This is a genomic window from Sphingobacterium sp. Mn56C (assembly GCF_049319645.1).
Classification (GTDB): domain Bacteria; phylum Bacteroidota; class Bacteroidia; order Sphingobacteriales; family Sphingobacteriaceae; genus Sphingobacterium.
In genome coordinates this window covers 1,326,447-1,384,117 of record NZ_JBMOUC010000001.1, presented here as the reverse complement: position 1 = coordinate 1,384,117, position 57,671 = coordinate 1,326,447, and the positions used below count along the sequence as shown (strand labels likewise).

Sequence of the window (57,671 nt, the reverse complement as noted above, 5' to 3'; positions counted from 1 at the left end):
GTAAATCAGGTTGGCCACAGGCCGAATAGTATACGCTATTTGCAGCCTGCTGAGTGTTACAATCGGATCAAGCGGAATTCTTGGGGGGGAATTGCAAAAATACTTAATTTAGTGTTTTAAAATACATATTCCTTGCAAACAGCTGAACGTAAATTATTATCCTTGTTAATGCCCGAAGGGCTATTAGAATATTTCCAAATCCAAGAAGTAGATCAAGTAGAAAATCAGCTTCATATTTATTTAGATGAGCTTAATACCGCTCCTGCGGGTTATGAAAACAGTAAGCTAGCGTCAAAAGGTTTTATGCCTTCTACAGAAATTTCCGACTTTCTCATTCGAGGTCAAAAAGTTAACCTGCATATCCGTCGTCGTTGGACTGTTTTGGACAGTGGACAGATTATCACAAGAGATTGGAACCTGGTAGGTGAGGGTGCTCGAATGACAACAGAATTCGGGCTTTTTTTAAAGAAGATATTTGGATAATCATCCTGTAAGTGCTCATTTGGTGGGTTTATTCTTTCAAATGGATGGTAAGCAATTGCAAGATCAATACAAGAATCATCTGAGTGATTTTCACGATTGGGATCAAAAAGCCCATGCCGAGAATTGGACACTATTTCCAGACAACATAGCAGAACACTTAAGTATTGATGAGACTAGCTTCAGTAATGGTGAACTTTATACGATTCTGCGTAGTAAAGTAGCTAAAGGCAGAAAGGGAACTATTATAGCTACCATCAAAGGAAAAAAGGCTGAAGATATTATTCAGGTTTTAGAATGTATTCCTTTAAGATGGAGAGGTAAAGTAAAGGCGGTGGTCTGAAAGCCAAAAACAACGAACTGAGTTGCTTTTTATGCGCTTTCCATTATTAAAAAAAGCTTATGATTTGAGCCTCGCATTAGGAGATATATTCAATAAATCTAAGAGCAAAGAAGGGGCTTTTACTAAACTAGGTCTATGGCATAATCAGTTAGAAAACTCCGGGATTTCATCATTTGAAAGTGTGGTCAGATCTGTTGCTGCGCATCATGTAAATATTCTGCATTACTTTGATAACAAAAGTACAAATGCTTCGGCAGAGTCTTTCAACGCTAAATTAAAAGCCTTTAGGGCAATATTCAGAGGCGTAAGGGACAGCACATTTTTCTTGTATCGCGTAATGAAATTATATGCTTAAATAAACATTTCCCCAAATTTTCGGTATGACCCTTACGATCTCCCACAGGCCGAATACCTAAAAATAAGATTAAACCCAGCCCTCTGCGCTTGGCAGCTAGGTATTCTTAAATGCTGCTGGCTTCAAGCTTGTCGGCCTTGCCTAAACCCGACCACTGGTAACTCGATATTTAAGCGCCATGTCGCTCCCGGGCGCATAGGCGATAAGCAGCGAGAGAAAGTTTCTTGTTTGCCGAATAACAGCGCAACAACCAACGATTGGACGCCGTTGCTAAACAGTATCAGGCATATACTAGTACAATACATAGTAGGCAAAAACCTGAAGTATGGGCTGTATAGCAATAAGCTAGGCCTGCTTAGTTTGTTAATGACCAGTCAAAATATTGGGCTACCGCTTCTATAGTTTGCCAATTATAGGTAAAGGTGAAATCGAGATAATCGTTGCCACAGGCTTCGATATCACTGCAACAAAACCTGCGGTTTATAGTGAAATTAAGGCGAAAGCGACCGCGACGAGCCTCCGTATCGAAATTAAAATTACTTATAGCAAGGTTATCCACGGTAGGACCACCATCCTTATCCGACAAATTATCCAGCAGGTAATGCTGTAATGTTTGTCGGTTTTCTGCATTTAATTTATCCAAAAACAACTGCGGTTTTCGGGTGATATCTTGGATATTAGCGACCGTTATCTGTAATTTTATTTCGTTCATCTTCTTCGTATTTAAAAATGCGTTCGTTTCTTTTCCAATCGGGTACATACTTTGCTAGGTATGCTTCCTGTTCCTCTTCGCGTATGCCTGTAAGTTTAAAACAGGCTATGGCAGTAAGATAAGCAATAAAAGTAATCGATTTACGGTGTAATAAGCTATGGAAAGTAATTTCTTTTTTTGATATATCTACCGAGAAATGCGAGGATTTAAGTTTTCGAAAGTTTACGGCCGATACGAATACCTCAAGCTTTTCTTCCCAAAACCCGATAATTGGCATGATTTCTTGTTTCAAAATACGGTGCTGTATTTTTTCTATGCCGGCCTTACTTTTTGGAATTTTTGCCAGCATAAGTACCCCTTTCGATAAATAGGCTTCCTGTGCCAATGGATTGACTACACAGCTGTACATTTTTTCGAATAAAGGAAGCTGTCGTGCAGCTTGCTGGGTTTGTGCTGTTTGCACTGCTATTGCTTTCGGCATTACGGCTTTTGCCGAGAGGTTTTGTAGGTAGCTGTAAAGTTCCGACTGCCCGATATGGGGGTTTACCAAAACATCTATAATACCACCGTTGTTATCACCAATGCTAATACCTTTAACTAATGTTGAAGGTTTGATGTTAAATGAAATTTGATTTATCTCCAGATACATTTATCGTATGTTAAGCTATTTTTGTGCTATGCATTTATTATGTTTGCATAAGTCTAATAAACTATAAATATGAATAAATTTTTTATATTGGCAACACTACTAGCCAGCGCAAATGGAGCATTTGCACAGCAGCACCAGGCTATAAACCTGTCTTTAATGGACAAAACGGTACGCCCGCAAGACGATTTCTACAATTATGTAAACGGCAATTGGATGAAATCTGCTGAGATTCCATCCGACAAAGCACGTTGGGGTTCCTTTGATGAATTACGGGAGAATGTAGATGTGGCTGTTTTAGGCATTCTTCAACAATCATTACATACGCAGTTTGCTAAAGGTAGCGACGGTCAAAAGATTGCAGATTTGTATAAATCCTACGTAGATTTTGATACCCGGAATAAAATTGGTTTAAAACCTATAGAGGCGCGACTTCAAAAAATCGACCAAATTAAAACCTTAAATGACCTTACGGCATACTTCTTAGCCTACGGCCGTGAGGGGGCAAATCCTTTCTATGGCGGTTATGTAAGCTCGGACATGAAAAACTCGAACGTAAACGCTGTTTATCTTGGTGGGGGTGGTTTAGGTCTTGGTCGTTCGTACTACCAGAAGGTAGACGACAAAAATACACAGACACTAGGGGATTACAGCAGTTATATTTCGACGTTATACAGTAAAGTTGACCAAAAAACGAGAGACCTGAAAGGCCCTAAGGTGGTGGCATTTGAAAAAAATATCGCCTCGTATTTAAAGACGGTAGAGGAATCACGCGATGCACAGAAACGGTACAACCCTGTTGCAGTTAGCGACCTACATAAGCTGGTAAAGAATGTCGACGTAGCCAAGTACTTAAAGGATATGGGCTTTAAGGCGGATACCGTTATTATTGGTGAATTAAAGTATTACCAGAATTTAGATAAGATCATAAATCAAGAGAATATTCCGGCGATTAAGGAGTATTTGAAGTTCCATATTATGAACAATGCTACTTCGTATTTAACGAAGGAGCTGGATGATCTTTCTTTTGATTTCTTCGGTAAAAAATTACGCGGACAAAAAGAGCAACGTGCGTTGGATAAAAGAGGATTAGAGTTTGTTAACGGTAGTGTAGGGGAGTTGTTAGGAAAATTATATGTTGAGCAATATTTCCCTGAGGAAGCTAAGGCTGCCTGCGAAGAGATGGTAAACTACCTAATTAAATCTTTCGATCTACACATCAAAAACCTAGCGTGGATGTCGCCAGCAACGAAAGAAAAAGCCTTGGAGAAATTATCGAAATTTAATGTAAAAATAGGCTTCCCAGATAAATGGAAAGATTATTCCACATTGGAGGTTGGAAATTCATTATACGATAATATCCGTAATATTAACCTATGGGCCTTCGAGAAAAACTTAGCTAAACAGGGTAAACCCGTAGATAAAAGCGAGTGGATGATGTCGCCACAAACGGTGAATGCGTATTACAACCCCTTATACAATGAGATTGTATTCCCTGCAGCAATATTACAGCCTCCATTTTACGACTATAAAGCGGATGCTGCAGTAAACTTTGGTGGCATTGGCGCTGTGATCGGGCACGAGTTGTCGCACGGATTTGACGATTCAGGATCCCAGTATGATGGCGATGGTAACTTAAATAACTGGTGGACTGCTGAAGATAAGGCGAAGTTTAACACTGCGGCAGATGCTTTGGTTGCACAGTTTGAGCGCTATGAGCCGGTACCGGGGGTATTCGTAAATGGTCGCTTTACTTTAGGTGAAAATATTGGCGACTTGGGTGGTTCTTCTGTGGCGTTTGATGCCTTGCAGTTGTATTTGAAAGATAAAGGAAACCCAGGTAAAATCGACGGATATAGTCCTGAACAACGTTTCTTCCTGTCGTGGGCAACCATCTGGCGTACAAAAACTACAGATGAGTTTGTGATCAATCAAGTGAAAACAGATCCACACTCGCCAGCGCAATACAGAGCTTTTGCGCCGATTATCAACCTGGATGCGTTCCATGAGGCTTGGGGTACTAAACCTGGAGACAAGTTGTATGTTCCTAAAGATCAACGTATTGTTATTTGGTAGTGCCATACCAATAAAAGGAGTAATAAAAAAGGGGAATTTTTCAATTCCCCTTTTTTATATATTTTTAATACGTTCCTGCTCTTTCAGTTTTTCTACGTTATTTTGACTTCCGTAGTCCTCAGTTTTCTGCTGGAACGTATCTAATATCTCCCGTATAGCATCAGCATTTGCTGCTGTACGCGAATAGATTTCCGGAATTTGGCTTTCTATAAGTTTATCGCCTAATTCAATATTGTCGACTTCGATTTTTCCGATTTTTTCGAGTACAGCCTGTTGACTGTTTCTAACGTCCTCTAGCTCTCTAGCTATCTTGGCCATCAGTTCATATTTCTTCAATTTATCCATAGTCTTTTCGTATTGTTACTATAATTAGAACAGCTCAGCCACTAAAATGTTTTAAAAAAATGATACCGCAGTATCGGAGGGCACTGAAAAACCAGCTTTTAAATAGGATTAAAAAGGACTGGAGCCCTATGCCAGATTGTCTATACGTCAAATTCCGGCGATGACCGAGCGACGTATGATCAGGGCATTTCTTTCCCTATACTACAAACGTATAGCGTTGCAATTGTCGAGCAGGAAACTTGGGGCTAAGGGAATAAAAAAGCTGGTTCGTGTTAGTACGAACCAGCTTTTAGGGTATACAATTTTTATTTCTTTTACCGATAAAGATGGGTTTAAGCCACCTCTCTAAGATCTACCGGTACAACGCGTGAAACGCCTTGCTCCACCATCGTCACTCCATATATTATATCGGTACTGGCAATGGTTCGTTTGTTGTGCGACACCACAATAAACTGGGACATATTCGAGAACTCTCGGATTATGTTATTGAATTTATCGATGTTGGTATCATCGAGAGGGGCATCCACCTCATCGAAAATACAAAACGGTGCCGGCTTCAATAGGTACAATGAAAATAGTAGTGCGGTCGATGTCAGCGTTTTTTCGCCACCCGATAACTGATTAATGGATAAGGGGCGTTTACCTTTCGGACGGGCAACAATATCGATATCCGATTCCAATGGATTTTTAGGGTCGCTTAATATCAAGTCGCAACTATCCTCCTCATTAAATAAGGAACGGAATACACGGATAAAGTTTTCACGTACCGACGTAAAGGCCTGCATAAATTTGTCATTTGCACTGCCGTCGATTTCTTCAATGGTCGACAGGAGGGAGGCCTTCGCATCAAGGAGGTCATTTTTCTCCTTATTGATAAAGTTAAAACGCTCGGTAATCTCGTCGTATGCTTCTTTGGCCATCGGGTTAATCGATCCATAATCGTCCAATTGCTTCTTAAGGCGTGTACATAAAGATCCCAATTCTTCCTCCGACTGCTCAATTTCGGGCATATCAGATTCTAAAAGCTCCTTGATATCGATATTAAACTCTACCGCTAAACGCTCTTTTAAGCTGTTTAAATCAATTTGCAGGCTCGTTTTTTTATCCTTTACCTCCGTTAACAAGAAATCATATTGATCTTTAGCTTTACGCGCAGAAGTAACCTCTTCCTCCAGATCGTTCAAATGCCTACGGAAAGCATAAAACTCTTCCTCCATTTCGTGCAATGCTTTTTCTAAGGCTTCACGTTCCTCGTATAAAGCTTTTAAGTCTACATCATTGCTATCTGTAAACGTTAAAGCATCCTTCATATCCACCTTGATTCGCTCTTGTTCGGCGGTATTTTTAGTTATTCTTTCATCCAGTGCTTCTTTCTGACTCTCCCGGTACTCCAAATCCTTCTGTACGCCAGAAAGTTTATTTTGCTGCTGGTGCAATCGAATATTCTCCTGGTTATAAGCCGTAGATTTTTCCGATAAGCTATCATTTAGCTCGTTAAACGCTGCCTGCAGGTCTGCCATTTGCTTTTGGCGTTCCTCACTTTCAACTTTTAGAATTTTTAATTTCGGCTCAGCATCGGTAAGATCCTGCTCAATTTGCGCTAAGCGGCCTTCAATATCCAACTTACGGTTGTGCGAATTTGCGATAAACGCTTGGTATTGCTCCTGTTTTGTTTTTACCGAAGTCCATTCGTTTTGTAAACGAGCGAGTTGGATACGAATCTCGTCGATGGCATCTTTTTGCGACTGTAGTTTTAAGGAAGCTATTAATGCCAGTTGTGTATCTTCCTTATGTTGCAGGGCATCGATCTCGGTATTTAAGTTTTTAATTTCTAGCGCCAGGTTTTCCAAGTTCTTGGCTCTACCGATACGTTTCCCTTCAAACAATCCAACAGAACCACCACTTAAGCCCAATTTATTCTTATTAAAACGACCTTCATGCTGTAGAATAACTGTATCTGGCGAAGGAAGTTCTATTTCCATAGCTTCGATGTCGTCGGATTTAAGCAGGTACACCTGATGTAGTAAAACGCGGCATAGCTGCTCGTATTTTTTGTCGACCTTAATGACATCCATTGCTGGAATAAGGCTTGCATTTGCTGGTGCTGCGTTGCTCGTAACCTGCGGCTTTACGGCCTCCAGAATAAAGAAGTTGGCACGGCCTCGCGCCGCATCACTTAGCAGCTTAATAGCCTGCACGGCATCCTGTTGACTGTCGACTACATAGTGGTTCATGACAGTCTCCAGGTAGTTTTCTATCGCTACGCGGTACTGCTCCTGGCAGAATAAGATATCCGAAAATAGGGGATAAGCCTTTGGCCAGCCTGCATTTTTGCGCAAAAATTTGATAGACTCCGGAAATCCTTCCAAATTATCGACCAAAGATTTGGTCAGGTTATATTCGTTCTGTTTCGAGTCTACAATACGCAACTTTTTATTAAGTTCGTCTCTAGTTTCGTTTAGTATAAGCTCTGCCGATTGAATTTTCGCATGTAAGGCATTTTCACTGTCTAAAGCCTGCTCGTACAGCGCTTGCTGGGCATCGACTTTATTTTGGATTTGTGCTACAGCGCTATTGAACTGGTTGAGCTCTTCCGCTTTAGATGCCGTCTCAGTGGCATTACGTGTGAGCTCTTGTTCTAGCGACTCTTTTTGGATATTAAATACGGCAATATCTTTTTCTACTTTATAGATATTATTTTGTATTTCGTTGTTTTCTTGAACAAACCTATCCAGCTTACCCTTTGCCGTTTGCTGTTGTCCACGAAGCTCCTCAACCTCTTCCTTATTTTTTTGTATATCCCCTTGATAGACATCAAGTTTAGCCTGCTCTTCATAAATCTCTTCATGCAGCCTTTTTAAGGTAGAGTCTACATGGCTCAGCTGCTGCTTGTCGAGGTTTAATTCGGTAATAATACGTGCCTCACGCTCTTGCAAATGGTGGAGACGTTCATTTTTTATTTTCTTCTCCGATTCATAAGCGCGGATTTTATTGTTAAACTCATTGGTCGCTTTTTGCTGTGCAGAAAGGCTTTTTTCTTTAACCAAAATATCCTCACGTCCTAAGCGCAAGGCAGATTCTTTGCCATCAATTTGTGCTAAGGTCTGTGTTAAAGCCTGGTTAAGGTCTTTTTCCTTTTCGCCTAAATTGGCTAAATCCGAGCTAAAGCTATCTAAACGATAATAAGACAAACCAATACTGGCTTGTTTATATTCCGTTTTAAGCTGATAATAACGATCCGCTTTTTTTGCCTGGTTCTCTAATGTCTTCAAGTTTTTGGTAATCTCGTACAGTAAGTCGTCGACACGAGATAGGTCTGCTTCTGTATCTTTTAACTTGCTTAATGTCTGCTTTTTGCGGACTTTATATTTAGAGATACCCGAGGCCTCCTCAAAAAGGTTACGGCGAGAATTATCCTTGTTAGCAATAATCTCGTCGATCATTTTAAGCTCAATAATGGAATACGTGTCGGCACCAATACCCGTATCTAAGAAAAGGTCTGTAATATCTTTTAAACGACATTTAACATCGTTCAAGCGATACTCACTTTCGCCAGTACGGTATAACTTCCTTGTAATCGTTACCGTGGTAAACTCGGTAGGGAGAATATTTTTATTATTATTGAATGTCAGCGATACCTCCGCCAAGTTTGCAGGCTTACGATTTTTGGTGCCATTGAAGATAATGTTTTCCATTTTCTCCGAGCGTAGCGTCTTTGTACTTTGCTCACCCAAAACCCAGCGTATTGCATCAACAACATTCGACTTTCCGCAGCCATTAGGTCCGACGATAGCCGTCACCCCTTCGTTAAAATTTATTGTGATCTTATCACCAAAACTCTTAAATCCTTTGATTTCAAGCTTAGTTAGCTCCATTCACTATAGTTTATTATACCACACGAAAATAGGGATTTTCTTTGATAATTGAGGGATATCAGTCCCTGAAAATGTTAATTTATAAACAAAAAAAATATTTTTGTATTGCCCGCATATAATTTTCGTATCGTATTGGCTATAAGGTTTTTAAGGTTATTTTTTTTGATTAGATAGCGCCTAAAGTGCTTGGGCATCCTGTGCATGGCAGTAGCGAACATGAGTAAATAAACAAGCGCTATTTTAGCCTGGTGAATTTAAGGAATTTGCGCTTCTTAAATTTTAGCACCCGGTTTAGGTAAGCAATAGGCTAAACGCAAGCGAGAAAAGCGGGTTCTATAAAAGACAGAAATAGGGTATTGTCAGCGTAATAGGGTAGTCTGCTGTACTACCCTATATGATGCCTGCACCTATTGCCATGCTGAAGTCTTCGAATCGTAGCTTGATAAAAACAAATCCTCCAATCAACATCAATTAAGCCAAGACGAGGGTTTGATTGATGTTAAGCTGCTCCACAAATGCACGGTCGTGCGATATAACCAATAAGGTGCCGCGATAATTTTTTATCGCTTGGGTTAATATTTCAATATTCTGTAAATCAAGGTTATTCGTTGGCTCATCGAGGATTATTAAATCTGGCGCTTCTTGTAATAGCGTCATGCAACACAGGATAAGCCTGAGTCGCTCGCCGCCACTTAGCTCGGCGACTTTTTTATTCCAGTGCTGTGGCGCGAACAGAAAGCGTTTTAAGCGGATATTAATTTCTGCCGGACTTAAGCCCTGTGTATTAAAATATTGCGCTTGTTCGTTTATCTGTAAATGCGGTTGAAGGATAGCATACTCCTGATCGATATATATCGCCTGCTTTACATAACGGTTGCAGCTCCCGCGGCTAGGCTGTAGCTTCCCCAGCAGTACCTGTATAAAAGTCGTTTTTCCGCTTCCATTTCCTCCTTGTATATGTATTCTGGAGCCAGTTTTTAGGGTTAAAGTTAAGTCCTTGCTCCACAGCAAACGATTTTCAGTATAGGCGTAGTTTACCGCCTCCAGCTCAAATAACGTTTTGCCCTGGTGAAGCGTAGCATGCGGAAAGTCCAGTTTCATTTTATCCAGGTCAGGAATACTATCACGTAATTGCTGTAAGTCGGCATGGATATTCGTAATTTTAGCTTGATGGACACCTTTGATTTTCGCTGAGCTATTTTCGGCACTGTTGCGCAGGGTATTCATCATAATGCGGGCGACGCCTTCTTTTTCTTTCTTTTTAGCCCCACGAGCATCCAGTTTCTGCTGCCTTTCTACGGTTTCACGTTCCTTTAACTTGGCCTTCCGTAGTTCGCGCTCCCTATTATCGATATCCTGAAGCAAACTTTGCGCTGCAATTTTTTTCTGTTCTTTATAAAACGTATAGTTTCCAGCATACCGATTACAACCATCCGCGGTAAGCTCCAGCGTATAGTTAACTAAATTTAAAAGCTCCCGATCATGACTAACCAGCAGGATAGTTTTGGTTGTATTTTCGATATACTTATACAACAATGCCCGGCTGTCACGATCCAAATGATTTGTAGGTTCATCCAATAGAATAAGAGGTGCCTCGTGGATCGCTATCCCCGCCAGGAAAGCTTTAGTCTTTTGGCCGCCACTTAAGGTCGCCAAAGGCTGCCAGATACCTACATCCTGTAAATCCCAGGCTGCTAAAGCCTGTTTACAGCGCTCCTCAATGGTCCAGTCATCGTTTAAGGTGTTATAATCATCCTCGTCTATACTACCCGCAAGAATATTTGCTAATGCCTTAAGTTTAGGTTCAACACCCAAAGCCTGTGCTAAAGACATCGCATTATACTGTCCGAAAATCTGAGGGACGTAATAATGCGATGCGTTGCGCTGTATGCGCCCCGTATCGGGTTGTAAATCTCCGTTAATAATACGCAGTAGGGTAGACTTACCTACGCCATTGTTGCCGACCAAGGAGACTTTATCGGAAGCATGTAATGAAAAACTGATATCTTGAAACAGTACATCCCGGTTAGGGAGTCTATAGCCAATAGATTCTAAAAAAAGCATGATTAGATTTCGTATAAAAAAATAGATGTAAATAAATTATAATAACCTGCACACCCAATCCTGTCGCATTGGGCAGAATTGTTTTAATCTCGATTAAATCTCTTTAATCCAGCTTAAGCATACCTGTAGTTAATTTTTATCTTACATCTATCTTTCTATATTAAAATCTATATATTAAAACAAGCCATAAAGCTCGGCTTCGATTTTTTGGATAATCTTACCTAAGTCTTCTGGGTTATTCGCAAAATCTAAGTGATCTTTATCCAGCACAAGAAGCTTGCCATCTTTATAGTTTTCGATCCATTTGTCGTATTTATCATTTAATTTCGATAAATAATCCAAGCGAATCCCCGTTTCATAATCACGACCACGCGTTTGTATATTATTTACCAGCGTAGGCACGGAAGCCTTAAGGTAAATTAATAAATCCGGAGCTTTAATATAATGCACAATACTCTGAAAAATATTGCTATAATTCTCAAAGTCGCGCGCACTCATTAAGCCCATATCATACAAGTTCTCGGCAAATATATAAGCATCCTCATAAATGGTACGATCTTGTATCATATTAATACCCTTATTCTGCAGGTCCACGATATGACGGAACCTACTATTTAAGAAGAAAATCTGTAGGTTGAACGACCAGCGTTTCATATCGCTATAAAAATCTTCCAGGTATGGATTATTTTCTACCGCTTCAAACTGAGGTTCAAAGTTTAAATGCTGTGCCAATAGTTTCGTAAGCGTAGTTTTACCGGCACCAATGTTTCCAACAATTGCTATATGCATATCTTAATCTAATACAATCTCTTAAGTCCCATAATTTCACGAACCTCCTTAATGGTTTTCTGCGCCGACGCCTGTGCCTTTTCGGCCCCCATTTTTAGGACCTTCTGTATATACGCATCATCCTTTTCGATTTCCAAAATACGGGAGCGCACCGGTTCGGTGGCGAGTACCATATCTTCAGCAAGTTGTTTTTTGAAATCACCATAGCGTATCGCACAGCTATTATACAAATCGTCGAAATGCGTTAACGTGTCTGCAGTAGATACCACCTTCATTAAGTCGAATAGGTTTTGCACAGCCTCGGGTTTTGTCTGGTTAGGCGCTGTAGGGCCAGCGTCAGACACGGCACGCATAATTTTTTTGCGGATTACCTCCGGGCTATCCGAAAGGTAAATACAGTCGGCCTCACCGTTCGATTTACCCATTTTCCCCTGTCCGCTAAGACCTGGAACTTTCACTAACTTCTCCGAATAGCTAAAGGCGAAGGCCTCTTGAAAGTATGCGGTATTATACAAGTGATTAAAGCGATTAGCAAAAGTACGTGTCATCTCTAAATGCTGCTCCTGATCTTTTCCTACAGGCACTTTCGTGCCGTGGTGAATTAAGATATCACAAGCCATAAGTACAGGGTACGTAAGCAAGCCCGCATTAACATTATCCGGATTCGAACGCACCTTATCTTTAAACGATGTAGAGCGTTCCAATTCCCCCATATAGGCGTTCATATTCATATACAAATACAACTCAGCCACCTCAGGAACGTCCGATTGCACATAAATCGTAGATTTCTCCGGATCAATGCCGGCAGCAAGATACTCTACCACTACATTACGAACCGTTGCCTGCAAATCTTGCGGCGTAGGGTGGGTCGTTAATGAATGTAAATCGGCTATAAAAAAGAAGCAGTTGTATTCATTTTGCATTTTCACAAAATTGCTCAACGCTCCGTAGTAATTTCCTAAATGTAATTTTCCGGTACTTCTGATACCACTCACAACAGTTTCCATAGGACGAAAGTAATGTTTTTTTTTTAATTAGTATAGCCTATTTAACTACTCGCTATGCTTTGCCTGCGTCCATAAGACATCCATTTCCTGCAGCGTCATATCCTGCAAGTTTTTATGGTTTTCTTTGGCCTTTTGTTCGAGATACATAAACCGACGGATAAATTTTTTATTGGTTTTTTCTAAAGCACTCTCCGGGTTAATACCGATATGGCGCGCATAGTTTATCAACGAAAATAGAAGGTCGCCAAACTCTTGCTCTGCTTTTTCTGCATTCAGAGCCTCGCTTTTTTCGATGTTAAATTCAGCCTTAAATTCGGCAAGCTCTTCTTCCACCTTATCCCAAACCTGTTTGGTATCCTCCCAATCGAAACCTACACCGCGAACTTTATCTTGAATACGGTAGGCCTTAACCAGGGCAGGTAATGATTTGGGCACACCCGCTAAAACCGAGGTATTTCCCTCTTTAAGTTTAAGTTGCTCCCAGTTACTTTTAACATCTTCAGCATCGTTCACCTGTACCTCAGCATAAATATGAGGATGGCGGTTAATAAGTTTATCACAAACGGTATTTAATACATCAACTATATCAAAAGCTTTTTCTTCCGACGCAATTTTGGCATAGAATACCAGGTGCATCATCAGGTCACCAAGTTCTTTTTTGATTTCTTCGGTATCGTTTTCTAAAATAGCATCTGCAAGCTCATACATCTCCTCGATAGTGAGATGACGTAACGTTTGCATGGTCTGTTTTCTATCCCATGGACAGTCTGTGCGTAGGGTATTCATCACCGTAAGTAACCTTTCAAAAGCTTCTTGGGCAGTATATTTCGGGGCTGGAATTTCGTGTGGCAATGGGGTTATAAATTAAAATTTTAAACACTGAATTAATTGTAGTGCTAAAGTTAGAAAGAAAACCACAAAAGACCGTGAAAAATAAAAAAGGAAATACTAGAAAGCCTTCCGTTTGTTGTTGCAACAACAGCAGCGTAAATTTTGTAGCGCCAAACTTTTTAAGCCTGTGGTTGTTCCTTTTTAAAAGATGGAGGAATGATTATGGAAACTATATTTAATTACGATTCGCCAAGTGTTGCCTTAGCTAAGTTAAAAGAAAAGGGGTATACTGTTGATTTTAATGTTGAATTTGACAGCATCAGTAATGCTGTTGATGAGTTTACAATAGACTATCTCTATCGTTATGAGGGCGCTACAGATCCTGGGGATGAGTCTACAGTTTATGGTATTCGCAACCTAAACACGGAGGAAAAAGGGGTTTTTGTGGCCGGAGATCTTTCTTTAATTGAAGGCCGAAAACGTGATATTATCGTACAGCTGGAAATCCGTTCGAAATCCTGAAACTTTCGGTAATAAAACCGGAGTACCGGCTAAATCTATTGTGGAATTGTTGGAATAAGAAAAAATTTAAGTCTACTAAATAAGAAGATTATTCTGTTGAATTAGGTCTAGACCTTCAGTAATTTGGTGCAACTACCTCTTTACGGATGGTTTAATAGATTAAAAATGTTAATTATTTATACGAATTAAAAAAAACTTTTCCACAATTTTATAAAATGTGAATTTACTATATTTTTATTTTTTCCTTTAGTTGGCTATCAAAAATGCAAATTATTGGGGTTGTTCTTTTTCTCTTTTGAAACAATTATAAATTAGTTTCATTAGCTACCATTATTAAGGTGTTAAAATGAAGTTGTCTTAATATTAAGTTTATGTTAACAGTTAAAAAATGTTAATTCTCTTATTAATTTTGCAGTCGATATAACTATCTTAAAAAAGAACATGAAAAAATCTTTACTTTTTTTCGCCTTGGTATTAGCCAGTTATGGTACAATCCAGGCACAAGTAACAACAAGTAGCATGAATGGGGTGGTCAAGGAGACTTCCGGACGTGTTACCGCTGGTGCGACTATTAAAGCGACCCACTTGCCTTCAGGAACCAAGTACACCGGTTCAGCGAACGCAGCGGGTCGTTTTAATTTAGCGGGCATGCGTGTGGGGGGGCCTTATACTGTTGAAGTAACGTATGTAGGGCAAAATCCTGTAGTATTCGAAGATGTCTACATTCAATTGGGGCAGCCTTTTGTTTTAAACCCTGTTTTTGGTGAAAATGCTAAGGCTATTGATGAGGTTACGATTTCGGCTGTAAAGAAAGGGCAGAGTTTAAAAACGGGTGCTGAATCTTTTATCTCCAGAAAGCAAATTGAAAGCTTGCCTACCGTATCCAGAAGTATTACAGATTTTACACGTTTAACACCACAGGCAGATGTAAAGGGCGGTTCTATTTCTATTGGTGGTAGTAATAACCGTTTTAACCAGTTTACTGTGGATGGTGCCGTTTCAAATGATGTTTTTGGTTTGAATGCAAATGGTATGAACGGTGGTGGTGCGAATACAAACCCTGTTTCTTTGGACGCTATTGAACAAATTACAGTTCAAATTGCTCCTTTTGATGTTCGTTCAAGTGGTTTTGCTGGTGGTGGTATCTCTGCTGTAACGCGCTCTGGAACCAATAAGGTAGAAGGGTCGGCTTACTATTACTTCAGAAACCAAGACCTTGCCGGTAAAACGCCTAAGTTTTTATTGAAAGATGGTACGGAGCCGACAAAATTGTCTAATTTCTCCGAAAAGCAGTATGGTTTTAGAATTGGCGGTCCGATTGTTAAAGATAAATTGTTCCTTTTTGTAAACTATGAAAAAACAGAGTCGAGTACGCCCTTAAGTTATCCGCTTGGAAACTCTACGTCTAACCTTAGTATAGCAGAAGCACAACGAGTATATGATATTGCTAAAAACAAATATGGCTATGATGCGGGTGAATTTCAAGATCTAACAAGTTCAAATAAATCTAATAAGATTTTTACGCGTTTAGACTGGAACATTAATTCGGTACACAAATTCTCTTTACGTTACGGGTATACAGAAGGGGATGATATTACCAACTTTCGAGGGGTTAATAGTTTAACTTTTTCGAACGGTGGTACTGTTAAAAAGTTTAGAAATAATACAGTAACAGCCGAATTAAACAGTAGATTTAACAATAGTTGGTCTAATAATTTAATTGTTGGCTACAATAGAGTTCGTGACAACCGTGCTTTTAATGGCGACTTATTCCCACGTGTAAACATTAGAACGGCAGAAAGTGGTACCTATAACTTAGGGACAGATGCGAATTCAAATGTAAATCAGTTAGATCAGGATATCCTTACTTTAACGAACAACTTAACATGGTATAAGGGTGTTCATACCCTAACATTTGGTACGCACAATGAGTTTTATAAAATGTACAACGGTTTCATTACGAACTCTAATGGTTCCTATTCATTTCTTGACTCCCCTGTGAATGATGTTAATCCTTTAACGGGTAAACCTTATACGGCAATCGAAAACTTCGAGCGTGGAAAAGCAGTTTCTATGAGTTACGGGTACAGTAACACCAATGACCCTCGTCAAGGTGCTAAGTTTAATGCGATGCAAGTAGGGTTTTATGTTCAGGACGAATACCAAATGCATGATAATTTAAAAATTACGGCAGGTTTACGGGTAGATGTTCCTATTCACTTGGATAAACCTATGGTAAATGATGATTTCAATAATTCTTTATTAGCCAAATTGTATGATGTACGTACCGATAGAATGCCGAAACCTGCGTTTATGTTTTCCCCACGTATTGGATTTAACTGGGATGTTAACAGCGACCGTTCTACAATTATCCGTGGTGGTTTAGGTATTTTCACGTCTAGATTCCCATTTGTATGGGCAGCAGGTGCCTTTACACAAAGTGGTGCTTTATTGGGTGGTAATAGCCTTGGTGATGGTAAAATATCTACCGTAGACTTTAATCCAGATCCATTGACGCAGCCTAAGTTTCAGGGTACTGTTTCGCCATCCGGTAATATCTCTGTATTGGCTAACAACTTAAAGCTACCTCAAATTGCAAGGTTCTCCGCAGGTGTAGATCAACAATTGCCTTTCGGTGTTAAGGGTACTTTAGAATTTATGTATTCTAAGAATTTATCAGCATTTAGATTTAAAGATATCAACTTAGAACGTCCAATTGGAACTTTACAAGGGGCAGATAATCGTGTTGTGTACGATGCTAACAACAATAATCGTCGTGTATTAGACAATTATACCGAGATTATTTATATCGATAACACCAATAATGGTGGGTATTCTTGGTCTACAACGGCATCTTTGGCTAAGAACTTCAATTTTGGCTTAAACGCTTCAGTTGCCTATACATATACCACCTCTAAGGATGTTATTTCTGGAGGATCGTCACAGAACCAATCCAACTACTACCGTGTTGCTTCGGTAAACGGGTCAAACGCTGCAACCTTAGCACACTCTCCATTTAGTACAGGTTCTAGAGTTTTAGGGGTTCTATCGTATACGAAAGATTACCTTAAAAACTTTGGTACGACCGTTTCCTTAGTCTATACAGGACAAAGCGGACCAAGATTCTCTTACATGGTAGGGGGTAACTTAATCGGTTATGCAAGTGACACTGGTAACCAATTCCAATTGATGTACATTCCAAAAGATAAATCTGAAATAACTTTTGTTCAGAGTGGTAATAAATCACCAGGCGATCAATGGAATGAGTTAAATGCATTTATTGAATCAGACGCTTACTTAAAATCGCGTAGAGGTAAGTATGCAGAGAGAAATGGTGCAAGAACACCTTTCAGTCATCAGTTTGATTTGAAGATTACACAAGACTTATTTACTAATATTGGTAAAAACAGAAATAAACTACAGTTATCCATCGATATTATGAATGTGGGTAACTTGATTAGTAGCAAGTGGGGTAAACAATATTCTGGATCTAACAGCTTCTGGGATAATAGTTTCAAACCGGTGAATTTTGCTGGTTACGAAAGCGGTACGTTGAAACCTACATACCGCATTAATAACCTGAATAATAATCAACCGTATTCTTATTTAGATGTTCCTTCAAGATGGACTGCACAAGTTGGTGTTCGTTATATCTTTAACTAAGAGCTTTAAGGAATACACATAAAAAATCCCCTCCGACTTTCGGAGGGGATTTTTTATTGATTATTAAAATTTTAAAAACCTTAAAAATTTGGTTTCAATAAGTACTTATCGTAGAAACGAGTGATATGCTCAACAGCCTCTTCGGCGGTATCTACCACACGGTAAAGTTTTAAATCTTCGGGCGAAATATACGCGTTGGCAAGCATGGTTTTTTCCACCCATTCCAACAGGCCACTCCAGTAGTCTGTACCTACCAAAACAATAGGGAAGCGTGCAATTTTACCCGTTTGGATTAAAGTGATGGCTTCAAACATCTCATCCATGGTGCCAAAACCACCCGGCATAACGATATACCCTTGCGAGTATTTCATAAACATGACCTTACGTACGAAGAAGTAGTTAAACTCCAAAATTTTGTCGCGATCGATGTATTTATTATGGAATTGCTCGTGTGGCAATTCTATATTTAAACCTACCGATTTACCACCCGCATTAAAAGCACCACGGTTTGCTGCCTCCATAATACCAGGGCCACCACCCGAAATTACACCATAACCTTTCTCGGCCAATAATTTTGCTATCTCTACCGTTAATTGATAATATTTATGGCTTTCCGGTGTACGTGCCGAACCGAAGATCGAAACACATGGGCCAATTTTGGCTAATTTTTCAAATCCATCAACAAACTCCGACATTATCTTAAAGATCTGCCATGAGTCTTTAACCTTTATTTCCTGCCATGTTTTATTGGCGAAAGAATTTCTAATTCTAGTTTCTCCTGTCATATAATCCAACTATATTTTTGATCATAAAGCACCCAATATAGTAAAATTTGTATGTTTTACAAGGAAATGCAAGTTATTTATAATGTCATTTTTTTTCCGAATGCCCTAAAGATTTTTCCGGATTTACGCGATCTCGTACTAACTGCTTCAATTCCTTTATTTCCGGGAAACGGCCCTCCCTTTTACGGTCGAACAAGATCTCCTCATCTACACGGACTTGAAACCTGCCACTTACCAAACTCGGCACGAGCGTAACGCCATATATATCTTCGGTAAAGGTGCTAAGCAGCTCTTGTGCCATGTAGGCAGCCCGTAACATCCAGCCACATTTGGGACAGTATTCTAAGGTTATCGTTTTCATATATCGGCAATAAAATATGTTTTATGTATTTAAAGGTATGGGTTATTGCGTGTCAACGCCAATTGTTAACTATCAATTAGCGACAACATAAACATTATTTTTGGATAGACGAAGTGATAAGAAGTAATAATATCAATTCGTATATCCTACATTTCAATTCTAATCTCTAATTTTGCAGCATGAATTTTTCCTCTAAGTTATTACAGCATGCTGTAGAAGAATTTGGTCGCTTGCCTGGTATAGGGAATAAAACGGCTTTACGTTTGGTGTTGCATTTGCTGAAACAGCAGGATGGCGAGGTTGCGCGATTTACGCAGGCTATAACGCAGCTAAAAGAACAAATTCAGTATTGTAAGGTTTGTTATAATATCTCCGATGAGGCAGTTTGCGAAATATGCACTTCTGTAAAACGCGATAAAACTACAATATGTGTTGTTGAAGATACACGCGATGTAATGGCCATAGAAAATACCAATCAATACCAAGGTGTTTACCATGTATTGGGCGGGCTCATTTCGCCGATGGATGGCGTTGGTCCTGCAGACCTCAAGATTGAGGGGCTTCTGGAACGGATCCGTCAGGGCGATATTAAGGAGGTTATTTTAGCCTTAAGTGCCACAATGGAAGGCGACACGACCATATTTTACATGTACCGGAAGTTGAAGGAATTTCATATCAGCGTCAGTACCATTGCGCGCGGTATTGCCTTTGGCGGCGAATTGGAATATGTAGACGAGATAACTTTGGGTCGATCTATTCTTACTCGGGTGCCTTATGAAAAAAATGTAGGCTAGGCCTTCATTTTGTCGATTACCCAGTAATAGGCAATACTCACAAAAAGCAATATTCCACCTGCAAGGCTCCATAATACGGTATAACCGTAATGTTCAGCGATGTAGGTGCCGAGGTAAGGCGAGAAGATATTTGCCGCAGCAAATGCCAAGGAGTTAAACCCCATATAAGCGCCTTGGCTGCTTTTATCCGCTCGATTGATCGATATAGTAGCCATAAAAGGTAGCGTAAGCATCTCCCCCGTAGAGAGCATAAACATGGCCAAATAAAGCCATATTATGCCGTAGTCAAGGTTCAGCATAAGGTAGGATACCCCCGCAATAGCTGTACCCCATAACATAATCTGCCGTACGCTGAAACGTTGTTCAGCACTATGTACCAGCACCATTTCAAAGAGCACAATAACAAAACCACTAAAGCCCAAGAGGAGCCCGGTCTCACTAGCATCCATTTTGTATATATCCTTATAAAACAAAGGTAAGGTGCTAATCAATTGAAAAAAGGCCATGGAAAATAAGCAGCAAAGTATATTAAATATAATAAAAAGGCCATCGGTATAGGCATTACGGCCCTTCACTGCGGTACCCGTGTCTTCAACCATAGGGCTTGGGCTAAGCTTAGTACGGCTATTTCCTTTTTTATTACGAAAGAAATATATAAATACAATAGCGGCGGCAGCAGCAGCAATTGCATTGCCATAAAATATCCAGTTGTACGATATCGTTGCCAAGAAACCACCCAAAGCAGGTCCAATCGAAAAGCCCAGGTTAACGGCCATACGATTTAAGGAATACGCTCGTGTAATATTTTCTGGTTTGGCATAACGTGCTACCGAAACAGAGTTGGCAGGTCGGAAGGTATCCGCTACTAAGGTCAGCAGAAATATCATGAAAGACAACCCTTCAAAGGTCCGGAATAAGGGTAACACCAGAAATAAAGGGATTACCAAAATCAAACTCCAGGTCTGTACAAGGAAATTACCATACCTGTCGGTCAATTTGCCACCAAGCCAGGATCCACACACCGACCCGAGGCCAAAACATCCTAAAACAAGACCGATCTGTGGCTTAGTGAAATTTAATTCCGACGACATATAAAAACCTAAAAAGGGTATTACCATTGAGCCGGTACGGTTAATAAGCATGACCAAGGCCAGGAGCCAAGCTGCAGGTGATAATCCTTTATAGGAATTTACATATAGTCGGAAGAATGTTTTCAATAGTATGACAATTTTACGCGCCGCAAAGATACACTTTATTAACCAATCATCTGCTCCATATGGTCACTAATCGTATAATTGTTGTAGGCTATAACACGTTTAGCCTTTGTTTTCGGGTGGAAAACAAAATCCAAACGGCCAAAGCGGGCACCGCCAAATCCTACTTGATTTATCAGGGTAATTTTACCATCCAGATTTTTAACTTCAGTAGGTTTATCCAAGAACGTATGTGTATGTCCTCCAATTATCAAATCGATATCTCTGGAGTTTGCCGCCAATTTAAGGTCCGAAATGGTGTCGTCCTGGTAGCTATAGCCCATATGCGACAAACAGATGATTAAGTCGCATTTCAATTCATTCTTTAGTTTGGGTACCAGGCGGTTGGTCACCTCCAATGGATCTAAGTAAACCATATCTTTATAATTATTCGGGTCTACCAGTCCTTCGATATTAACCCCCAAACCAAAGACACCCACACGAATGCTATCTTTCACAAATACCATATACTCCTTAGTCTTTCCGGCCAGTTTAGTTTTAGAAAAATCGTAGTTCGACGTTATAAAAGGAAAATTCGCCTTATCAAAATGTTTTAAGATGCCATCGATACCATTATCAAACTCATGGTTTCCGAAAGTCCCTGCATCATAGCCAAGCTTCGACATAAGCTCCAGTTCTACCTTACCATCAAACAGGTTAAAGTAGGGGGTACCCTGAAACATGTCACCGGCGTCAAAAAGTAAAACATTTTTCGCTTCGCTACGGATACTTTTAATTAACGTACTTCTGCGGGCCACGCCCCCTAATCCCTGAACTTTAGAGCCATCCATAGGAAACGGTTCAATGCGGCTATGCACATCATTGGTATGGAGAATAGTAAGCTTAATTTCTTTTGAAGAACCTGCAAAAGCAAAATTAGAAAAGGAGCCTAAGGTTGCCAAAGCACCCATTGCCCCAGCTGTTTTCAGAAATTTTCTTCTATTTAATAACTGTAACTCGTCCATCTAATTTGGTATTTATATTTTTTCCTGCTTTAGTTAACTCCTCCACATATTCAATAAGCCCTTCACGCACACGCGTAGCGGTATTGACACGTTTGATAGGGTGAAAAACCCCCTCCATATAATCGCCACCATTGGCCAGGTAATCGTAAGTTACCAGTTTATAGGTTGCATTAACATCTAATTCTTTCCCGTTAATTCGTATATCCGCTGGTTTATCACCCTTAATTTTTAAGGTGAAACCAGCGATAGGCTGCCCCTCAGTTTTAGCGATAAAATTTGCTAGGTTTATAATATCCTGTCCCGAAAGGGTCAATACGGTAATTGTATTTTCAAAAGGCATAATCTCGAACATGCTGCCCACGGTTACAGTGCCCTGTTTTAACTCCGAGCGAATGCCACCCTTTGTGGCTATAGCGATTTGTACTTCGGGATCTACCTTTTTACCAATGGCTAAAAGCGCATCGGCAAAGAAGTTGCCAGCCAGCGATTCGGCGTCGCTGCGGCTTTTACTGAGGAAATGTTCGGAATAGCCAATAGGTCTATTCATTTCACTTTCCATCTGCTGTTTAAAGGGGAGGTAATACTTTACTATGGTGCTATCCGTTTCAATTGTTGCGTTGATGGGGTAGATAGTTGCGGTACGCGAGCTGTTCAGATAAGTCGGGGTTTTACAGCTCGTGATACTTAATGCACCTAGTAGTAGAATGGATAATTTTTTTACTGTACACATATCACTTACATAATGTTGATGCGAAGCTAAGAAGAAATTTTTTGAATTAATAAATTCTTTTAATTTGGGATATGGATACCTGTGGAAGCATCAACCATATCCCAAAATATGCTGTGGTAGCAATTATAGGTCTAAACCTGCAATTTCGGCGATTTTTTTAGGGATATCTGTATTATCCAACTTCTGGTGGAATACCTCAGCACCCTGACCGATAGCATATACCGGGACATAGGCTGCGGAGTGGTCGTTTGAAGACCATGCTACACTGCCTATGCGATTTAATATGGCAATGCTTAGCGACGCAATCTTATCATCCGAGGCATATAACGATTTTGTAGTTTCATTGTGGTGGTTTACAAAACTTGTGGTATAAGCCTGGTGGATTTCTTTTTCATCATTCTCCGTCACAGCAATGGTAGTCCATAGCCCCGTATGGGTGCCCAAGAGCGTTTTTACATCTTCCCAAGCAGCATTTGGTTTTTCCGTACGCAACGCGGCAATTTTTTTTGAAAGCTCTCCTTGCGATATTTTTTGCTGTGCAAAGACCTGCGTTTTTAACGTAGAGCTACCATTTCCAATACCCAGGCCACCCGTTTCATGGTCTGCCGTTACGACTATTAACGTTTCATGCGGATGTTTTTTATAAAATTCGAATGCCAATTTTGCGGTTTCATTAAAGTCCAGCACCTCGTGTATTGTGGTTGCAGCGTCATTGGCATGCGACGACCAGTCGATCTTTCCACCCTCTACCATTAAGAAAAACCCTTTGCTGTTATTTGTTGTAAGTGCTTCAATAGCCGATTGGGTAATTTCAGCAAGGGTAAAATCACCCTTTTTATGGTCGATAGCAAATTTTAGGGCTTCCTTATCTGTTCCGTCTACATCCGTAAGGATAATTTTGTCTCCTTTATTTTTATGCTTTACAAAGGCTTGTCTGCCTTTGATAATTGTGTACCCTGCTTTTTCCAATTGTGGATAGATGGATGGCGCCTCCTTTTTATCATAGGTCGTATGCGGTTTTAGAAATCCTGATCCGGCGAAGAAGTCAAATTGGGAAGGGATAATATCTAAAGCAATTTCATAGTACATATTTCTATCTACCTTGTGTGCATAAAACGATGCTGGTGTAGCATGGTCTATGCTGACCGATGTCGCAATGCCAACTTTCCAGTCTTTTTCTTTGGCCGCGTAGGCTAAACTTTTTAAAGCAACCGTACCTGTACTGTCCATACCGATAACCCCATTTTTTGTTTTATGCCCTACCGCTAGTGCAGTGCCACCAGCCCCAGAGTCGGTAACGCCGTGCGATGCTGAATGTGTGGAGGCTAAACCCAGATAGGGGAACTGTGAAAATACAAGCGGCTGGTTGCCGATACGACCTTGTAAAGCGGCTAAATATATTTCCGTAAGATTCACCTGGTTGGTGCCCATGCCGTCGCCGATAAGGTAGAAGATATACTTGGGTTTCTGCGCAAATAATGGCGCAATACATACGAGGAGTAAGAAAACTAAACTCAGTGTTTTTTTGTTCATGGTATTGATACTAATATTTTGTGAAATAAAGGTAAGGCTCTACTGTTAACTTAATATTAATACTGAATTTGATGGGTGTAAAACAATTTAGTATTACACTTGTTGTTGGTAATATAAATGTTTCACTTAAATCTTAAATAAATGGAAAACAATTTGTTGAATGATATTAAGGCTTATTTTAACACCGATGTTATCGATAAGCTTAGTGCGCATATTGGCACCAGCAGTGAGCAGGTTCAAAAAGGCGTTGATCTGGCCGTGCCATCCCTGCTATTGGGGTTGCAAGGATCGGGGGAGAACGGACTGGCGACTTTTTTAAATAGCGCTAAACATCTTTTTGGATCGCTGAATTTAGGGGCATTAACAAGCAGTTATTTCGGTGCTCATGAGGGGGCTGATACGAAGCAGTTTGAAAGTGATAATCTGGTCGCTAATATTTTTGGTGATAAATTATCCGGAATTGTGGAATCTATAGGTGGATTTATAGGGTTGGATGCTGCGGCATTTAAAAAAATATTAGGCGCCAGTCTACCTGCCGTTATTGCGGGGCTTACGCACAAGGGAGCCAACTGGGATTTGGGACGTATAAAACAGAGCCTAGACGATAATAAAGCTTCTTTTGCTGCGGCCTTGCCGTCGACTTTAGGCTTGGGGATTTTCGGTTCGTTGTTTGCGAAAGCCGAAACACCAATAGAGCTGGAGCCGGCTCAGGTTACCGAGGTGCCCAAAGCTGTAGCAAAGGAACCTTATGTGCATAGCCGTGAGCAGGTAAAGGAGCGCACAAAGGGAGCAGGTATTTGGTGGATTCTTATTCCTTTGGTACTGCTTGCTGCTTGGTTTTTCTTTGGTAGGGGCTGTTCGGGTGCACAACATACGGATGGCACCGCTGTAGATACTGCCGGCACTGAAATTCGCGATACCATGGCGGGGGCTATACACTTGCACGATACCATCGCTGTAAAACGCGACTATGTGGATGTGAAATTGCCAAATGGCAGCACCGTGCGTGCCTATCCGTCGGGAATTGAAGACCGCTTAATTCAATTTTTGGAGTCGGATTATAAGACATTAAGTACCGAGCAGCTAAAAGATAAATGGTTTGACTTCGATAACCTTAATTTTGAAACGGGCACCGCTAATATTACCCAAGACAGTGAACAACAATTGCATAATATTGCAGCTATATTGGGGCTTTTTCCTGATGCTAAGATTAAAATCGGCGGCTACACCGATAAAACGGGCGACGAGGCTATTAACAAGAGGGTATCGCAGCAACGGGCAGACGCTGTAAAAGATTATTTAACGCGGCAGGGCCTGGGTAGCCAGGTTTTAGATGCAGAAGGTTATGGCTCTGAGTTTGCTACTGTCCCTTCTAATGCCACCGATCAGGAACGCGCTAAAGATCGTCGCGTGGCAATTAGCGTAAGGAAATAAAAAATGTCAAGAATTTCAATACCTTTGTAAGCATCCTTCCCTAAGAAGGGTGCTTTTTTGCTATGGACAATCGGATTAAAAGTCAGTTATCTACGGATTTCGAGAAATATATGATAAGCTTCTTTGCTACCTTTAAAAGATTTTCTTTGGAGGATTTCGGAACCTTTGCGGCGACGGTACTGAATCATAATATCAATAATCATATTATTGCAGCGAATGAAAAAAAAGAGGCAGCCTATTTTTTGGCTACCTTATATAATAAAGGCATTGGCAATAGGATTACAGAAGAGCATCTGCAACAGATTGCCGCCTTAATTGAGCAAGATTATACCGTAGATTTTGAAGTTTACAAGCGCATTTTCGGCTAATTAGACCACACCAGCTTTGCAATGTCATAGCCCGCTTGTTGGGCATAGCTAAGGTATTTCTCTTTAATGTTTTCGGGAATAGTTTGGGTACGGGATAGGATCCACATGTAATCTAGATTCTGCCCAAATACGAGCGCATACTCATAGTCGCCAGCGATATGCATTACATTATATGCCGCGTAAAATGGCCCGAAGAAGGAAACTTTTAAGGCTCCTTTATTGGGGCTGTCCACAAATTTTGCCTTTCCTTTTGCCGTTTTTTCTTTGTTGCTATGTACATGTATACCACGGTTTAAAACTTGGATGCTCCCGTCCTTATTTAACGTGTAGGTGGCTGTAACATCCTTCAGATTTTTCTCCCAATAGAAATCCAAACGTGCAATTTCATGCCATGTGCCTACATATTTTTCTACCACAAAATCTGCTACCACAGGAAGGTTGCTTTTAATGGGTTTCCAGATATTGTATATTACGGCTCCTGCAGCTGCTGCCGTTACTAATAATAAAGATTCTTTTCTGTTCATACGATTTTTTATTCTGCTTACCAGGTAAGGTCCTCCTCCTTTATAAATATATATAAATAAATATAAATCCTAAAGTCGGCCCACACCGTAAGCGTTGTATATGTTAATAAGTCAATTTAGTGCTTTTTTGTTTGCCGCTAATTGAAAACTTATAGCTGCTCCCCATGTTTCCAGCTTCCTGGTCCCTGGTAGTTAGGTGTTGTATAGTCTAAACTTTTTTGGAGCGATGGTTTTTTATTATCCAAAAGGGATGCCTGTTAAAGGATTGTCGAACTTTTGTGCCCGTTGTGATTCGATTCCTTACCGGCGTAAATGTTTTTTTATACTTTTGTACGCATATGTACGGACGAGAGGAAGCAAAACGTTTAAAAGAGGAGTTCTGGACGGCATTTGGACAGTATATGGTTCATGTGCCATCTGCAGATATGGAAAAGGTTAATTGGGTGAATTATAAAACAGGGATTAAACACTTGTTTTTTCGGATGGACGTAAGTAATAAAACGGCCAATATTCGCATTGAAATTGCGCACCCCGACGAGGGGATACGCCAGTTGATGTATGCCCAGTTTGTAGAAATGAAAACGGTATTAACCGATACGCTAGGGGAGGAATGGATCTGGGATGATGTTTATTACGACGAATATGGTAAGCCTAATGCCCGTATTAACCTGTCGTTGGCAAATGTTTCTGTTTTTCGGCAGTCTGATTGGCCGGCATTAATTTCTTTTTTTAAACCTCGTATTATTGCTTTGGATGAGTTTTGGTCTATGGCAAAGTATGCATTTGATATTTTTAAATAGTGAATATATGAAATCAAAATTTGGTATTTTAGGTCTTTGTTTAACAGTGATGTGCGTGTTAAACATAGAAAAGGCTGCGGCATGGGGCACTACAGGACATCGTGTGGTGGCCGAAATTGCAGATCGTCACCTTACTAAAAAGGCGCGTAAAAACATCCAAAAAATTATTGGTAACGAAAAATTAGCGTATTGGGCAAACTGGGCAGACTTTATCAAGTCGGATCCTGATCCGGTATTAAATACTACTGGATCCTGGCATTTTGTTAATACGGCATCGAACTTAAACTTTGAGCAATTTAAAGTGGCGCTTCAGGGTACTGGTGATAATAATTTGTATAAAGCCTATTTGCGCATAAAAAATGAAGCTAAGACCAATCGGAACCTTCCGTTGGAGAAAAAGAAGCAGGATTTATACTATATCATTCATATGTTTGGCGATGCGCACCAGCCGATGCACGTAAGTCGGGAGGAAGACCAAGGTGGAAACAAGGTGGAGGTAACTTATTTCGGTAGAAAAACTAACCTACACCGTGTTTGGGATAGCGAGCTTGTCGATGCTGAAAAGTATAGCTATACAGAGTATGCAGCCGTGTTAGATGTGTACAATGCGGCCAAATATAAAACCTATAAGGCAAGCTTTGAAGAGGTTTTATTTGAGTCGCATGAGCTGGCGAATAAGATCTATAAAGACGCGGAAAATAACGCTAACTTAAGTTACCGCTATAGCTACGATTACAAGTATATTATGGAGTCATGCTTACTTAAAGGTGGCATTCGTTTAGCCAACGAGCTCAATGAAATTTACGGTAAGTAGCCACGCAGGCACTATCTTAATTCCAAGATGCTCATGCTGACCATTATACCATTGGCGGCACCCGTTCTGGCATTTATACTGCGCACGTAGTCTACACGGAAAGGACGAAACTTTCCGAATCCGACCTTATCAAACCCTACCGTTACTTCCTGGTAGGGTTTTGTGTTTTTTGTTGATAGACCGTGGTAACCTACCACCGTTTGCCAGCCTAGGGCACGGATACCTGGGATTTTGTTGAGTATATAGCCTTTAAAATTATACGCGGTATGCCATTCTAAATACGCGTGGTTTGTGCTGTGGCTGTAATAGGGTAGGTTTAAGAAGCTGTTCAGGTTGCCGACTAATAGGTCCATGTGTGTGCGGTTTCCGTTGAAATGTTTATAATCGATAAAGGACATATTGGCACCATTAAAGAATGTCCCAGCCGATAAATGATACGCCCATACGCCCTTATTTCCTAAGGTTACATCCTGCTTGATGGACGCCATCACCTCCTGGTAATTGTAGTCTTTTATCGAGGCGCCAAAGCCTTGGCTGTAGGAAACCTGAATTTTTGGTGTTTTCGTGTCTTCCATTATATAATCGCGTTTTGGGAGGCGATCTATTTTGCTCTTAAAGCTAAAGTCAAATGCGAGGCTAACCTTCGTTAAATGGTGGTTTAAAAAAGGTGCGCTGTGGTAATCTGTGGCCGATAGGGGGTTGTTGGAGGGGTACTTGACCGGATTATCATCGGAGGTATATCGGGTAGCATTATAGAGGTTGCCCCGATCGAAATAACCGAGCTGTCCTTTTACCTTAATATCAGGATGCAAAAACTGGCTATATATAAGGTTAACATATGTGTTTTTATACAGCTGAATATAACTTCTGTCAAACAATAAATGCGCCAGCAAATTGGTATGGGGTAACGCCTGTAAATTTTCATTAAACATGCTGGCATCGACGCCGGTATTCAGTTGCAATGTAGCATAGTTTTTCGTGTTAAAGCGTTGTTTAATGCCCGTATTAACATACAGCTTTTGGTCGGCAAACCCATAGGTAAATGTACTACGCAGCTGGGTGTACTTACCTGCATCCGCTTTACCTATCGTAGCACCCAGGGATGTTTTTACAGTCCACCCCTGCACATAGTTGAACGATAGGTTCATCGGGTTCAACAAGGACTTGTAGTAGATACTGTAATTGCTTGCTGTATTTCGATACCGGTAACCGGTGAAGATTTGTAAGGGCGAAAAACGATTTGCTATCCGGTCCATCGAATCGATGTAGGCAGTGCTGCTATGTACGCGTTCTATACTATCCATACGTCGATAGTTCTGTTCCTCTGCTTGGCTTAGGGGTGTTTTCCGGTTTATAGACCAGTAAATGGAATCTTTTTTATTCGCATCGCTTACAAATTCGGCCAATACCTTTTCGTTGGTTTTGCGGAGCGTAGGGGCATAGTTGTAATTGCTGAAGTTCTGCGTGAAATGGCCTTTTAATTTGAAGCCTAATAGGCTGATGCGGACATCCAGGAGCTGCTGCTGTTTGGACCAGCGTTTATCTACATCGTGGTAGCTATATTGCTGTTTAATGCTGATGCTGTCCAGTACAGGTTGCGAAATACGCTTGCCTAAGAGTAGGAGGTCTGCAGCGTAAATCTCCCAGCTGTCTGCCACAATATAGACGGTTCCTTCAAATACAGGCTCACTGCTACGTTTGGGTTTTATTTTTAGTTGATGTATGGTTTGGCCCGCCTCTTCAAAACTTTGAAGAAGCGTAAAGGAATAGTAGGAAAAAGCCTGGTCAGCAATGGGGCTAATCACTGCGGCGCTGCCAAAGGAAAGGTAGTTGCGGTATAGGTCAAATTCGGAACCTCGGGCTCTGTTAAAGCTGAAACCATTGCTGTTGCCACTGGTTTTTGAGGCTACAATTTTTTCAATCAATGGCAGCGGGCGTTGTACCGTAAGTTGTGATACCGTTTCAGATAGATAAACAATGCCCGACCGGGTGCTATCCAAATCAAGATCTTCATCATCTAATTTTATACCCAGAATCTTCTTGGGGGTTTCTTGGGTCCAAAATGAGCCCTTAGCATAAAAATCTGCTGTATAGCTATCGTGCAGCGCAGCGTTTTTGTTGCGTTGTAGTATGGCTTTCCGTATTATATCGTCTGCAGGATTTGTCTTTCTTCCGATAAACACCTCCTCCAGGTCTACGGCCTCTGCCGTTAATATTACCTGTAGGTCTACGGGTAAATCACCTGCATAAACATGAATTGTTTTACTTTTATAGCCTAGTGATTTAATTCTTAGGGTATAGCGTTCAGCTGCTGGTGCTTTAATTTCAAAATATCCCGACGTATTGCTGGAGGTGCCCAGGTAGCTGTTTTCAATGGATATGCTTACCGATTGTAGGGGTCTACCGGTATTATCGCGTATTGTGCCTTTAATTTGTGCAGACAGCGCAAGGCTAAAAAATACTAAATGGAGGAGAAGAAATAATTTCATATTTGGGTTAATCGTGCTGGTAGCGAAGATACTTGATAATTGCTTTTTTTTAAAGGATTTTAACTTTAATTAGCACACTGCCCTAACCCGGGCGCTGTTATGGAAGAAATTACTGTGCCTTGCCTTTGCAATGCCTCGCTTGAATACCAGCCTAAAATGGCCTCTATAGCTATAAATAAACGGCTTAGCCTGCGAATCGCCGTTTTTGTTTGAACCGTATAATTTCCAAATTTTAGCTTTAAAATTAATACAAAATTGTACCTTTGCATCATGTCTGAAAAAATAATAATCCTTGATTTTGGTTCGCAATATACCCAGTTAATCGCGCGTCGTGTTCGCGAGTTAAATGTGTATTGTGAAATCCATCCTTTTAATAAAGTTCCAGAATTTGATGCCACTGTAAAAGGTGTAATCCTTTCGGGTAGCCCGTACTCTGTGCGTCAGGAAGATGCCCCACAAATAGATTACAGCGCTATACAGGCGAAATTTCCTTTGCTGGGGGTATGTTATGGTGCGCAATATATTGCACAAACGAGCGGTGGCGAGGTATTGCCATCCGAAATCCGTGAGTATGGCAGAGCCAACTTACAGTTTGTAAATACGGATAACACTTTGTTGAAGGGGGTACCGGTGGAATCGCAGGTATGGATGTCGCACGGCGATACCATAAAAGCGGTGCCTGCAGGATTTAATATTATTGCCAGTACAGATAAAGTTAAGGTAGCAGCTTACCATATTGAAGGTACAAAAACGTATGGTATACAGTTTCACCCTGAAGTTACGCACAGTACGGATGGTCAGTTGTTGTTGAAAAACTTTGTAATTGATATCTGTGGCTGTTCGCAGGACTGGACATCAGCATCGTTTGTGGAGACTACTGTGGCTGAATTGAAACAGCAATTGGCCGACGATTATGTTATTATGGCGCTTTCAGGTGGCGTTGACTCGACGGTTGCTGCAGTGTTGTTACATCAGGCTATTGGCGAACGTTTACATTGTTTCTTTGTTGACCATGGTTTATTGCGTAAGGATGAGTTTGAACAGGTGTTGGACTCGTACAAAAACATGGGCTTAAATATTAAAGGTGTTAATGCCAAGGATCTGTTCTTTGAGAAGTTGAAGGGTGTTTCCGAGCCAGAGCAAAAACGTAAAATTATTGGTGCTGCATTTATCGATGTTTTCGATCAGGCATCTAAGGATATTCAGAAGGAGTTACCGGATGGGGTAGAGGCAAAATGGTTAGGTCAAGGAACGATCTATCCGGATATTATTGAGTCTATTTCGGTTAAAGGCCCTTCAGCAACGATCAAATCTCACCATAATGTGGGTGGTTTACCAGACTACATGAAGTTGCAGGTTATCGAGCCGTTGAAAACTTTATTTAAGGATGAAGTTCGTCGCGTTGGAAAGACTTTAAACGTGGATGCCAATATTTTAAATAGACATCCATTCCCTGGTCCTGGTTTAGGAATTCGTATTTTGGGCGACATTACGGAAGATAAGGTACGAATTTTGCAGGAAGCAGATGATATATATATCCGTAACTTAAAGGAATCGGGTTGGTATGATAAGGTATGGCAGGCAGGAACGATATTCTTGCCCGTACAATCGGTAGGCGTCATGGGCGATGAGCGTACGTATGAGCATGTGGTAGCACTACGTGCTGTGGGTTCATTAGACGGTATGACTGCAGATTGGATTCACCTTCCTTATGACTTGCTAGCAAAGATTTCCAATGAAATAATTAATCATGTTAAAGGAATCAACAGAGTTGTTTACGACATCAGTTCAAAACCACCAGCAACCATTGAGTGGGAATAGTAAATTGAAGAAATCATCTTTCTTTTTCGCATTAGCTGTTGCTTTGGGTGTATCTGCGTGTACACCCAAAGCAGGAGCCCTGCGTTCGCCAGTTTATAAAGGTAATGTGGGTGGTGCCACCAAAGAGGTGGATAAAGGGGCTGCCACAGAACATAATAACGCGGTTAATACGAATGCCAAAAACAGAAAAAATTTAGCGCGTAATATTTCTTTGGTATTGCCCTTTCAGCTGGATCAGGTTACGCCGAAGGCGATTTCGGATAAGGACGTCAAACGTGCTGCCTTAGCGTTAGATTTTTATCAGGGCTTTCAGCTGGGCTTGGAAGAGTTGGCACAAAAAGGTGGTAGTTATAACCTGAATGTTTTGGACTCGCGTGATAATGCAAATTACAGTGCTTCTGTAGCGTTATCTTCGGAAGTGGGCGAATCGGGCTTAGTGGTAGGTCCGGTATATCCTTCGGAGATAAAGGCCTTTGGCGCAGCGTTGGAGGATAAAAATACCTTGCAGATTAATCCCTTGGCTGCGACTATGCCTACCGAGTTTAATCTTCCTAATTTGGTATCTTTGACGCCGCCGATAGTGGCGCATAGCAATGCGATTGCAGCGAAGGTAGCGCGGACCTTTATTTCGGGTGATATTATTATCGTATATCAGACCGCAGATAACGATAGTAAGCAGTTTTTAACAGATATGCTCGCTACCATTAAACAGCATAAGAATACGGTTAATATTATTACGGTGTCTACTTTAGCGCAGCTGAACGAGAAACTGTCTGTTACCGGATCGAATATTATTGTGTCGGGAACTACAGATAAAACGCAGTTAAACGCTTTGTTAACAAATCTTACCAAAAAATATAACGAGTCTTATTATACCATTAAATTGTTTGGACATCCACTTTGGGATAGGTTTGATTTTTCAAACTACAGCAATTTTTCTTCTTTTACGCCTGTTATTAGTTCCGAGAGTAATGTAAAAAACTGGACTAGCGCAGTGAAAACTTTTAAGCAGAAGTATAGTGGTACCTTTGGCATTACGGCTTCAGATCATGCTTTTAAAGGCTACGATGCAGCCCTTTATTTTGGTGGATTGATGAATAAGTATGGGGTGGATAAAATTAAGGATAAGCTTACTGCTGAGCCTTATAATGGTATTTTTAGTAATTATAAATTTACCTTCAACGAGAAATGGGGTTTTAGCAACGAAGCGGTTTCTTTTAAGGAGTTCCGTAATGGTGCTTTTCAATTGCAATAAAATTATATGAGTATAAACGAGAGGCGCGTAGGGCAGCAAATTAGAAATTTTGAACGTGCCCTGCAGGGGTATCGTGCGAGCGAGCCTTTATCGCGTTATTTAACACGTTTTTATAAAGAAAATAAACAGATGGGGTCATCCGATAGACGGATGACCTCCCGTTTTTGTTACAACTACTTTCGACTGGGCAACGCGGCGAATAATTTATCGCTTATCGATAGGTTGAAACTGGCAGAGTATTTGTGCGAGCTGTCTTCTGATTTGCTGGTTTGTTATGAGGCGGAATTAGCGGCTACGATAGCCTTGGATATTTCGCAAAAGATGGAAATTGCCCGGACAAGGTTTGCTGTCGATTTTAATGCTTTATTTCCCTTTATTGACCGCCTTTCGCCTGCCGTAGATAGGGAATTGTTTATTCAAGGGTGTTTTGTACAGCCGCATCTTTTTATCCGTATTAAGCGCGGAGCGGAGGATGAGCTGCGTAATGCTTTGGACCATGCTAATATTCCATATACTGTGCTGTCAGCACAGACATTGGCCTTGCCGAATGGTACAAATTTGCAGCAGTTAAAAGCCTTGGCGGGTAGCTATGAAGTACAAGACCTGTCGTCGCAGTATACGGGCACTTTTTTTTCTGCCCTACCTGCTGAACGCTGGTGGGATGCCTGCGCCGCTTCGGGGGGCAAGGCTTTAATGTTTCTAGATCGTAACCCCAAGACTAATTTACTGGTGTCAGACATCCGTCTGTCTATCTTACGTAATTTGGATGAGCGTTTTGAGCAGGCCAAGATTAAACAGCCGTACCGAAAAAAGGTGCTGGATCTTTCGCATCCGGTATCGGATATATTGGGCAACGAAAAGTTCGATGGTATTATTTTAGATGCTCCATGTTCGGGTTCCGGAACCTGGGGGCGTACGCCAGAGATGATGGCGCATTTTTCTGCAGAGAAGCTTGCGGAGTTTTCGGCCTTACAAAAGAAGATTGCATCGAATGTAATTGCGCACCTTAAGCCGGGTAAACCTTTAATTTATATTACCTGCTCGGTGTATAGCGATGAAAATGAATCGGTGGTAGAATTTATAGCCCAGAAATATGGGTTACAGATACAGCATAGTGAGCTTATAAAGGGGTATGATAAGCAGGCTGATAGCATGTTTGTTGCTGTTTTAATCCAGCAATAATACGGCAAGCAGCTATAGCGATAAACCGTTACCGGTGGAGAGCTATAGCTGCTTGTTTCTTTTTAATCCTCCATTTTACTTGGTATTACCAAAACGGGGCAATGTGCTTTACGTATTACTGATTCGGAAACGCTGCCCGATAGAAAGTGTTCAAAACCTGTTTTCCCATTGGTGCCCAAGATTAATAAATCCGTAGACCATTCCTGGGCTACTTGCAATATTTCTTCGCGTATACTTCCAATTCGGGTGAAGGTAAAAATTTCTTTCGCTGAAGCAAAATTTGGCGCCAAACGGTCCAGGTATTCCTGCGCCGAGCTTAGCTGTATTTCCGATACCTCGGGCACCACAATGGGCTGCTGCCCCAGTAGCGGGTCGGCTCCATAACTTGCAGGCGATGTAGGCGGAACTACCGTAATAAGCGCAATGGAGGTCTCTCCATCTACAATTAAATTTTTTGCATATTCCATCACTTGCAAGGAGCAAGGGGTGTCGTCTAATGCGACCAGTATGCGTTTAAATTTTGAATATGCCATAATTTTTTAGTTTATTAAAAGTATCTTCGCTTGTAAAAACAAGAGGGGCTAGTCCTTTGTTTTAAAAATAAATAAAAGTAATGAAAATTGCAGCTTGTAAGCTAAGTATTGTGCCGCTACGTGCCGAGGCTGCACATCGAAGTGAGATGGTGTCGCAGGTATTGTTTGCAGAGGTATTTGAAATATTGGAGGAAACAACGGATTTTTCTCGTGTACGTTTGCTGGACACAGGATATGAAGGTTGGATACAGAAGGGGACTTTTGATATCTTAACCTCCAGCTTTGGAACAAAGTTTATTGTGGATATTAAGGGCGCCGTCGCTGCCGACAAAGAGCTTAGGGTCAATTTGCTGCATGGCACACCCGTGTCGATAGAAGGCCTGGATATTGGAAAGCAGTCGTATGTAGTCCAAGGGGCTATACGCCTTCCGTCGCTGCAGGATTTTGATGTGGAACTGCCTAAGCTGGTTGCCTACTATAGCAACAGCCCTTATCTTTGGGGTGGGCGTTCCAGCCAGGGGATTGATTGTTCTGGTTTTAGTCAGGTGGTCTACCGACATTTCGGTATCCCCCTAAAAAGAGATGCCTGGCAGCAGGCAGAACAGGGAACGGTGGTTGATTTTCTGACAGAAATTAAGGCTGGTGATTTGGCCTTCTTCGATAATGAAGATGGCCGTATTACGCATGTTGGTATTATGCTGGATCGCGATACTATTGTGCATGCCTCGGCTTTTGTCCGTATAGATAAGATGGATAATCAGGGGATATTTAATGCCGACCTCAAGCGGTACACCCATAAATTAAGAATTGTAAAACGTTACTTTGAATAGGATATATGCTAGATCTTAACCATAACTTGCGCTTTTTATTGGCGTCATCACAGTTGTTTCCATTTAACCGTGGATATCATCATACCGATGCTGATCATGATTTATTAAAACAGGCTGCTATGGCTTTCGCTATGGTTGCTGCCGGCGACTTGACGCAGGCTATCGGGGTCTACGGTAAACTTATTGAAGAACAGCCAAAATTGGCTTTCTTCTATGCATGCCGAAGTTTGCTTAACATGGAAACAGGAGATCAAGAGGGTGCTTTCTATGATTACCAAGCCGCTAAAGCGCTGGATTCGAATTATCATACCTATTTAGAATGGCGTATGAATGCAGGTCAAATGCTGGAAGCGGAGGAGCTTGCAGACTTGAATAAACAAATTGCAGCGGATGATACGAACCCTCAGCTTTTTATAAACAGGGCCATGTTGTTGGTACAACATTTTAACTACGAGGAGGCAATTGCCGACTTAACACAGGCGTATGCACGGAAGCAGAATGCTGATGTTTTGGTGTCTAGAGCCGCTATTTACATGCGCATGGTTCGTTATGATGCCGCATTGAACGACTTATCGCTAGCGGCGTCATTGTCGCCAAACCATTCCACTGTTTTTATGTACCTCGGTAAACTGGGCTTGGCGGTAGCGGATTTTACTGGGGCATTAACAAATTTTAATCAAGCGATTGCTTTGGATGCCGGTAATCCCTTGTTGTATGAGGAAAGAGCGCAGTATTTTGAGGCTGTTGAAGATTGGGCGAATGCCATCCAGGATTATTCGGTACTTATCGGTTTAAATCCGGAGGATTTCTTCGCTTATGCACTACGTTCGGATATGTATCAAAAGTTGGGCCTCTTAAAAGAAGCCCTGTTGGACTTGGATGCGGCTATACGTTTAAACCCGTATTATAGTGACCTTTACCAATATCGTGGGGAGATTAAAAAATCATTACATGATTTAGTTGGCGCAGCACAGGATTTTGAAAAATATCAAGAATTAGAAAACGAACTGTAGCGTCGGGAAAGTTTTCATCGTATTTTATGTAAAAAGAATACGATGAAAACTAAAACTATTAAACTCCTTTTTGTTGCTTTATTAGGCATGATGTCCTTAAGCAGTTGTCTGAAAGATAATAATAACGACCTTATTAATGTGCCACAAGGGGCATTTACTATGATGAATGCGTACACCCCCACGCCTGCAGTTCGTTACCTTTTTGATAATAAATATACCGACCATATAGCCTATAAATCGTACGTTTCCGCTTTGGCCTACGCCGGAAAACGCAGAATTAGTATTGTTTCTACAAATAACGAGTTAATCGTGGATACCTTGTATTCCATTAAAAATGGGGCTTACTACACTTCCTTTGTGTATGGTACAGGAAAAAAAGCGAAACATATTATTACCCAAGACTCCTTATTAAAAGATTTAGGTAATACGAACGCGGGTCTTCGTTTTCTCCATTTAGCCGAAAATACCGATAAGGTTAATGTGTACTTCAACAGTAAGGAAACCCCGATATTTAAAGATCGTGCTGTCCAAGATCCCATCCTTACGGAGGAAAATATTAAGGATACCTGGTTTCAACCTGGCGTATCTGGTATGCAGAACATAATTGTTACAGATGCAAATAACAATACCCTCTTGGAGCGCAAATTTGAATTTAAAGCAGGAAAATACTATACTATTAGCCTTGTAGGCGACAAAAACAAAACGAATACTCCACTTTATATTGGTGTATTGGAACAATATAAATAATACGGATAGGTCTTACCGGTATTCTTAGCAATGCGGCAATTTGGTAATTTGATAAATAATTTCCATTTTGCCGCATTACTTTTACCTAATAGATGACGATCCTAAAAAATGATTCGTAGCACTTTATTTTTTGCTTTAGCATTAACTTCATTTTCTGCTTTATCACAAAGCACGCTTCAAGACTCCACACATATCGATCTACAGCCCGTATCGGTTAAGGTCTATTTTGCGCCACAGTCTTTGATGAGTATAACCTCCTCCACACAGGTTGTGGGTCCGAAAACCCTGACGGCACAAGGCTCACAAACACTCGTCTCGGCGCTGAATACGGTGCCCGGAATACGTATGGAGGAACGCTCTCCTGGCTCTTACCGGTTAGCAATGCGCGGAAGTTTAATACGCTCGCCCTTTGGTATTCGGAATACCAAGATTTATGTCGATGATTTTGCCCTTACCGATGCGGGGGGGAATACCTACCTTAATTTGTTAGACCCCCTAGGAATACAGTCTATTCACGTTTTAAAAGGGCCTGATGGTTCCTTATTTGGTGCCAACTCGGGTGGCGTTATTCGTATTCAGCCTAAAGGTTTTGACGCGCTGGAGAATCAGGTTCAGCTGCAGGTTACTGGAGGCTCTTATGGTTTATTTCAGGAGCAGTTATCTGTACAACGGAAGGTCAGTGATAGGTACCAGTTTTCGTTTGATCATAGCTTTTTACGATCCGATGGATATCGGGAAAATACGGCTTTAAATAAAAAAACTTTGCAGACAAGCCACCAATGGCAGGTTAGTAAAATACAGCAACTACGCCTTTTTGCTTTATATACAGACTTGAAATACAATACCCCAGGTGGACTTACCTTAAGTCAATATGAGGCTAACCCGCGCGCGGCAAGGCCGGCAGCAGGGAAGATACCTGGGGCTGCCGAGCAGCAAGCGGGTATTTATAATAAAACCCTATTTGGGGGTCTTTCGAACGCACTACAGCTGACCGAATCGTTGAGCCACCATATTGCGCTGTATGGTTCGTATACGGATTTTAAGAACCCCTTTATTACGAACTTTGAAAAACGTATTGAACGCAATCTTGGTGTGCGCACCTACTTTTCCTACGCTAAACCTGAGGCAGCAATGCCTTGGCAAATGCAGTTGGGATATGAAGGTGCTTTAGGCTGGAACAAAATTGATAATTATGATAACCTAGCGGGTGTTGCGGGAAAGCAGCAGGCCATGGATAATCTGGATAACAGGCAGTGGAATTTATTTTACCGCGCGCAAGTGGAACTGCTGAAAAACTGGAATTTGGAGGGGTCTTTGGGTTTGAATAAAAACAGTATTCATTATAAGCAGCGTTTCCCTGAGGTTAACAACCCTACGGGCGATATTAAGTTTGACGCCGTTTGGATGCCGCGTATGGCTACATCTTATCAATTGAACAGGCTTATGGCGTTACGGGCATCCATTGCTAAAGGCTATAGTGCGCCTACTTTGGCTGAAGTACGCTCGTCGAATCGTTCAATTAATACTGATTTAGCAGCAGAGCGCGGTACAAACTACGAGATTGGATATAAGTTTAAAACAGCCAACAATCGTTTTATTGCAGACTTAGCTGCGTATACGTATACGATGAAAGATGGTATTGTGCGTGCCTTGGATGAGAATGGTGCGGAGTTTTTTTCGAATGCCGGCGAGATGAAGCAGAGAGGGCTGGAGCTAGGTACATGGCTTACCCTGTTGGAACCGCGCAACTTTGGTTTTGTGCGGGAGCTTACGGTGCAGGCTGCATTGGCGTATAACCATTACCGTTTCGGTGATTATAGGGTTGCTAATAAGGATTATTCTAAAAATAAAATTACTGCCGTCCCGGATTGGGTTAATACCAATGTGGTACACCTGGAGTTTCCCCAAAAATTAACGCTGCATCTATTTCATAATTATACCTCTAGTCTTCCTTTGGATGATGGAAATACGGTGTTTGCTAAAAAGTATAATGTACTGCAGGCTAAGTTAAACTGGAATACCACTTTAACTAAAAATACAGCGATAAATCTATTTTTTGGTGCCGACAATATTTTTAACGAAAAGTATAGTTTAGGCAATGACATCAATGCGTTTGGAGGTCGCTATTTTAATGCAGCACCCATGCGTAACTACTATGCGGGTGTGCGTTTTGATCTGAAGTAACTGACGTATTCTACGCGATAGCCTGTATAATCTATAGGCTGGGGAGAGCTAGTTTCCAGCTACGGTTTATAAGCCCATTTTAATGCGGTTGTAGCTTTCCCACTTTGTTATGTTGTTGCAGTGCTTGCACCTGTGGTCGCCCAGGCTTTGATTTGTTGCCTTACCGAGTAAATCTTTGTTTTTTTGCATAGAACCCTTACCTTGCAGCTAGGACACATATGCTACGCTTATGGCGCTTGTGTATACCAAAGGATGTATTTATTTAAACATTAATTTTATGAAACTACATACCATAGATACCGGTTTTTTTAAGTTAGATGGGGGAGCAATGTTTGGTGTTGTGCCGAAAAGTATTTGGCAGCTTACCAATCCGGCTGACGCAAACAATCTTTGTTCCTGGGCTACGCGATTATTATTAATTGAGGATGGCAATCGACTTACCCTCGTGGATACTGCGCTGGGGGATAAACAATCGGCTAAATTTTTTGGTTATTACGATTTGCATGGCGAGGATACCTTGGCTAAATCTTTAGCCCGAAAAGGCTTCCATAGCGATGATATCACCGATGTTTTTCTTACGCATTTGCATTTTGATCATTGTGGTGGCGCAATTGAGTTTGCAGGAGATAAGCTGGTGCCGGCCTTCAAAAATGCGCATTTCTGGAGTAATGAAAAGCATTGGCAATGGGCTACAAATCCAAATCCTCGCGAAAAGGCGTCCTTCCTGACCGAGAATATTAGGCCTATACAAGAGTCAGGGCAGTTGAAGTTTCATCAGGAGGGTGAAAAGTATGACAGCCATATTGATGTCCGTTATGTCTATGGTCATACCGAAGCGATGATGTTACCACAGATACAGTATAAGGATAAAACAATCCTCTATATGGCAGATTTATTACCTTCGGTAGGGCATATTCCTATTCCTTATGTCATGAGTTACGATGTGCGTCCATTGACCACCATGGAGGAGCGTAGCGCGTATTGGGAGGAGATTGTGGAAAAGGACTATATTCTTTTTCTGGAACACGACCCCATTCACGAATGCTGTACATTGCAACAAACCGAGAAGGGAATTCGCTTAAAAGAAACCTTTAAGTTAAGCGAGATATAAGTTCAACCCAACAGCAAGGTGGTATTACCTATGGACACCGCCTTGCTGTTGGGTTGAATATGGTTCGGGGCTATTTATAAACCGATTCCTTTTTGAACTTCTTCACCAATAGGGCATAAACAATTGCGCGGTATTTATTCTTGTTGGATTTGCCTACCGCTTCTATCACCTCATGTAGCGCTTTATCAAGTTTATCGTCGTCGGGTAAGCCCAATTTTTTAATAAGGAAATTTTTCTTTAAGCGATCAAGCTCCGCTTTATCGCCTGAAGATACCGTTTCTGCATCGGCCTTATAAATGGAAGGGCCTAAACCTTTCGTTACAGCAGTAAGCAAATCGTCACTAATATCCAATTTCAATTTTTTTGCTTCAGCGATATAGGCTGCAATTTTTTGATCTAATTTACTCATGTCTTTTAGTTTTAATTAATTGATAATTATGTTAGTATTATAAATCTAAGTAAATACTTTATTTAAAACTAAAATTAAACGTAAGAAAATTAGTTCTTGTAGCGTAAAAACTAAGGAGCAGCCTCGCTATTCTTCTGGCCCAGAAAACGTAAGAAAAAGTATCCTAGAAGTCCGGCCACTGTTGAAGCCAGTAGAATAGCCAATTTGGCCTCTTCCACATAATGATTCTCCGTAAAGGATAACATAGCAACAAATATAGACATCGTAAACCCGATACCGCCTAAAAGCCCGACACCGAAAATATGCGGCCATTGGGCGCCTGATGGAAGGTTCGCTAACTTCAATTTGACACAAAGCCAGCAGGTTACAAATATTCCCAACGACTTACCCACTAATAGTCCGGTGCTAATGCCTAAGCCCAACGAGGATGCCAGCCCCGTTAACATGGAAGCATGCAGAACAATACTGGTATTGACAAACGCAAAAATTGGAATAATTAAAAGGTTAACAGCTGTGGAAAGGCTATGCTCTAGTCTAACTAACGGTGATTCGGAGCCTTCTTTTTTACCTTTACTAGGGATCGACATCGCCGTTAATACTCCGGCAATGGTGGCATGTATACCTGAATGATGAATAAAATACCATAAAAAAATGCCAGGAATTAGGTAAGCCCAAAGGTTCTTAACTCCTAATTTATTTAAGCCCAATTGTAAGGCAAAGATGGCCAATCCAATAAACAAATAGGTAAAATGAATATCCGAAGAGTAAAATAGAGCAATGACTAAAATAGCCAGTAGGTCATCGACAATAGCTAATGCCGCCAGGAAGATCTTGAGGCTTAGCGGGACTTTGTTTCCCAGCATACTAACCACCGCCAATGCAAAGGCTATATCCGTCGCCATAGGGATGCCCCAGCCATGTGCTGTTGCTGTATTGTTATTAAATAATAGGTAAATCATTGCCGGGAAGAAAGCGCCACCTATGGCTGCGACAATCGGCAATAGCGCTTTCTTGGGCGAGGAGAGCTCGCCACTTACGAGCTCTTTCTTTATTTCTAAACCCACCATTAGAAAAAATATGCTCATTAAGCCGTCGTCTATCCATTGTTTTACGGAATATTTAAGCTGTATAGCACCGTAATCAAAGCCTAAATTATAAGCTGTAAACCTAGCAATAGCATCGTGTAAAGGCGAGTTGGCCAACAGCAGTGCGGCACAAACACAACCTATTAATAAAAAACCACTTCCTGTACCTGACTTTAAGTAATTTAGGAGTTTTCCCATATAACATTTTTTAATTTTGTAATTCAAACCGTCTTAAAGACGTTTGTTTAATTTTTATAACGGAACCATTTCAATAGCTCCTTATAGCTAGCTTTTTTACCATACATCAAAATCCCGACACGGTAAATTCGCGCAGCAAACCAAGTGGTAAGGACAAAACCGCCAATCAATAATATTGCCGAGGTTACAATCTGCCAGGTAGGCACCCCAAATGGAATACGTACTAACATGGCAATAGGCGAGGTAAAAGGTATAAAACTTAACCAAGTAGCTACATTACCATGGGGGTCGTTGAGTAATACACTAAAGGATAGGGCATAGGTTAATAACAAGGGCATGGTAACGGGCATGGTAAACTGCGAAGCCTCTGTTTCACTATCAACCGCAGATCCTATGGCGGCAAATAATGCCGAATAGATTAGGTAGCCCCCCAGGAAAAAGATAAAAAAGCAGGTAATTAATTCGCCAAAATTTACAGATTGAAACATCGCCAGCATTTCAGGCGTTAACAGCGCCTCCTGTGCTGTACCCTCGGCATGACTAAGGCTGTCTAGGGTCTCGGTTTGCATGCCTCGGTTAACCATCTGCTGCCCGAGTTCTTCTTTAGATACCAAGAATGTCGATGCTGCTGTGGCCAAAATAAAAGTAAAAATAATCCAAAGCATAAATTGCGTTAAGCCCACTAAGCCAATACCCACAATTTTACCCATCATCAACTGAAAAGGTTTTACGGAGGATATAATGACCTCGATAATGCGATTGCTTTTTTCTTCAATAATACCGCGCATAACCTGCGATCCATAAAGAAATAAAGACAGGTATACCAATACCGATAAAGCCAAGGCTATCCCCATGGCGACCTCTGTATTGCTATCTTTGGTCTCTCCATCCGCCGTAATTTCTTTAGCTACAATATCTACAGCGCTGTTTATTTCCTTTAGTTTGTTGGTATCAATACCGAGTTGCTCATATTTAAACTGTTGTATAATTCCGGTTAAATCGTTTCGGATTTCCTTCTGGCTGAGTACATTGGGTTTCGACGACGACAGGAATTCTACTTTCTGCGCGGAAAAAAAATCCTCAGGTATAAACAAAATACTCGTATTATCCGACGCGAGTTTTAAATTTTCGAGTTGTGTCGACAAGTCTTTTTTGTCGTCAATATAGGTTATATTTTTATTGTTTTTAAGTTTCGCAGAAACAGTATGGGTGTTGTCTACCACATAAACATACGCGTGGCTGTCTTCAAAGCTCTTTTTTGTCAGGAATATAATGCCAACATACATGGCTATAAAAAATAAGGGAACTAAGAAGGTGGTTAGCAAAAACGAACGCTTGCGTACACGGGTTAGGTATTCGCGTTGTATAATTAAGATTATTTTATCCATGATTTATGCGATATCGGTGGCGGTTACTTTTTCAATAAATATATCGTTAATAGAAGGGATGACCTTTTTAACCTGCAGGATTTCTACTTTCGTCATTAGGAAGGCAAGGACCTCATTTAGCCTTACTTCAGGCTGCAGTTTTATTTGAATTTGCTGATTCATCGTATCATCAACCTGCACCGTAAAAAGGCTGTTCTCCCCGATCAGAGAGTTCGTCTCCTGTAGGTTAGCATATTGAATGTGGTAGCTTTGTTTATCATATGCGTCTTTAATAGCTTTAACACTGCCATCAAGCACCTTTTTGGATTTATTGATCAGCGCAATATTATCACAAATCTCCTCTACAGTTTCCATGCGGTGTGTAGAATAAATAATTGTCGATCCCTTTTTATTAAGAGCAAGAATTTCCTCCTGTATCACTTGAGCATTTACCGGGTCGAAACCCGAAAAGGGCTCATCGAGAATGATAAGCTCGGGTTCGTGAAGTATAGTCGCAATAAACTGTACCTTTTGCTGCATCCCCTTACTGAGGTCTTCAATTTTTTTATTCCACCAACTGCCGACATCAAATTTATCAAACCAATATATTAGTCTTTTACGGGCATCATTTCTCGACAGGCCTTTAAGTTGTGCCAGGTAAATCATCTGTTCACCTACTTTCATCTTTTTATAAAGCCCTCTTTCTTCCGGAAGGTAACCAATTTTGCCGATATGTTTGGCTGCAAGGGGTTCATTATGAAAGAAAATTTGTCCTGCGTCGGGTGCTGTAATTTGGTTTATTATACGGATTAAAGAGGTTTTGCCCGCTCCATTGGGTCCTAAAAGACCAAAAATCTTTCCTTCAGGTATGGCTAGTGAAACATGGTCGAGCGCCGTATGATTGGCATACTGCTTTACAATGTTTTGTATGTCTAAAATTAGGTTTTGCATAGCTCGCTAAAATAACAAAAAAGACTGGCATTAACGAGCTCCATACCTCAGGAGCTTTAATTTTAGTAAAATAATTTTACCTTTGTCTATGCTTGTAAAAACCGCCGAATTTATCTGTAGCAATACCCAGGTAGACAAATTGCCTACCCCAAATCTTCCAGAATATGCTTTCATCGGAAGGTCAAACGTTGGTAAGTCTTCTTTAATTAATGCCTTAACAGGTCGTAAAGGCTTAGCCAAGACTTCCCAGAAACCTGGAAAAACGCAACTTATTAATCACTTTGTAATAAATAATAATTGGTATCTCGTAGATTTACCGGGATACGGTTATGCACAGACCTCCAAGAAAAACCGTTCCGATTGGGAAAAGTTTATCCGTAAATACTTGCTATCAAGAGCGAATTTGCAGTGCATCTTCGTTTTAATCGATAGTAGACACGAGCCACAGAAAATTGATCTTGACTTTTGCTGTTGGCTGGGCGAGAAGGGCCTTCCGTTTATGTTGGTGTTTACGAAAGCCGATAAGCAATCGTCCGTAAAATCGGATCAGAATGTCAGTAAGTTCAAAAGAGCGCTGCTAAAATGGTTTGAAGAGGTGCCACAACGGTTTTTAACGTCCGCAGAAACGAGAATGGGTTTATTACCCATATTGGAAACTATAGATCAAATTAATACGACTTTTATAGCGCCTTCGGAAGAAAATTAACGATGAAAAAATACCTGTCATTAGTGCTTTTTGCACACAGTATATTTGCGCTTCCCTTTGCTATAATAGGCTTTTTCTTAGCTATATCTACTACGGTATATGAATTTGATTGGAAGCTGTTTGCCTTAATGTTATTGTGTATGGTTACAGCCCGCAATGCAGCAATGGCATTTAATAGGTACCTGGATCGGGATATTGATGCCTTAAATCCGCGTACCGCTATTCGCGATATCCCCGCGGGTAGAATAAGTGCCAAAAATGCCCTGCAATTTACGCTGGTAAACTGCATTATTTTTGTTTTGGCGACCTATTTTATCAATCCATTATGTCTTTTATTATCGCCAATAGCTTTATTTGTTATCCTATTTTACTCCTATATGAAGCGCATATCGCCCTTATGTCACTTCGTGTTGGGCTTGGGTTTAGGCTTAGCACCCGTTGGGGCATACCTTGCCGTTGCCGGGCATTTTGATATAGTGCCCATATGCTATGGATTTGCGGTATTAACCTGGGTAAGTGGTTTCGATATTATTTATGCTATGCAAGATGAATCGTTTGACCGTGCGCATAATCTAAAGTCTATACCCGCCAATTATGGTGCTGTGCGCGCCTTACAGCTATCGTCGGTATTGCATGTATTGTCCTTTGTGTTGGTGTTACTACCCATATGGTTTATAGATTTAGGGCTTTTCTACTATATAGGGGTTGTTTTTTATGGTTTACTATTAATTTATCAGCATAGAATTGTATCCGCAACAGATTTAACACGTGTAAACCGTGCTTTTATGACCACGAATGGTGTAGCTTCGGTTATTTTTGCGTTATTTTACCTATTGGATGTGGTAGCCGGGCATTGGAAATTTTAATGCTTTTTTAATATAGTGATAAAAATTATTGTCTTTCAATTTTGAAATAATAATATTTGCAAAAATCTTTTAAATGTAATTAATGGCAAAAAATTTATTAATAGTAGAGTCTCCAGCAAAGGCTAAAACGATAGAAGGGTATTTAGGTAGTGACTTTTTAGTGAAGTCCAGTTATGGACATATTCGTGATTTAGTGAAGACGGATGACGCCATAGATACTGATAATAAATTTCAACAAAAATATGAGGTTCCTGCAGATAAAAAGGCTGTAGTGAGCGAGTTAAAGAAGTTGGCCAAGGCCGCAGAAATGGTGTGGCTAGCATCCGATGAGGACCGCGAGGGAGAGGCTATTTCTTGGCACTTATTCGATACGTTGGGCCTCAAAGATGAGGCGACAAAACGTATTGTTTTCCACGAAATTACAAAACCTGCCATATTAAAGGCCATAGAGAACCCGAGAAAGATTGATTATAATCTGGTGAATGCACAGCAAGCTCGACGTGTATTAGATCGTTTAGTAGGTTTTGAGCTGTCGCCTGTATTATGGAAAAAGGTAAAACCTTCGTTGTCCGCCGGGCGTGTTCAATCGGTCGCTGTGCGTCTGATTGTAGACCGGGAACGTGAAGTTAATCGATTTGATGTCGATGCTAATTATAAAATTGTAGCGATCTTTCATACGGGTAAGGGTAAGGAGTCTTTTAAAGCAGATTTACCAAGTCGTTTTGCGAAGAAAGAAGAGGCAGCGCAGTTTTTACAAGATTGTATAGCTGCGGAGTATAATGTCGCGAATTTAGAAAAGAAACCTGCCAAAAGAAACCCGGCAGCACCGTTTACGACATCTACTTTGCAACAAGAGGCGAGTAGAAAATTAGGATTCTCGGTGGCACGTACGATGCAGGTTGCGCAACGCTTATACGAAGCCGGTAGAATTACGTATATGCGTACCGACTCGGTCAACTTGTCGGATACGGCAATGCAGGCTGCGGAAGATGAAATTACAAAGGCTTACGGCGATAAATACCATAAAGCCAGACGCTATAAAACTAAAGCTGCCGGTGCGCAGGAGGCTCACGAGGCTATCCGTCCGACTTATTTTTCGGACCATTCTATCGACGGCGATAATGGCGAAAGACGTCTGTACGAGCTGATTTGGAAGCGTGCTATTGCATCGCAGATGAGTGAAGCAGAATTTGAGAAAACGGTTGCAAAAATTGATATTTCTACGCGTAGCGAAGCGTTAACGGCTACCGGAGAAATATTAAAATTCGACGGTTTTTTAAAGGTGTATATGGAGTCTACAGATGAGGACAACGACGCGCAGGGCGACGAGGATACCGACAATGCATTGTTGCCTCCTTTGGAGAAAGGGCAAAACTTGTTGTTAAACGAAATGACAGCAACGCAGCGTTTCTCTAGACCGCCAGCACGCTATACCGAAGCTTCTCTGGTGAAAAAATTGGAAGAGTTGGGTATTGGTAGACCTTCTACCTATGCGCCGACAATTTCTACCATTCAAAACCGGGGTTATGTGGTCAAAGAAGATCGCGACGGTAAATCCCGCGATTTCCAGGTATTAACGTTGACGCAAGGTACTATTAACGAAATTACCCGCACCGAAATGACCGGTGTTGAACGTAGTAAATTATTCCCTACTGATATTGGGGTACTGGTAAATGATTTCTTAGTGGAACATTTTAAAGGTATCGTAGACTTTAACTTTACGGCGACCGTAGAAAAGGAATTCGACGAGATTGCACAGGGTAATAAAGAGTGGACGGATATGCTGGAGGGTTTTTATCGCCCGTTTCATACCGAGGTAGAGGATACCTTGGCCAATGCCGACCGTGCAACGCATGAAAAGGAGTTGGGTATAGATCCGGTATCTGGAAAACCGGTAAGTGTACGTGTTGGACGTTTTGGTCCTTTGGTGCAGATTGGTTCTGCCGATGATGAGGAAAAACCACGTTTTGCATCCCTACGTAAAGGGCAGATGATTGAAACCATTACCTTCGAGGAGGCCATGGAGCTGTTTAAGCTGCCTAAAAAAGTAGGATCTTTTGAGGAAAAGGAAATGACCGTAGCAATTGGTCGTTTTGGTCCGTACATACGTCATAACTCGGCTTTCTATTCCTTGCCTAAAGGCGTGGATCCTTTGGATGTTACCGAAGAGGAGTGTATCACCATTATCAAAGAAAAGCGGCAGAAGGATATTGAGAAAGTTATTCGTGTGTTTGATGAAAATCCAGAAGCGCAGATCGAAAATGGGAGATGGGGCCCCTTTGTACGCTTTGGTAAGCAGAATCTTAAAATACCTAAAGGTACCGATGTAAATACCATTACCTACGAACAGGTAGTGCAATGGGCTGCTGAGGATCCCAAAGCTCCCAAAGCTCCTAAAGCTGCGAAGGCTACAAAAGCTGCGGCGAAGGCTACAAAAACGACAAAAACGACAAAAACGACAAAAACAACAAAAACGGCAACAAAAGCTAAAACTGTTGCCAAAAAGAAATAAGCTAATGAAGAAGGATTTACCGTTGAATATTGTCGAAGATATCTCGATAGCAGTGGTGTTAGAAAATGATAGCCCAACGGGAATGTTATGGTATGTATACCTCGTAAACGAACAGAAGGTACCATTGAAGAATGTTTTCGTGACTTCTAAGGGATATGGAGTAAAGGAGGGTAAAGAGGTGAAGACAACAACCCTGCGCCATTTTATCGGCGATGTAGAAGCGAGTGCTTTTGTTAAAATCGAGGCAATAGACCAACAGGTTTTTGGTTTAACCAACGAGTATTGGTTAAGTTATTATATTAACGATACAATTTACGATAAAAAATATATATTCTTACCGGAAAGCATTGTCGATGACAACCTTTCCAAAATACCTTTAGTAAATAAACCTGGGGTTTTAATCGGAGGTAACAGTTAATTTTATGGCTCGAAAGAATTTTATTATTGCTATAGATGGCTTCTCATCCTGTGGTAAAAGTACGGTAGCAAAGGCGATTGCAAAGAAGCTTGATTTTGTGTTTGTGGATAGCGGCGCTATGTATCGTGCGGTGACCTTATATTTTTTGCGTAATAAAGTGGATTGTAAAGACAGTAATGCTGTGAATGCGGCGTTAACGGATATACATATTGATTTTGTCCCGAATCCAGATCGCACGGAAATAATATTGAATGGCGAGGATGTCTCGGAGGAAATTCGCTTAATGGAGGTGTCGGCTAATGTTAGTGAGGTATCGGCGATAAAAGAAGTTCGCGTCGCGATGGTGGCGCAGCAGCAGAAGTTGGGTAAACGCCGTAATATTGTGATGGATGGCCGCGATATTGGAACGACGGTTTTTCCTGATGCCAACCTTAAAATATTTATGACAGCAAACCCGAATGTGCGTGCAGAACGTAGGTTTGCCGAGCTTACAGCCAAAGGAGAGCAGGTGACGATGGAGGAGATTAAAGCTAACCTGGCACACCGGGATCATATCGATAGCACCCGCGCTGAAAGCCCATTGCGGCAGGCTGAAGATGCTATAGTACTCGACAATTCGAATCTTACGCAGGAACAACAATTGGCCTTTGTGATGGAGGAGTATTCCAAAAGAGCCTAGTAGTTTAGGTAATAAAATAAGGCACGCCATTGGCGTGCCTTATTTTTTTGGGTCTATTTTTGGGGTTGCCTTACTTAAAATTAACCTGCTGTTAACCGAAAGTTTTTGTTGTATCCCTACTTTTACCTATTAACTATAGCATATGAATTATAAGGTATTATTAGCTGCAGGGTTGCTTTTTGCTGGCGCAGTGCAGGCGCAAGATGTGGTGCGCGGGAGGGTGTACAACGACACCAACAAAAATGGGGTTTTCGATAAGATGGATTCTGCTGTTGCGCATGTTTCGGTGAGTAATGGTGTGCAGGTCGTACAAACGAACAGTAGGGGCGAATATGAACTTCCGGTAACCGATGATAATATTATTTTTGTTGTCAAGCCTTCGGGTTATGCTTTACCAGTAGATGCCGATAACCATCCGCAGTTTTACTACCTGCACAAACCGAAAGGCTCTCCGGTAATGCTTTACCCTACAAGCAAACCTACAGGTAAGCTGCCCAAATCCTTGGATTTTGCCCTTTACAAGCAGGAGGAAAACCCAAATTTTAAGGCCTTTATCTTTGGTGATCCGCAAACTTATACCCAGGAGGAGCTTGATTTTTTTAATAAGGGTATTGTGCAGGATATAAAAAGCACGTCCGGAGTACGTTTCGGCATAAGCATGGGCGATTTGGTTGGCGATGATCTTAGCCTGCATCATCCTTATAAGAAGCTGATAGGATCGCTAGGACTTCCCTGGTTTAATGTAATGGGAAACCATGATATGAACTTCGATGCTCCGACCGATACCTTGTCTGATGAAACGTTTGAACTGAATTTCGGACCTAATAATTACGCCTTTAATTATGGGAATGCACATTTTATTGTTTTGGATAATATCTTGTATCCGAATCCCCGGACGGGGAAGGGGTATCTGGGAGGTTTCCGAAAGGATCAACTGGATTTTGTAGCCAATGATTTGCAGTTTGTGCCCAAGGATAAGTTGGTGATTTTAGCTTTTCATATTCCCTTGTTGCACCAGAATTCGGATGTATTTAGAAATGAGGATCGACAACGTTTGTTCGATATTTTAGCCGATTACCCGAATGTGATGGCAATATCGGCGCATACTCATTTCCAACAGCAGATTTTTTATGATGCCAAGGATGGCTGGAAACAGGCTAAACCTTTACATGAGTACAATGTGGGTACCACATCGGGCGATTGGTATTCTGGACAGGTAAATGCGGATGGGGTTCCGGTTTCTACCATGCGTGATGGTACGCCGAAGGGTTATGCCCTATTGCGGGTGGACAACAATAGGTATGCCTTCGATTATAAAGTCGCTGGTGCGCCTGAGAGCTATCAAATTAAGCTTGTTGGCCCCGCTGTTGTGAAAGCATCTACAGTGCGTAGGTATAAGGTATATGCTAACTTCTTTATGGGGAAGGCAGGGGATAAGGTAAGCTATCGTATTAATAGTGGCAATTGGCAGGAAATGGAATATGTTAGCCTAGCGGACCCGCAGTATATGTACGAATTACTGAAGTATGATAATGCCGCGCAATTGATACCGGGAAAAAGGCCTTCCGACCCTGAATTGTCGACGCATTTATGGCAGTTGAATTTGCCTAAATTAAAAAGTGGTATACATACTATTGAGGTGCAAGCTGTAGATATGTACGGAAAACAGCATCAGCAGTCGATGACTATAGAGGTACTTTAGCTGCGGCCAGGTAGAATTAAAAAAGGGTGTCGGTCTAAATGACCGACACCCGTTTTTTAATTCTTAGAATTTTTTAGCTTTTTATTGCGCTGTACGAGCAGGTAACTGATGTAGAGTAAAACTAGCCAAATCGGAATAAGCTCCACTGAAATTTTTAAGGCCGTGAACCACATCATCACTAACACGGCTAATAAGAATACCAACGCTATAACATTGCTGACCGGGTAAAATAAGCTGGGAAATTTTGTTTTAACGCCTGCTTTTATTTTGTGCTTCTTAAAGTGTAGGTGCGTCCAGCTAATCATTATCCAGTTTATAATCAATGACGATACAACCAAAGACATTAAAATCGATAAGGCCTTTTCTGGAATTATCTTGTTGATTACTATACATATCGCTACTAAGGCTGCCGACACTAAAATAGCCGCAATTGGGGCACTATTTTTGTTTAATTTTTTCAAAAATTGTGGCGCATTTCCTTGCTCAGCCAAACCGTACAGCATTCTAGAATTCGAATACACACAGCTATTATATACCGATAGGGCGGCCGTTAGCACAATAAGATTAAGTACATTAGCAATAATCGTAGTAAAGTAAAATGTTTTGTTAAACAGCGTAAATTGATAGCTCTCTAAAGCGTTGAATACCTCGACAAAAGGACTGGTATCTTTGGTAATCATCGACCAGGGCATTAAGGAAAATAAGATAATCAATGCACCGACATAAAAGATTAATATACGTATCAGCACCTGGTTGGTAGCTTTAGGGATATTTTTCTCTGGGTTTTCGGCCTCGGCAGCGGTTATGCCTACCAGCTCTAATCCGCCAAAGGAGAACATAATCATCACCATTGCCGCTAACAGCCCCTGATAACTGCCGTCTTCAAGTTTCCCCAACCAACCCTTAGGAAAGAAACCGCCATCGTTATATAGATTCGCTAGGGTTGCCTTTTCGCCAGCACTTCCCGAAATTAATAAATAGCTCCCGAAGAGTATCATCGCAATAATTGCTACCACCTTGATTATTGAAAACCAGAATTCCGTTTCCCCATACACCTTTACGGAGGCTACATTAATAGCATTGATAACGAAGAAGAAAAACATACTCGATACCCACAATGGAATTTCTGGCCACCAGAACTTTACATAAACTCCTATTGCTGTTAATTCGGCCATACTTACCAGGATGTATAAAACCCAATAGTTCCATCCCGAGGCAAAGCCAGCAAACGGGCCCCAATACTTGTTGGCAAAACTGGAAAAACTTCCTGAAATGGGTTCTTCGACCACCATCTCGCCCAACTGCCGCATAATAAAGAAAGCAATTACTCCCGCAATTGCATATCCTAAAATTACCGAAGGCCCCGCCAATACTGCGGCCTGACCAATACCTAAAAATAACCCCGTGCCAATAGCGCCTCCAAGTGCGATAAGCTGAATATGCCTATTACTGAGTCCGCGTTTTAGTTTCTCGTCTGATTTTTCCTTTTCCAATTTTTATTTTGTTACTGTCTTTTTATTAACCTTGCGGAAATTACTTCATTTGTATAATTTTATCTACAATATATACCGTATTCCCGCGCCATGGTAATATCCCATGATACTCTTTATAATGTAAGTCAAAGAATTTCCCTGAATTTTCAGATAACACCTGAAAAACCGAGTCGTTCTCTACAGAGAAGGTAAAATCGTTGGAGGTAAGCCCCCCCGTTCTACCGGCACCAAAGCCTTCTTGGATAATTTTCCCTTCATAGGTTTTAAATACATTCCCCTTTTTAACGGCATAGTTTAAATAACCCGATTTAACACCTTCGCCAAATACAAAGTAATATTTAAAATACACAAAAATACCCAATCCAAGGACTAGTATTAGCATAAGCCAACCTATAAAGGATCTAATTTTAGTTTTTACTTTCGATGCTGTTGTGTTTGATTCGTTCATAACCGTATCTTTTTCAATAAAGATAAAAAAAGTAGAAAATAAAAAAGGGAAAATAAAAAATTAAAAAAGGTAAGTGGATGAAGACTTACCTTTTTTAATTTTTCCGTAGCAATTAAATTATAACTGCGCTTTAATTTTTTCCTTTGTGGCATCGCCAATAGGCACCAAAGGTAGGCGCACTGTATCCGTACCAAAACCTTTTTGCTTTAAGATATATTTTACACCTGCCGGGTTACCTTCTACAAAACACAAATCTGTAATGGCCAATAAGCGGTTATGTATAACCCGCGCAGCGGTGAAATCAGCATGCGCACATAGATGTGCCAAACGCGCGACTTCTCTTGGGTAAGCATTTCCTACAACCGATATAATACCCACCGCACCTAGCGCCATCATCGGCAATGTAACCGGGTCGTCGCCAGAAATTAAGGCAAAGCCTTCTGGAGCATCTCTTAAAATTTCCGAAAACTGAGCAAAACTACCCGATGCCTCCTTAATAGCAACGATATTCTTAAAATCATGGGCTAAACGCACCGTCGTTGCCGCCGAGATATTACCGCCAGTGCGGCCCGGAACATTATATAAGATAATTGGAAGCTTAGCTACAGCAGCAATAGCCTTATAATGCTGGTAAATACCTTCTTGCGTAGGCTTGTTATAATAGGGAGATACGGATAGGATAGCGCAAAAACCAGGAATATTAAATTCGGCGATTTGTTTCACGATCTCTGCCGTGTTATTACCACCAATACCCGCAACCAAAGGGATGCGTCCGTCAACTTTCTCTGCCGTAAATTCCCACACCTGTTTTCGTTCCTCGGAGCTTAACGTAGCCACTTCGCCAGTAGTGCCCAATGACACTAAATAGTCCATGCCTTCCTCAATTTGAAACGTTATTAATCGTTCTAATGTTTCAAAATCAACTGTTCCATCTGCATGAAATGGTGTAACCAAAGCTACACCTGCTCCCTGAATCTCCTTCATTTCTTTACTGATAATTTATGTATATTATTAAGTTTATTGATTTATCATTTCTAAAACCTCCTGTTCCGAAATAATCGGTACATTAAGTTTTTCTGCCTTTGCTAGTTTAGAAGGCCCCATTTTATCACCCGCAACTAGAAAGTTAAGTTTGGCCGAGATACTACTCAGCATTTTTCCGCCATGCGACTCAATCAATGCGGTTAATTCCTCGCGAGAGTAGTTCGCAAAAACCCCCGATATCAAGAACGTTTTTCCTGTTAAGGAATCGCCCGCCCGTAAAACCTCTTTTTCTTCAATTGCAAACTGCAAGCCCAACTCCTGTAGTTTCGATAATTCGGCGATATGGCTATCCGTATGCAGGTAGTTATACACACTATCGGCAATACGTATACCAATATCCGGCACTGCCGATATTTCTTCCATACTCGCCTGCGCGAGCAGCTGAATATTTTTAAAATGCAAAGCTAACTTTTTAGCGACCGTTTCCCCAACATGACGAATCCCCAAGGCAAAAAGTACCTTTTCAAAAGGTTTCTTCTTCGAAGCCTCCAGTCCAGCCAGCATATTGTCGATTGATTTTTGTCCAAATCGATCCATACCAACCAAAATGTCCTGTTTGTGGTGTAGGGCATAGAGGTCGGATATCTGCTGGATATAACCATGGGCGTATAATGTTTCTATAGTTTCGTCGCCCAAGCCTTGTATATCCATCATTTTACGGCCTATAAAGTGCTGTAGTTTACCGACAATCTGTGGTTTACAGCCATATTCATTCGGACAGTAATGCACGGCTTCTCCCGCTTGGCGCACCAGTTCTGTACCACATTCCGGGCAGTGCGTAGGGTAGACTATAGGCGTTGCATTTAACGGTCGTTTTTCAATATTTGCTGCGATAATTTTGGGAATTATTTCGCCTCCTTTTTCCACAAATACCGTATCACCCTGATGTAGGTCTAAGCGCGCAATCTCGTTGGCATTATGCAGCGAGGCGCGTTTTACCGTGGTACCGGCCAAAAGTACTGGTTTTAAGTTCGCCACTGGCGTTACCGCACCTGTACGCCCCACCTGATAACTAACTTCCTTCAGTATAGTTTCTACACGCTCCGCTTTAAATTTAAACGATGTTGCCCAGCGCGGAGATTTCGCTGTAAAGCCCAAATCTTCCTGGTAGGCATATTCATTTACTTTGATAACAATACCATCAATATCAAAGGACAACTGATGGCGTGCTGTATCCCAATACTGTATAAATGCTAAAACCTCGTCTATGTTACTACACAGCTTGTTATCCTTACAAACAGGAAAGCCCCATTGCTGTACAGCCTCCAAGCTATTCCAATGCGTTTCAAATACCTTATTTCTATTGTCCATGTACAAGAAGTACAAGAAACAATCCAAAGGGCGCTTAGCCACCTCAGCAGAGTCCTGCAGTTTCAGTGTTCCCGAGGCAAAATTTCTGGGGTTAGCATAAGGCTGTTCGTCATTTTCCTCCCTTTCCTTATTTAAGCGTAAGAAAGCAGATTTATGCATAAAAATCTCCCCTCGAATTTCAAAGCGTTCAGGATATGCATTACCTTTAAGCTGATGCGGGATGCTCCGAATGGTTTTCACATTTTGGGTCACATCGTCGCCCTGCAATCCGTCGCCGCGTGTTACAGCACGAACTAATTTACCATCTTCATACGTCAAAGAGATCGATAAACCATCAAATTTTAACTCACAAACATAATGCACCTCTTCACCAATGGCTTTTCGAACCCGTTGGTCAAAATCGCGTAATTCCTGTTCATTATACGTATTACTCAGCGAAAGCATAGGCCAGCGATGCTGTACTGTTTGAAATTTTGAAGTGATATCTCCACCCACCTTTAGGGTAGGTGAGTTCGGGTCTTGGAATTGCGGGTAAGCTTTTTCAAGCGCTTCCAATTCCTTAAGTTTAACATCAAAATCATAATCCGATACCACAGAGTTTGCGAGAACATAATATTGATAATTATATTCATTCAGTTCTGCGGTAAGCTGATCAATTTTTATTTTTATATCCTGCGACATCTGCAACGAAATTAATAAATTTTTATAAGGCTAAAGTAATATAACACCAATAAAAAAATCAACAACAAGGTATAGCCACCATGCTTGTCGATGTCTTTTATTCGATTGTTCTAAAAATCTACTTACTGTAGAAATTATTTGTCGGCAAGTCGGAGAAACACTGTATTTTGTTCACATAAAAGTCCCATATGATGGATTTTTTATACCGACCAGTTTTATTCTCCGGAACCTTATATTTTTTACGTTTACGTGCATTTCTAAAGAAATACAAGAAGAAATACTGGTGTGCACGACTAACGGCCCAGGCATCCTTAGGTTTCCGTTCTACCAAAAAATGGATTAAGGCAAGTAAATCCAACCATAACCGTATAAAAATTACCCCAACAGCTCGGAAAAAAGGTAGGTTTTTCTGCAACATAAGCAGGTTATTCCTAAAGTTAAGGTAAGTCTTCTGGGGATTGCTTGTGTTTAGTGTTCCGCCACCAACATGGTATATAACACTATCAGGGCAGTAGCCAATGCGGTAGCCCATGCGCTTTAAGCGCCAGCAGAGGTCAATCTCTTCCA

51 protein-coding genes (1 of these 51 only partly in view) are annotated in these 57,671 nt (G+C 41.1%); 25 read left to right on the top strand and 26 right to left on the bottom strand.

Going from position 1 to position 57,671, the window contains the following annotated elements:
- Positions 1–132: 132 nt before the first annotated feature.
- From ACL9RF_RS05825 to ACL9RF_RS05815, 3 genes are read left to right on the top strand one after another with little or no spacing between them, the layout of a single operon-like run.
- Positions 133–483: an ISAon1 family transposase N-terminal region protein gene (locus ACL9RF_RS05825; protein WP_422799659.1), complete on the top strand. Its 351-nt coding sequence runs from the start codon at positions 133–135 to the stop codon at positions 481–483.
- Complete coding sequence (locus tag ACL9RF_RS05820) at positions 476–823, top strand: hypothetical protein (RefSeq protein WP_422799658.1); 348 nt, start codon at positions 476–478, stop codon at positions 821–823. Before ACL9RF_RS05825 ends, ACL9RF_RS05820 begins: the two co-directional genes overlap by 8 nt.
- Positions 824–854: 31 nt before the next feature.
- Positions 855–1,178 carry a transposase gene (locus ACL9RF_RS05815; RefSeq protein WP_422799657.1) on the top strand — a complete coding sequence of 108 codons (324 nt, stop codon included), beginning with the start codon at positions 855–857 and terminating at the stop codon, positions 1,176–1,178.
- 355 nt (positions 1,179–1,533) lie between these two features.
- On the opposite strand, the gene ACL9RF_RS05810 is transcribed toward ACL9RF_RS05815, so the two are convergent.
- Both ACL9RF_RS05810 and ACL9RF_RS05805 read right to left on the bottom strand, forming a co-directional pair.
- The gene (locus tag ACL9RF_RS05810; protein WP_422799656.1) at positions 1,534–1,890 is read right to left on the bottom strand and encodes a hypothetical protein; all 357 of its coding nucleotides are present in this window, start codon (positions 1,888–1,890) and stop codon (positions 1,534–1,536) included.
- Positions 1,856–2,539, bottom strand: coding sequence for a hypothetical protein (locus ACL9RF_RS05805; protein ID WP_422799655.1), 684 nt, complete (start codon positions 2,537–2,539; stop codon positions 1,856–1,858). The genes ACL9RF_RS05810 and ACL9RF_RS05805 overlap by 35 nt, the downstream gene beginning before the upstream one ends.
- 69 nt (positions 2,540–2,608) lie before the next feature.
- On the opposite strand from ACL9RF_RS05805, the gene ACL9RF_RS05800 reads away from it, so the two are divergent.
- Positions 2,609–4,612 carry a M13 family metallopeptidase gene (locus ACL9RF_RS05800; RefSeq protein ID WP_422799654.1) on the top strand — a complete coding sequence of 668 codons (2,004 nt, stop codon included), beginning with the start codon at positions 2,609–2,611 and terminating at the stop codon, positions 4,610–4,612.
- Positions 4,613–4,666: 54 nt separating this feature from the next.
- Here the strand turns inward: ACL9RF_RS05800 and ACL9RF_RS05795 are convergent, their stop codons facing one another.
- From ACL9RF_RS05795 to mazG, 6 genes are all read right to left on the bottom strand, one after another.
- Positions 4,667–4,957 carry a hypothetical protein gene (locus ACL9RF_RS05795; protein ID WP_422799653.1) on the bottom strand — a complete coding sequence of 97 codons (291 nt, stop codon included), beginning with the start codon at positions 4,955–4,957 and terminating at the stop codon, positions 4,667–4,669.
- Between the two features lie 332 nt (positions 4,958–5,289).
- On the bottom strand, positions 5,290–8,832 hold the full coding sequence (gene smc, locus ACL9RF_RS05790; protein WP_422799652.1) for a chromosome segregation protein SMC: 3,543 nt from the start codon (positions 8,830–8,832) through the stop codon (positions 5,290–5,292).
- Positions 8,833–9,303: 471 nt separating this feature from the next.
- A complete protein-coding gene (locus ACL9RF_RS05785) occupies positions 9,304–10,896 on the bottom strand; it encodes an ABC-F family ATP-binding cassette domain-containing protein (protein WP_422799651.1) in 1,593 nt (530 codons plus the stop codon).
- Positions 10,897–11,070: 174 nt separating this feature from the next.
- A complete protein-coding gene (locus ACL9RF_RS05780) occupies positions 11,071–11,685 on the bottom strand; it encodes a deoxynucleoside kinase (RefSeq protein WP_422799650.1) in 615 nt (204 codons plus the stop codon).
- An 8-nt stretch (positions 11,686–11,693) separates the two neighbouring features.
- Positions 11,694–12,692, bottom strand: a complete 999-nt coding sequence (gene trpS / locus ACL9RF_RS05775) for a tryptophan--tRNA ligase (protein WP_422799649.1) — start codon at positions 12,690–12,692, stop codon at positions 11,694–11,696.
- Positions 12,693–12,737: 45 nt separating this feature from the next.
- Positions 12,738–13,544 (bottom strand): nucleoside triphosphate pyrophosphohydrolase, encoded by an 807-nt coding sequence (mazG, locus tag ACL9RF_RS05770; RefSeq protein WP_422799648.1) that lies wholly within the window; start codon positions 13,542–13,544, stop codon positions 12,738–12,740.
- A 201-nt stretch (positions 13,545–13,745) separates the two neighbouring features.
- Between mazG and ACL9RF_RS05765 the strand changes: the two genes are divergently transcribed.
- Positions 13,746–14,045 (top strand): hypothetical protein, encoded by a 300-nt coding sequence (locus ACL9RF_RS05765; protein WP_422799647.1) that lies wholly within the window; start codon positions 13,746–13,748, stop codon positions 14,043–14,045.
- 441 nt (positions 14,046–14,486) lie between these two features.
- The gene (locus ACL9RF_RS05760) at positions 14,487–17,708 is read left to right on the top strand and encodes a TonB-dependent receptor (protein ID WP_422799646.1); all 3,222 of its coding nucleotides are present in this window, start codon (positions 14,487–14,489) and stop codon (positions 17,706–17,708) included.
- Between the two features lie 80 nt (positions 17,709–17,788).
- On the opposite strand, the gene ACL9RF_RS05755 is transcribed toward ACL9RF_RS05760, so the two are convergent.
- Both ACL9RF_RS05755 and ACL9RF_RS05750 read right to left on the bottom strand, forming a co-directional pair.
- Positions 17,789–18,493, bottom strand: a complete 705-nt coding sequence (locus ACL9RF_RS05755) for a TIGR00730 family Rossman fold protein (protein ID WP_422799645.1) — start codon at positions 18,491–18,493, stop codon at positions 17,789–17,791.
- Between the two features lie 85 nt (positions 18,494–18,578).
- Positions 18,579–18,854, bottom strand: a complete 276-nt coding sequence (locus ACL9RF_RS05750; protein WP_422799644.1) for a SelT/SelW/SelH family protein — start codon at positions 18,852–18,854, stop codon at positions 18,579–18,581.
- Positions 18,855–19,033: 179 nt separating this feature from the next.
- Between ACL9RF_RS05750 and recR the strand changes: the two genes are divergently transcribed.
- The gene (gene recR, locus ACL9RF_RS05745; RefSeq protein WP_422799643.1) at positions 19,034–19,648 is read left to right on the top strand and encodes a recombination mediator RecR; all 615 of its coding nucleotides are present in this window, start codon (positions 19,034–19,036) and stop codon (positions 19,646–19,648) included.
- Here recR and ACL9RF_RS05740 read toward each other — a convergent pair.
- From ACL9RF_RS05740 to ACL9RF_RS05725, 4 genes are all read right to left on the bottom strand, one after another.
- Complete coding sequence (locus ACL9RF_RS05740; RefSeq protein WP_422799642.1) at positions 19,645–20,865, bottom strand: MFS transporter; 1,221 nt, start codon at positions 20,863–20,865, stop codon at positions 19,645–19,647. The genes recR and ACL9RF_RS05740 overlap by 4 nt on opposite strands.
- A gap of 38 nt (positions 20,866–20,903) precedes the next feature.
- On the bottom strand, positions 20,904–21,866 hold the full coding sequence (locus tag ACL9RF_RS05735) for a metallophosphoesterase (protein WP_422799641.1): 963 nt from the start codon (positions 21,864–21,866) through the stop codon (positions 20,904–20,906).
- Positions 21,841–22,596, bottom strand: coding sequence for a 5'-nucleotidase C-terminal domain-containing protein (locus ACL9RF_RS05730; protein ID WP_422799640.1), 756 nt, complete (start codon positions 22,594–22,596; stop codon positions 21,841–21,843). The genes ACL9RF_RS05735 and ACL9RF_RS05730 overlap by 26 nt, the downstream gene beginning before the upstream one ends.
- 123 nt (positions 22,597–22,719) lie before the next feature.
- A complete protein-coding gene (locus ACL9RF_RS05725) occupies positions 22,720–24,129 on the bottom strand; it encodes an alkaline phosphatase (protein ID WP_422799639.1) in 1,410 nt (469 codons plus the stop codon).
- A 141-nt stretch (positions 24,130–24,270) separates the two neighbouring features.
- Between ACL9RF_RS05725 and ACL9RF_RS05720 the strand changes: the two genes are divergently transcribed.
- Together ACL9RF_RS05720 and ACL9RF_RS05715 are read left to right on the top strand one after the other, a co-directional pair.
- Positions 24,271–25,563, top strand: coding sequence for an OmpA family protein (locus ACL9RF_RS05720; RefSeq protein WP_422799638.1), 1,293 nt, complete (start codon positions 24,271–24,273; stop codon positions 25,561–25,563).
- A gap of 62 nt (positions 25,564–25,625) precedes the next feature.
- Entirely contained in the window at positions 25,626–25,931 is a 306-nt protein-coding gene (locus ACL9RF_RS05715; RefSeq protein ID WP_422799637.1) for a hypothetical protein, read from the top strand.
- Here ACL9RF_RS05715 and ACL9RF_RS05710 read toward each other — a convergent pair.
- Positions 25,928–26,455: a lipocalin family protein gene (locus tag ACL9RF_RS05710; RefSeq protein WP_422799636.1), complete on the bottom strand. Its 528-nt coding sequence runs from the start codon at positions 26,453–26,455 to the stop codon at positions 25,928–25,930. The genes ACL9RF_RS05715 and ACL9RF_RS05710 overlap by 4 nt on opposite strands.
- A 338-nt stretch (positions 26,456–26,793) precedes the next feature.
- Between ACL9RF_RS05710 and ACL9RF_RS05705 the strand changes: the two genes are divergently transcribed.
- Positions 26,794–27,255 carry a DUF4268 domain-containing protein gene (locus ACL9RF_RS05705; RefSeq protein WP_422799635.1) on the top strand — a complete coding sequence of 154 codons (462 nt, stop codon included), beginning with the start codon at positions 26,794–26,796 and terminating at the stop codon, positions 27,253–27,255.
- Positions 27,256–27,262: 7 nt separating this feature from the next.
- Positions 27,263–28,069 (top strand): S1/P1 nuclease, encoded by an 807-nt coding sequence (locus ACL9RF_RS05700; protein WP_422799634.1) that lies wholly within the window; start codon positions 27,263–27,265, stop codon positions 28,067–28,069.
- A gap of 11 nt (positions 28,070–28,080) precedes the next feature.
- Here the strand turns inward: ACL9RF_RS05700 and ACL9RF_RS05695 are convergent, their stop codons facing one another.
- A complete protein-coding gene (locus ACL9RF_RS05695; RefSeq protein ID WP_422799633.1) occupies positions 28,081–30,558 on the bottom strand; it encodes a DUF5686 and carboxypeptidase regulatory-like domain-containing protein in 2,478 nt (825 codons plus the stop codon).
- Between the two features lie 255 nt (positions 30,559–30,813).
- Between ACL9RF_RS05695 and guaA the strand changes: the two genes are divergently transcribed.
- From guaA to ACL9RF_RS05680, 3 genes are read left to right on the top strand one after another with little or no spacing between them, the layout of a single operon-like run.
- Complete coding sequence (gene guaA / locus ACL9RF_RS05690) at positions 30,814–32,379, top strand: glutamine-hydrolyzing GMP synthase (protein WP_422799632.1); 1,566 nt, start codon at positions 30,814–30,816, stop codon at positions 32,377–32,379.
- Positions 32,309–33,634: an ABC transporter substrate-binding protein gene (locus ACL9RF_RS05685; RefSeq protein WP_422799631.1), complete on the top strand. Its 1,326-nt coding sequence runs from the start codon at positions 32,309–32,311 to the stop codon at positions 33,632–33,634. The genes guaA and ACL9RF_RS05685 overlap by 71 nt, the downstream gene beginning before the upstream one ends.
- 6 nt (positions 33,635–33,640) lie before the next feature.
- On the top strand, positions 33,641–34,816 hold the full coding sequence (locus ACL9RF_RS05680; RefSeq protein ID WP_422799630.1) for an RsmB/NOP family class I SAM-dependent RNA methyltransferase: 1,176 nt from the start codon (positions 33,641–33,643) through the stop codon (positions 34,814–34,816).
- 62 nt (positions 34,817–34,878) lie between these two features.
- Here the strand turns inward: ACL9RF_RS05680 and ACL9RF_RS05675 are convergent, their stop codons facing one another.
- A complete protein-coding gene (locus ACL9RF_RS05675; RefSeq protein WP_422799629.1) occupies positions 34,879–35,349 on the bottom strand; it encodes a universal stress protein in 471 nt (156 codons plus the stop codon).
- 80 nt (positions 35,350–35,429) lie between these two features.
- Here ACL9RF_RS05675 and ACL9RF_RS05670 point away from each other — a divergent pair, with 80 nt between their 5' ends.
- The 5 genes from ACL9RF_RS05670 (at position 35,430) to ACL9RF_RS05650 (ending at position 41,234) form a co-directional block, all read left to right on the top strand.
- On the top strand, positions 35,430–36,179 hold the full coding sequence (locus ACL9RF_RS05670; protein WP_422799628.1) for an NlpC/P60 family protein: 750 nt from the start codon (positions 35,430–35,432) through the stop codon (positions 36,177–36,179).
- Between the two features lie 5 nt (positions 36,180–36,184).
- Positions 36,185–37,192 (top strand): tetratricopeptide repeat protein, encoded by a 1,008-nt coding sequence (locus ACL9RF_RS05665; protein ID WP_422799627.1) that lies wholly within the window; start codon positions 36,185–36,187, stop codon positions 37,190–37,192.
- A 42-nt stretch (positions 37,193–37,234) separates the two neighbouring features.
- Positions 37,235–37,939 carry a DUF4397 domain-containing protein gene (locus tag ACL9RF_RS05660; RefSeq protein WP_422799626.1) on the top strand — a complete coding sequence of 235 codons (705 nt, stop codon included), beginning with the start codon at positions 37,235–37,237 and terminating at the stop codon, positions 37,937–37,939.
- Positions 37,940–38,047: 108 nt separating this feature from the next.
- Entirely contained in the window at positions 38,048–40,123 is a 2,076-nt protein-coding gene (locus ACL9RF_RS05655; protein WP_422799625.1) for a TonB-dependent receptor, read from the top strand.
- Between the two features lie 277 nt (positions 40,124–40,400).
- A complete protein-coding gene (locus ACL9RF_RS05650; RefSeq protein ID WP_422799624.1) occupies positions 40,401–41,234 on the top strand; it encodes an MBL fold metallo-hydrolase in 834 nt (277 codons plus the stop codon).
- 70 nt (positions 41,235–41,304) lie between these two features.
- Here the strand turns inward: ACL9RF_RS05650 and ACL9RF_RS05645 are convergent, their stop codons facing one another.
- The 4 genes from ACL9RF_RS05645 to ACL9RF_RS05630 form a co-directional block, all read right to left on the bottom strand.
- Positions 41,305–41,643, bottom strand: a complete 339-nt coding sequence (locus ACL9RF_RS05645) for a DUF2853 family protein (RefSeq protein ID WP_422799623.1) — start codon at positions 41,641–41,643, stop codon at positions 41,305–41,307.
- Positions 41,644–41,753: 110 nt separating this feature from the next.
- Positions 41,754–42,926, bottom strand: coding sequence for a Na+/H+ antiporter NhaA (gene nhaA / locus ACL9RF_RS05640; RefSeq protein WP_422799622.1), 1,173 nt, complete (start codon positions 42,924–42,926; stop codon positions 41,754–41,756).
- Positions 42,927–42,973: 47 nt separating this feature from the next.
- The gene (locus ACL9RF_RS05635) at positions 42,974–44,314 is read right to left on the bottom strand and encodes an ABC transporter permease (protein ID WP_422799621.1); all 1,341 of its coding nucleotides are present in this window, start codon (positions 44,312–44,314) and stop codon (positions 42,974–42,976) included.
- Positions 44,315–44,317: 3 nt separating this feature from the next.
- Positions 44,318–45,244 carry an ABC transporter ATP-binding protein gene (locus tag ACL9RF_RS05630; protein WP_422799620.1) on the bottom strand — a complete coding sequence of 309 codons (927 nt, stop codon included), beginning with the start codon at positions 45,242–45,244 and terminating at the stop codon, positions 44,318–44,320.
- A gap of 88 nt (positions 45,245–45,332) precedes the next feature.
- Between ACL9RF_RS05630 and yihA the strand changes: the two genes are divergently transcribed.
- The 6 genes from yihA (at position 45,333) to ACL9RF_RS05600 (ending at position 52,127) form a co-directional block, all read left to right on the top strand.
- A complete protein-coding gene (gene yihA, locus ACL9RF_RS05625) occupies positions 45,333–45,950 on the top strand; it encodes a ribosome biogenesis GTP-binding protein YihA/YsxC (RefSeq protein ID WP_422799619.1) in 618 nt (205 codons plus the stop codon).
- A gap of 2 nt (positions 45,951–45,952) precedes the next feature.
- Complete coding sequence (locus ACL9RF_RS05620) at positions 45,953–46,816, top strand: 4-hydroxybenzoate octaprenyltransferase (RefSeq protein ID WP_422799618.1); 864 nt, start codon at positions 45,953–45,955, stop codon at positions 46,814–46,816.
- Positions 46,817–46,898: 82 nt separating this feature from the next.
- Entirely contained in the window at positions 46,899–49,328 is a 2,430-nt protein-coding gene (topA, locus tag ACL9RF_RS05615) for a type I DNA topoisomerase (RefSeq protein WP_422799617.1), read from the top strand.
- A 4-nt stretch (positions 49,329–49,332) separates the two neighbouring features.
- On the top strand, positions 49,333–49,746 hold the full coding sequence (locus tag ACL9RF_RS05610) for a hypothetical protein (protein ID WP_422799616.1): 414 nt from the start codon (positions 49,333–49,335) through the stop codon (positions 49,744–49,746).
- A gap of 4 nt (positions 49,747–49,750) precedes the next feature.
- A complete protein-coding gene (gene cmk, locus ACL9RF_RS05605) occupies positions 49,751–50,425 on the top strand; it encodes a (d)CMP kinase (RefSeq protein WP_422799615.1) in 675 nt (224 codons plus the stop codon).
- 142 nt (positions 50,426–50,567) lie between these two features.
- Positions 50,568–52,127 carry a calcineurin-like phosphoesterase C-terminal domain-containing protein gene (locus tag ACL9RF_RS05600; protein WP_422799614.1) on the top strand — a complete coding sequence of 520 codons (1,560 nt, stop codon included), beginning with the start codon at positions 50,568–50,570 and terminating at the stop codon, positions 52,125–52,127.
- A gap of 56 nt (positions 52,128–52,183) precedes the next feature.
- On the opposite strand, the gene ACL9RF_RS05595 is transcribed toward ACL9RF_RS05600, so the two are convergent.
- The 5 genes from ACL9RF_RS05595 to ACL9RF_RS05575 form a co-directional block, all read right to left on the bottom strand.
- A complete protein-coding gene (locus tag ACL9RF_RS05595; RefSeq protein ID WP_422799613.1) occupies positions 52,184–53,620 on the bottom strand; it encodes an amino acid permease in 1,437 nt (478 codons plus the stop codon).
- A gap of 40 nt (positions 53,621–53,660) precedes the next feature.
- Positions 53,661–54,068 carry a hypothetical protein gene (locus ACL9RF_RS05590; RefSeq protein WP_422799612.1) on the bottom strand — a complete coding sequence of 136 codons (408 nt, stop codon included), beginning with the start codon at positions 54,066–54,068 and terminating at the stop codon, positions 53,661–53,663.
- A 117-nt stretch (positions 54,069–54,185) separates the two neighbouring features.
- The gene (gene dapA, locus ACL9RF_RS05585; RefSeq protein WP_422799611.1) at positions 54,186–55,052 is read right to left on the bottom strand and encodes a 4-hydroxy-tetrahydrodipicolinate synthase; all 867 of its coding nucleotides are present in this window, start codon (positions 55,050–55,052) and stop codon (positions 54,186–54,188) included.
- 33 nt (positions 55,053–55,085) lie between these two features.
- A complete protein-coding gene (ligA, locus tag ACL9RF_RS05580; RefSeq protein ID WP_422799610.1) occupies positions 55,086–57,104 on the bottom strand; it encodes an NAD-dependent DNA ligase LigA in 2,019 nt (672 codons plus the stop codon).
- A 118-nt stretch (positions 57,105–57,222) separates the two neighbouring features.
- Positions 57,223–57,671: the 3' end of a glycosyltransferase family 2 protein gene (locus ACL9RF_RS05575; RefSeq protein ID WP_422799609.1), read on the bottom strand. 586 nt of this gene lie beyond the right edge of the window; 449 of the gene's 1,035 nt are visible here — the last part of the coding sequence; the start codon falls outside the window, past its right edge; it ends in the stop codon at positions 57,223–57,225.

Bases quoted from the DNA above. Each gene is read 5' to 3' on its own strand.
- ACL9RF_RS05645 (WP_422799623.1), bottom strand. From the start codon at position 41,643: ATGAGTAAATTAGATCAAAAAATTGCAGCCTATATCGCTGAAGCAAAA.
- ACL9RF_RS05810 (WP_422799656.1), bottom strand. From the start codon at position 1,890: ATGAACGAAATAAAATTACAGATAACGGTCGCTAATATCCAAGATATC.
- ACL9RF_RS05725 (WP_422799639.1), bottom strand. From the start codon at position 24,129: ATGAACAAAAAAACACTGAGTTTAGTTTTCTTACTCCTCGTATGTATT.
- ACL9RF_RS05765 (WP_422799647.1), top strand. From the start codon at position 13,746: ATGGAAACTATATTTAATTACGATTCGCCAAGTGTTGCCTTAGCTAAG.
- ACL9RF_RS05650 (WP_422799624.1), top strand. From the start codon at position 40,401: ATGAAACTACATACCATAGATACCGGTTTTTTTAAGTTAGATGGGGGA.
- trpS (WP_422799649.1), bottom strand. From the start codon at position 12,692: ATGGAAACTGTTGTGAGTGGTATCAGAAGTACCGGAAAATTACATTTA.
- ACL9RF_RS05720 (WP_422799638.1), top strand. From the start codon at position 24,271: ATGGAAAACAATTTGTTGAATGATATTAAGGCTTATTTTAACACCGAT.
- ACL9RF_RS05655 (WP_422799625.1), top strand. From the start codon at position 38,048: ATGATTCGTAGCACTTTATTTTTTGCTTTAGCATTAACTTCATTTTCT.
- nhaA (WP_422799622.1), bottom strand. From the start codon at position 42,926: ATGGGAAAACTCCTAAATTACTTAAAGTCAGGTACAGGAAGTGGTTTT.
- ACL9RF_RS05700 (WP_422799634.1), top strand. From the start codon at position 27,263: ATGAAATCAAAATTTGGTATTTTAGGTCTTTGTTTAACAGTGATGTGC.
- ACL9RF_RS05800 (WP_422799654.1), top strand. From the start codon at position 2,609: ATGAATAAATTTTTTATATTGGCAACACTACTAGCCAGCGCAAATGGA.
- ACL9RF_RS05630 (WP_422799620.1), bottom strand. From the start codon at position 45,244: ATGCAAAACCTAATTTTAGACATACAAAACATTGTAAAGCAGTATGCC.
- ACL9RF_RS05715 (WP_422799637.1), top strand. From the start codon at position 25,626: ATGGACAATCGGATTAAAAGTCAGTTATCTACGGATTTCGAGAAATAT.
- ligA (WP_422799610.1), bottom strand. From the start codon at position 57,104: ATGTCGCAGGATATAAAAATAAAAATTGATCAGCTTACCGCAGAACTG.
- ACL9RF_RS05695 (WP_422799633.1), bottom strand. From the start codon at position 30,558: ATGAAATTATTTCTTCTCCTCCATTTAGTATTTTTTAGCCTTGCGCTG.
- ACL9RF_RS05795 (WP_422799653.1), bottom strand. From the start codon at position 4,957: ATGGATAAATTGAAGAAATATGAACTGATGGCCAAGATAGCTAGAGAG.
- topA (WP_422799617.1), top strand. From the start codon at position 46,899: ATGGCAAAAAATTTATTAATAGTAGAGTCTCCAGCAAAGGCTAAAACG.
- ACL9RF_RS05705 (WP_422799635.1), top strand. From the start codon at position 26,794: ATGTACGGACGAGAGGAAGCAAAACGTTTAAAAGAGGAGTTCTGGACG.
- cmk (WP_422799615.1), top strand. From the start codon at position 49,751: ATGGCTCGAAAGAATTTTATTATTGCTATAGATGGCTTCTCATCCTGT.
- ACL9RF_RS05815 (WP_422799657.1), top strand. From the start codon at position 855: ATGCGCTTTCCATTATTAAAAAAAGCTTATGATTTGAGCCTCGCATTA.
- ACL9RF_RS05675 (WP_422799629.1), bottom strand. From the start codon at position 35,349: ATGGCATATTCAAAATTTAAACGCATACTGGTCGCATTAGACGACACC.
- ACL9RF_RS05685 (WP_422799631.1), top strand. From the start codon at position 32,309: ATGTTAAAGGAATCAACAGAGTTGTTTACGACATCAGTTCAAAACCAC.
- ACL9RF_RS05600 (WP_422799614.1), top strand. From the start codon at position 50,568: ATGAATTATAAGGTATTATTAGCTGCAGGGTTGCTTTTTGCTGGCGCA.
- ACL9RF_RS05760 (WP_422799646.1), top strand. From the start codon at position 14,487: ATGAAAAAATCTTTACTTTTTTTCGCCTTGGTATTAGCCAGTTATGGT.
- ACL9RF_RS05785 (WP_422799651.1), bottom strand. From the start codon at position 10,896: ATGCTTTTTTTAGAATCTATTGGCTATAGACTCCCTAACCGGGATGTA.
- ACL9RF_RS05665 (WP_422799627.1), top strand. From the start codon at position 36,185: ATGCTAGATCTTAACCATAACTTGCGCTTTTTATTGGCGTCATCACAG.
- ACL9RF_RS05780 (WP_422799650.1), bottom strand. From the start codon at position 11,685: ATGCATATAGCAATTGTTGGAAACATTGGTGCCGGTAAAACTACGCTT.
- ACL9RF_RS05680 (WP_422799630.1), top strand. From the start codon at position 33,641: ATGAGTATAAACGAGAGGCGCGTAGGGCAGCAAATTAGAAATTTTGAA.
- ACL9RF_RS05610 (WP_422799616.1), top strand. From the start codon at position 49,333: ATGAAGAAGGATTTACCGTTGAATATTGTCGAAGATATCTCGATAGCA.
- ACL9RF_RS05670 (WP_422799628.1), top strand. From the start codon at position 35,430: ATGAAAATTGCAGCTTGTAAGCTAAGTATTGTGCCGCTACGTGCCGAG.
- ACL9RF_RS05735 (WP_422799641.1), bottom strand. From the start codon at position 21,866: ATGGACGAGTTACAGTTATTAAATAGAAGAAAATTTCTGAAAACAGCT.
- ACL9RF_RS05590 (WP_422799612.1), bottom strand. From the start codon at position 54,068: ATGAACGAATCAAACACAACAGCATCGAAAGTAAAAACTAAAATTAGA.
- ACL9RF_RS05635 (WP_422799621.1), bottom strand. From the start codon at position 44,314: ATGGATAAAATAATCTTAATTATACAACGCGAATACCTAACCCGTGTA.
- yihA (WP_422799619.1), top strand. From the start codon at position 45,333: ATGCTTGTAAAAACCGCCGAATTTATCTGTAGCAATACCCAGGTAGAC.
- ACL9RF_RS05710 (WP_422799636.1), bottom strand. From the start codon at position 26,455: ATGAACAGAAAAGAATCTTTATTATTAGTAACGGCAGCAGCTGCAGGA.
- ACL9RF_RS05620 (WP_422799618.1), top strand. From the start codon at position 45,953: ATGAAAAAATACCTGTCATTAGTGCTTTTTGCACACAGTATATTTGCG.
- ACL9RF_RS05805 (WP_422799655.1), bottom strand. From the start codon at position 2,539: ATGTATCTGGAGATAAATCAAATTTCATTTAACATCAAACCTTCAACA.
- dapA (WP_422799611.1), bottom strand. From the start codon at position 55,052: ATGAAGGAGATTCAGGGAGCAGGTGTAGCTTTGGTTACACCATTTCAT.
- ACL9RF_RS05750 (WP_422799644.1), bottom strand. From the start codon at position 18,854: ATGAAAACGATAACCTTAGAATACTGTCCCAAATGTGGCTGGATGTTA.
- smc (WP_422799652.1), bottom strand. From the start codon at position 8,832: ATGGAGCTAACTAAGCTTGAAATCAAAGGATTTAAGAGTTTTGGTGAT.
- recR (WP_422799643.1), top strand. From the start codon at position 19,034: ATGAATTTTTCCTCTAAGTTATTACAGCATGCTGTAGAAGAATTTGGT.
- ACL9RF_RS05730 (WP_422799640.1), bottom strand. From the start codon at position 22,596: ATGTGTACAGTAAAAAAATTATCCATTCTACTACTAGGTGCATTAAGT.
- ACL9RF_RS05660 (WP_422799626.1), top strand. From the start codon at position 37,235: ATGAAAACTAAAACTATTAAACTCCTTTTTGTTGCTTTATTAGGCATG.
- ACL9RF_RS05755 (WP_422799645.1), bottom strand. From the start codon at position 18,493: ATGACAGGAGAAACTAGAATTAGAAATTCTTTCGCCAATAAAACATGG.